Here is a 56825-nt window from a genome sequence, read left to right as displayed (position 1 = left end):
GCCTGCTGCCCTTCAAGGTCAGCGAGGCGGTTCTTCTGTGCCGTGACATCAAAGGCGTATTTGATCACGCCCCGCGGTTTGCCGCCGGCACCAAGGAGCGGGTTGTAGCTGGCCTGGATCCAGACCTCCTTGCCTCCCTTGCCGACACGCAAGTACTGGCCCGTCGAGAATTCACCACGCCCGAGATCCTCCCAGAACCTGCGATAGGCCGCGCTCTCCCGCTCGGCCGGATCGACGAACATGCGGGTGGTGCTGCCCCCTGATTTCGTCGAGGGTATAGCCCAGCACGTTCAGGAAATTCTCGTTGGCGTTGAGGATCATGCCGTTCAGATCGAATTCGATGACGGCTTGTGAGCGGTTGATCGCCGCGACCTGGGCGGCAAGGCGTCGATTGGAGAACAGGCTGGAAAGGCGCGACATACAACCTCCCGATCGCTGTTCCGGCACGGGAGCGCAGAGCACTCCGCACGGGCCGGACACATGCAGCCCACACCGACACCGTTCCCCCCGGAACCGCCGGAACCGCCGCGTCGACATGAGCGCTGCCGGCAAGCCGACCGCAAGTCGAGGATGAATTATGACCGTTTATAAATTGTTTAACAGGCACTATTAGCGATGTATTCACGGCAACGAATACATCAAAAACTATAGTTTTCTATTCATAAAGACTTAAAATCAATTGATTCTGACAATCATCAAAAGTAAACAATGCAATAAAAAGAATAATCTTAAAATATATGATCAAAAATAACTAAAGAAGGAAAGAGATCACCGACGTAATCGAGCGCGCTCATGCTCGATCATCTGCTTCACCGCCGCCATCGCCTGATCTAATTTCTCAGGATCGCGCGAGCGCACCACGACATTCGTATCAGGACCAGTCTCGGACCAGAAGGGATAGGAGCCGATCGCGACCTGCGGATGAGACTGAGCGATCTCGCCGAGAGCCGTGCCGATATCGCCTTCACGCAGACCGGCCCGCACGGTGTCGGACAGGATGCGCGTTCCTGTCTTGAGAGTGGGTCCGACCACGTCGAGCATCGCCTGCATGATCGCCGGCACGCCCGCCATGACGATGACATTGGCGATGATGAAGCCCGGAGCCTTCGAGACGGAGTTCGCGATCAACTCCCCGCCCTCGGGGATGCGCGCCATGCGCATGCGCGCTTCGTTGAGCTGGTCCGGCGGAAAGCGCTCTGACAGCATCGCAACCGCGCGCGGATCGACATTGATCGGCACGCCGAAAGCCGCTGCAACCGAGTCGGCCGTGATGTCGTCATGGGTCGGGCCGATGCCGCCCGTGGTGAAGACATATGTATAGCGAGAGCGCAATGCATTGACCGCAGAGACGATCTCGTCAAGGGAATCGGGCACGACACGAACCTGGCGCAACTCGATGCCGATATTGGTCAGATACTCGGCGATGTAGCCGATATTCTTGTCCTTCGTCCGCCCCGACAGAATCTCGTCGCCGATCACCAGGATTGCGGCCGTGACGGGGGGACGATTCAGCGGTGCGTCGGTCATGGCCGGCTCCTCTCAGGTGCCGGACGGCAAGACATGCCGCCAGCTCGTGACGATGATGCTGATCCGCCGCCCGCTCATGCCGCGCCGGGTTAGGAGCGCTGCGACATGAGCTTTCCTGATCACGCTTTAGAGCTAGGACCTTGGCGCAAACGGCTCAAGCGGCAGAAACGCCGTGTATGGCCTGCCCGCTATGCATGAGGCGCTGAACAGCAGCGAAAACGTCAGCCGCGCTTGCGTTCGAAGATGAGGTTGATGCGTGTCTGAGCTGTGAGCACATAACCGCTCGCGGTCAGGAGGGCGATGAGATCGCTCTGCCAACGGTTGCGCGAATCCTCGATGATGATCAGCTCGGGCCAAAGCGCTTCGGGCGCATCGCGCAGGAAGGGCTCGAGGATCAGGTCCTCAGCCCCCTCGACATCGAGCTTGACTGCGTCGAGGCGGTCATAGCCCTCGTTCTCCATCAGGGCGAGCAGTGTCGTCGCCGGCACCCGAACCGTGCTGCCGGCACTGGAGCGCAGGATGCGGACGCTCGACTCGCCACGGTTGTTCGGGTCGAGAAACAGCGTCAACTCGCCCGGCTTATCGGCCAGCGCGCACGCAATGGCCTTGACCGAGCCAAACGGATTTTGCGCAATGTTGAACGTCAGGCGCGAAAAGATCTCGGGCTGCGGCTCGACGGCCAGGATACGCGCTCCCGGGCCAGCTGCCGCCGCAACGCAAAGCGAATAGGCGCCGATATTCGAGCCGATATCGATGAAGCGGAAACCCTCACGCTGGCGCGCCCGCCCCGTCAGCAGTTCCCGCTCGTAAGGATCAAAATATTGCGGCGTGAACAATACGCGCTTCTCGCAGACATTGCCGTCTGGATGGAGGCGCATCTGCACGCCAAGCGCTTCGATATCGACGGGCTGGCCCGCAAGCGAACTCAGCCCGATGCGGCGCAGCGCATAGGCGAATTTGCGACCGAGGTAGCTGTCCGGAGCCCCGCGTGTCCAGTTGATGATCTGGGCCACGAGGCCCTGAGGTGCGAAAGCGCCGAAGGGACGGGCTTCCGTCGATTGGATATCGTTCATTGCCATTGGAGCGCCTGATACACGTCAAAGCCGTCGCGCGCCAGCAACTTGATCGATCGAGGGGTACCAGGCCCTCCGCCATGGTGCAGCGGGCCCCCACGGATCAGGCAGACCGCTTCAACGTCGAGCCAGAAAACAGCAAGCCGCAACGCAAGGTCTGGGCTATAGAGAGGCCTGTTGTCCGGGGTGCTGGGGTGCTCGGGAGAATGATCATGGCAAGCTGGCGACCCGATCCTTCCTTTTACCCCTCGCCGCGGCTGGCGGCCAAGGCTCCCGCCGAGCGGCTGGCCTACGTGGCCTCCTTCGATCCGGAGCGCAGGAAACCCGACGCGATCGCCGTCGTCGACGTCGATCCCGCGTCGTTGAGCTATGCGCAGATCGTCGGTCAGGTCGAGATGCCGAATACCGGCGATGAGCTGCATCATTTCGGCTGGAATGCTTGCTCGTCCTGTCTGTGCCCGAATGCGCCGCACCCCCATATGGAGCGACGCTACCTCGTCGTTCCCGGCCTGCGCTCATCGCGGCTGCATATCATCGACACCAGACCCGATCCGAGGAAACCGACGATCGCGCGGGTCATCGAGCCGGAGGAGATCGCCGAGAAGGCCAGGTATTCGCGGCTGCACACCATTCATTGCGGGCCGGAGGGCATTTACGTGAATGCACTTGGCAATGCCGAAGGCAAGGAACCCGGCGGCATCTTCCTCCTCGACCCCGTCAGCTTCGACGTACTGGGGCAATGGGAGATGGATCGTGGCTCCCAGAAGCTCGCCTATGATTTCTGGTGGCATCTCGGCCACGACACCATGGTGACCAGCGAATGGGGCACGCCCGATACGTTCGAGAATGGACTGGTTCCGGAAGTTCTGCTCAGCAGCAAATACGGGCGGCGGCTCCATTTCTGGGACCTGCACACGCGCAAGCATCAACAGGAGATCGATTTCGGCGAGGAGCATCAACTCGTCTTTGAACTGCGCCCAGCCCATGACCCGAGGAAGGCCTATGGCTTCGTCGGCTGCGTCATCAGCTTGAAGGATCTCTCCGCCTCGATCTGGACCTGGTATCGCGAGGGCACGAAATGGGCGGTCAGGAAAGTCATCGAGATCCCTGCCGAGCCGGCTGATCCTGATCTCCTGCCACCGGTCCTGAAGGGGTTCAAGGCGGTTGCGCCCCTCGTCACCGACATCGACCTCTCGATGGACGATCGCTACCTCTACGTGTCCTGCTGGGGCACCGGCGACATGATTCAGTACGATGTGTCGGATCCGTTCAAGCCTGTGGAAACCGGCCGGGTCCGCATCGGCGGCATCGTTTCCCGCGCCTCCCACCCCGGAGCGAAGAACGGGCATCTCAACGGCGGCCCGCAAATGGTCGAGATCAGCCGCGACGGCAAGCGGGTTTATTTCACGAACTCGCTCTACGGGGCCATCGATCCGCAATTCTATCCCAATGGAATCGACGGTTGGATGGTAAAGCTCGATGTCGGGGAGAAGGGCGGCATCCGCTTCGACGACAAGTTCTTCGTCGACTGGCCCAAGGGGCACCGGCCTCACCAGGTCAGGCTGGAGGGCGGTGACTGCTCGTCCGATTCCTATTGCTACCCCTGACGCCCCTGCCCGGCATGATCGCTCGAACGGGAGCCTGAGATGTCGCCTTGGCTCATGCTCGCCGGGCTCGGTGCCTTCCATGGCCTGAACCCGGCCATGGGCTGGCTCTTTGCGGTTGCGCTCGGTCTGCATCGCGAGAGCCGTCGCGTTGTGTGGTTGTCCCTCCTTCCGATCGCGCTGGGGCATGCGGCCTCGGTCGCCGTGGTGGTCGCGGCGGTAGTTGCCCTCGGGACCATCATTGACCACGAAGCGCTGCAAAGGCTCGCGGGCCTTCTGCTTCTGGGGTGGGCAGCCTCCCATGCCGTCTTCGGTCACCGGCATCGCGTCCGGGTCGGCATGCAGACGGGGCTTGCCGGACTCGGCGCCTGGTCATTCCTGATGGCGACCAGCCACGGGGCCGGCCTGATGCTTGTACCGGTCATCATCCCGCTCTGCCTTGCTGCGACGCCGGCGCGGGAATTGACTGCCGCGGGGTCGTTGCCGGTCTCGCTGGCCGCCATCGCCCTTCACATGGCTGCAATGCTGGCTGTGACAGCAACGATTGCGGCGATCGTCTATGAATGGCTGGGGCTGGCCTTCCTGCGGCGGGGCTGGATCAATCTCGACACACTCTGGATCATCGTTCTGGCGGCGACAGGCCTCAACCTGGTCCGCTAAGCACCGCCAAAACAGCGCCTGCACCCTTCAGTTCGAGCTGGCACGGGCGCAATCATCTTGCGCAGCCGGCCAAACGCAATAGATATGATGGGCAAGGAGCTTCTTGCCCATCATGACATTCGACGAAAATCTGGGACGGGCGCGGATGCGCGAACCGGCCATCAAACTTCATGGTCCCGAAGCCTTCGCGGCCATGCGCAAGGCCGGCCGCCTGACGGCAGAAGGCCTCGACATGCTCGGCGAGCACGTCCGGCCAGGCGTCACCACGCAACGCCTCGACGAGCTTGCCTTCCAGTTCGCCATGGACAATGGCGCCTACCCGGCGACCCTGTTCTATCGCGGCTATACAAAATCGATCTGCACCTCGATCAACCATGTGGTCTGTCACGGAATCCCGGACGACAAACCCCTGCGCGAAGGCGACATCCTCAATATCGACTACACGCTGATCGTCGATGGCTGGTATGGCGATTCCAGCCGGATGTACGGGGTCGGCGACATTCCCCGCAAGGCCGAGCGGCTGGTCGAAATCACCTATGAAAGCCTGCTCCGCGGTATCAAGGCCGTGCGCGCCGGCGCGACGACCGGCGATATCGGTTTCGCCATCCAGCGCTATGCCGAAGCCGAGCGTTGCTCGGTGGTGCGCGATTTCTGCGGCCACGGCCTGGGCCAGGTCTTTCACGATGCACCCAACATCCTGCATTACGGCAGTCCCGGCGAAGGCGTCTTGCTCAAGCCCGGGATGCTTTTCACCATCGAGCCGATGATCAACCTCGGCAAGGCGGGCGTGAAGGTGCTTTCCGACGGCTGGACGGCGGTCACCCGCGACCGCTCGCTTTCGGCCCAGTTCGAGCACACGGTCGGTGTCACAGAGACCGGCTGCGAGATCTTCACGCTGTCGCCGGCAGGCCGCGACAATCCGCTCGCGGCACGATGAAGCAAGAGGGCGGTCAGCGCGGATCACAAGTCCCGTTGCCGGAAGAACCCACGGCCGTTGCCGTGCCGCACTACCACGGTCATCGCCAAAGGCTTCGCGATCGCTTCCAGGAGTCGGGCGCCGACACCCTGCCCGATTACGAGTTGCTCGAGCTTCTGTTGTTCCGCTCCATCCCGCAGCGCGACGTGAAGCCGCTCGCCAAGGACCTGATCCGGCGCTTCGGCTCATTCGCCGAGGTGCTTGGCGCGCCGGCCGCGCGATTGACTGAGGTCAAGGGCGTCGGCTCCGGCGTTGCGCAGGATCTCAAGATCGTCGCGGCCGCCCTGCAGCGCATGGCGAGGGGAGCGGTGGCGAAACGCCCGGTGCTGTCATCCTGGTCGGCGGTTCTCGACTATTGCCGAATGGCGATGGCCTTTGCCGAACGCGAGCAGTTCCGCATCCTCTTCCTCGACAAGAAGAACGCGCTGATCGCCGACGAGGTCCAGCAGACCGGAACGGTCGACCACACTCCCGTCTACCCCCGCGAGGTGATGCGCCGCGCCCTGGAACTCTCAGCAAGTGCGATCATCCTTGTCCACAACCATCCGTCAGGCGACCCGACCCCCTCGGGCGCCGACGTGAAGATGACGCGCGATCTCGTCGATATCGCAAAGCCCCATGGCATCGTGATCCACGACCACGTCATCGTCGGCCGCGATGGCCATGCGAGCTTCCGGGGGCTCGGGCTGATCTAAGGCATCGGCCCGAAAAGTGGATTGTGGTTTTCGGGAAAGCCGATGCAATCACAGAAGGTTAGGTCATCGGATTGGATACGATATCCGATCCGAGGATCAAGGCGGCGCGAAGCCTCGCGCCGCCTTGATCCTGCTCAGTCTCTGTCTCAGGTCTGGCGGAACTGAGCACCGAACTCCTTCATGCGGCCGACATAGTAATCAGGAGCCAGGATCGATTCCGGCAGATAGAGGCCGGGCTGCGGAGCGGCGCCGCCTGCGAGTCCCAGCATCCTTTCGACGGCGAGCGCGACGCCAAGTGCAGTCAGGGGCGCCTGGCCATCGGGATGGACGATCTCGTGGCGCATCGTGCTGCGCTCGCCATTCCTCAGCACGCCGTCGATCGCGATCGTGATTTCGGTCGAGAAGGGCTCGCCACGGCGGCGGCTGGCGGATTCGGAGAAGGCAAGGTCGAGCCGCACCGATCTGGCATCGGTCACCGCGGCGAGGCTGACGATATCGAGTGGAGAATAGGCGGTTGCGTCGAGCTCGACACCATCGACGCTACGATAGCGCGCCTTGGCATCCTCACCATTGACCCAGCTGAACTTGCCGCCCGTCAGCGTCAGCGCGGCCGGTGCCGCTCCCGTGATGCGGTTGTAGTCCGTCAAGGCCGCCGGGCCACCCATATCCTGCTCGTCGAGCAGTGCGCCGATCGCAATGGAATCGATCGTGCGGAAATCCTTGGCAATGACCAGGGCCGGAAACACCGCAGCACCGGCCAGCCACTGGCTTGCGAGAAGCACCGGGGCCTTCGTTGCCGCGTGAATGAACTGCGCGACCTCCGGACCGATCTCGAAGGTGCCGCTCGATACGCTGATATAGGGGATACCGTGATCCTGCGCGTAGCGCATCGAGTTCAGGCCATCGTCCTTCACGAAGACGACTATGGCGCTGTACTGCGCTCCCTCCGGCTGGCCGAGGTCCCGGCGGTCAAGATCGACCCGCGTCGCAATCGCGCCCCCGACCTTCTGAGCAACCACCTGCGCCTTGGCGAGATCGCGCCCGCCGATGGCGATCGGAAGGTCGAATTGCAAGCGGCGCAGCGCTGCGGCCGCCTGGCCGCCTACGACGCCCGATCCACCAATGATCAGGACGGGGCGTTGGGGGGTGGACATGGACAAATCTCCTGGAGCGCCAAGCCGCGATCGGTCTATTGATCGCCTACTAAAAGTAAGTTACCTTTAGTAGGATTGCATAGAAGCATTGTCAACTGCGCTGCAAGGGGAGAAGCGGAGACGCCGATGTCGACGGGATCTGCGAAGAAGCTGCCCAGGGTGGAGCGCCGCGAGCAGTTGCTCGATTGCGCCATGACGATGGTGGGCGAAGACGGCGCAGACGCGCTGACGCTCGGGCGCGTCGCCGAACGGGCCGGCGTCAGCAAGCCGGTGGCCTATGATCATTTCGGCTCGCGCGAGGCATTGATGATCGCGCTCTATTGCCGGATCGACGAACAACAGGGCGGAGCACTGGCGGAGGCCCTCGACCAACTGGAGCCGCGCCTCGACAAGGTCGCACGCGCGGTCGCCGAATCCTATCTCTCCTGCGCAACGTCGATCGGCCCGGAATGGCACTCGCTTTCAGCCGCCCTCAAGGGCACGGAAGCGATGGAGGCCGTCCAGCGGGAGCTCGTCGACGGCTATATCTCACTCTATCGCGAGGCACTGGCTCCCTATGCCGGCCAGCTCCCCGCAGAGGACCTGCACCTACGCTGTGTCGCGATCCTAGGAGCTGCCGAATCCGTGTCAGGCGAGGTGCTGCGCGGCGAGGCCAATGAGGCAAGAGCGACCGAATTGCTGGCCGCGCTGATCGTCCGGCTGATCGGTAAGTCGAGCAGCGCATCTTCAGGCGAGGACGCATCGTAAACCGCACCATCCCGCACCAGGCCCAATGCGCCCAGGCCCGCCTGCACCTCGGCCACGTTGCAATCGGCCCGAATGCTGCCCAAGGATTGGGCAGGGCTCGATTTATCCGTGATCAAGCGCCCCCTTTCCGAACCGTCACGAATGCGCATAGGCTGGTCAAAATGGGGAAAGACGCCTGACATGGTCGCCTTCGACGAAATGACCGGTATCGGTGCCGAATTGCGGCCCGCCTACGCAGCGCTTGATCGTTGGTTGAAGGAAGCCCCACCCGAAATGCTGGCTCTGCGACGCAGCCAGGCTGAACTCTTCTTCCGGCGCATCGGCATTACCTTTGCCGTCTATGGCGACGAAGAATCCACCGAACGGCTGATCCCGTTCGACATCATCCCGCGCGTCCTGACCAAGCCGGAATGGGCCAAGCTCGAGAAAGGCCTGCGCCAGCGCGTCACCGCTCTGAACATGTTCCTCGCCGACGTCTACGGGCCGAAGGAATGCCTGAAGGCCGGGATCATTCCGCCGGACCTGGTCTACCGCAACGCCTGCTACCAGTTGGAGATGGTCGACTTCCAGGTGCCGCACGGCATTTACTGCCATATCGCCGGCATCGACATCGTGCGCGTCGACGCCGACACATTCTATGTGCTCGAAGACAATGCCCGCACCCCCTCCGGGGTCTCCTACATGATGGAGAATCGCGAGGTGATGCTCCGGCTCTTCCCGGAGCTCTTCGCGATGCACCGCGTCGCACCGGTCGACAACTATCCCGACCAGTTGCTCGCGACCCTGCGCTCGGTCGCGCCGCGCCGCGCCTCGTCAGATCCGACGATCTGCCTGCTCACGCCCGGACAGTATAATTCGGCCTTCTACGAGCACTCCTTCCTCGCCGACAAGCTCGGCGTCGAGTTGGTCGAGGGCTCGGACCTGCTGGTCAAGGACGATGTCGTCTATATGCGCACGACGCAGGGGCCGAAGCGCGTCGATGTGATCTACCGCCGCATCGACGACGACTTCATCGACCCGCTGGTCTTCCGCGGGGATTCGGTGCTTGGCGTGCCGGGCATCATCGGCGCCTACAAGGCGGGAAATGTTACGCTCGCCAATGCGGTCGGCACCGGCGTCGCCGACGACAAGGCGGTCTACAGCTACATGCCGGAGATCGTGAAGTTCTTCACCGGCGAGGAGCCGATCCTGAAGAACGTCCCGACCTTCCGCTGCCGCGAGCCGGAGGCCAATGCTTATGTGCTCGACAATCTCGACAAGCTCGTCGTCAAGGAGGTCAACGGCTCCGGCGGCTATGGCATGCTTGTCGGCCCCCATGCCAACAAGGCCCAGATCGAAACATTCCGCAAGAAGCTGAAGGCCCAGCCGGAAGGCTTCATCGCCCAGCCGACGCTGGCGCTCTCCACCTGCCCGACCTTCGTCGCCTCCGGCGTCGCACCGCGGCATGTCGACCTGCGGCCCTATGTGCTCTCCGGCGCCAACGGCATTTCCTGCGTGCCCGGCGGCCTCACCCGCGTTGCGCTGAAGGAAGGCTCGCTCGTGGTCAATTCCAGCCAGGGCGGCGGAACAAAGGACACCTGGGTGCTCGATGCATGATGGCAACAGCGCATTTCCGCATTCCCGCTTCCAGGACGCAGCCCCGCGCATTGCGAAAAGGCCGGATCTGACCATGCTCTCCCGCACCGCCGACAGCCTCTACTGGGTCTCCCGCTACGTCGAGCGCGCCGAATATCTCGCCCGCATCCTCGATGCGACGATGCGGCTCACCAACCTGCCCTCGTCCTATGGTGGCGCCGGGACCGAATGGCACAGTGCGGTCGCGACCGCCGGTTGCGAAGAGACCTTCGCCAAGGCCTATGGCGAGGCGAATGAGCGCAATGTCTGCGATTTCCTCACCTTCAACCCGGATAACCTGTCCTCGATTCGCAATTGCTTCGCGCTGGCCCGCTCGAATGCTCGTGCGGTACGCACCGCGCTCACCTCGGAAATGTGGGACGCGCTGAACAGCGCCTGGCTGGAACTGCAACGGTTCGAGAAGAAGCGCATGGACCGCGAGGAGTTCGCCCGGTTCCTCGACTGGGTGAAGAACGTCTCACTGGTCTTCGACGGCTCGGCCTACCGGACCATGCTGCGCGACGACAGCTACTGGTTCTCGCGGCTCGGCGTCTATATCGAGCGCGCCGACAACACCGCCCGCATCCTCGACGTGAAATACCATGTGCTGCTGCCCGAGAGCGAACAGGTCGGCGGCTCGCTCGACTATTTCCAATGGACCACGGTGCTGCGCGAGGTCTCGGCACTGACTGCCTATCACTGGGTTTATCGCGAGGCCGTGAAGCCGCAGCTGATCGCCGATCTGCTGATCCTCAACCGCCGGATGCCGCGCTCGCTCGCCGCCTGCTACGAGAACATCTCACGCTTCCTCGACGCTCTCGGCGATGCCTATGGCCGGCACGGCCCGGCTCAGCGCCAGGCTCGCAAGACGCTGGCAAGCCTTTCGAACGCGCGCATCGACTCCGTCTTCCAGCACGGGCTGCACGAATTCATCGAGGATTTCATCAGCGAGAACGGCCGCCTCGGCCTCACGATCTCGGAGCAGTATCTGCAATAAAGAACGCGGCGGGCTCGCCTGCCCGCCCGCAGAACACTAGATATGGACCGGAAACCAACGCGCCCGTCGAGACAGCGATCGCCCATGCGGATCAGGATTTCCCACTCGATTACCTATGCCTATGACGAGCCCGTACGCCAGCTGACGCAGATTCTGCGGCTGACCCCGCGCGATCATGACGGCCAGCATGTGATGTCCTGGCGCATCGAGCCGACCGTCGACGGAAATCTGCGCGCGGGCCAGGATGCGCATGGCAACATCGTCCATACCTTCTCGGCCGATGGCCCGATCTCCGATCTCGCGATTCATGTCGGCGGCGTCATCGAGACTCTGGATCTGGCCGGTGTCATTCGCGGAACGATCGAGCGCGTGCCGCCCGAAGTGTTCCGGCGCGATACCTTGCTGACGACGCCCGACGACGCCTTGCGCGACTTCGCCGTGGCGGCAACGCGCGCCGACTCGACACCGCTCGCCAAGATGCACGCGTTGACAGAAGCGCTGCACGACTTGCTTGCCTGCGACCGTTCCGGCCAGCGTACCGGCGTAGGGGCTGCAGCCGCCTTCGCGGCCCGCGGCGGCATCCCGCAGGATCTCACACACGTTTTCATGACCTGCGCGCGCCAGCTCGGAGTCCCTGCCCGCTACGTCTCCGGCTATGTCGCGCAATCCGATGCCCTGCCCGAGGCGGAAGGGGCGCATGCCTGGGCCGAGGTCTATCTCGAAGATTATGGCTGGATCGGATTCGATTGCGCCAACGGCTTGTGCCCGATCGACACTCATGTCCGCATCGCAGCCGGCCTCGATTTCGCCGATGCGGCGCCTGTCCGCGGTGCGCGCAAGGGCGGCAGCGGCGAAAACCTCGCCGTGCTGGTCAGCGCCCGCGCTGCGAACGCACAGCTCGCCAATCAATAGGCTACGCGATTGCGACCGCCACAGCAGCCAGGGCGGCCCGATCAAGATTTCCCGGCGCGCATGAACGCGCCTGGACCGGCAAGCTGAAGGAACCGACCCCGTGACCTATTGTGCCGGACTTCTCGTGCAGGACGGGCTCGTGATGATCGCCGACACCCGCACCAATGCCGGGCTCGACGACATCTCGACCTTCCGCAAGCTGCATGTCTTTTCCTGGCCGGGCGAACGCAGCTTCGCGCTGGCGACGGCAGGCAATCTCTCCGTCACCCAATCGGTGGTGAGCCTGCTCCATGAAGGACTTCTCAATCCCGAGACCGGAGAACTCGATACGCTCCAGAGCGTTGGCTCGATGTTTAGGGCAGCGCAGCTCGTCGGCCGCGCCGTCCGCACCGTCAGGGAGATGGACGGTCCGGCCCTGGCGGAGGCCGGGCTGAAATTCGATATCTCTCTCCTCTTTGGAGGCCAGATCATGGGCCAGCCCATGCGGCTCTTCATGGTCTACGGCGCGGGAAACTTCATCGAATGCGGCATGGACGCGCCCTTCCTCCAGATCGGCGAGCACAAATATGGCAAGCCGATTCTGGACCGCGCCGTGACCTTCAAGACCCATCTCTACGACGCACTGAAGGTTGGTCTGATCTCGATGGATTCGACGATGCGTTCGAATCTCGGAGTTGGCCTGCCGATTGACCTGATCGTAATGCGGCGAGATGGCGAAGAGCCCGAGCTCAATCGGCGTATCGAGGCGGGGGAACCCTATTTCCACGACCTGCGCGAGCGTTGGTCCGCGGCACTGCGCGCGGCGCATCAGGCGATCCCGCGACCTCCTTACGGACCATCCGGAGGTTGAAATTTGATGTCTGCCTGCCCGTTTAGCAACCGGATATCAAGAATCGGCTGCAAAGGTGCAGGTTCCGACGGTTCTGAGACCCTTGATGCATTCGCCCTTTGTCGCGAAGACGACCAACGCGGACTCCTCGGCGCGGATGCTCACCAGCACCGTGACGACGCTCGCCTGTGCCTTTTTGCTGGTCATGGCTGCAGCGATCACCGTCGTCCTGACGATTGCGCATAACGCGAATACCGTCGAAGCAACCCGTCAGCGCGACCGGATCGAGGCCGCGATGGAGAACCAGCTTCGGCTGCGGCGCCTACGGCTGGAAAGCCTGGCGTCTACCGGCACGCTTCAGGCGGCCTTCCACCCGGCCATTCCGGCGGCAACACTGAGGTGGGCCTTCACGAAGCTGAGCCAGCGCTTTGAGGAATTTGACGGCGTCTATCTCGTCACCAGGAGCGGCCGCGTCCTGGCAGGCGTCGAGAACAACGTCGAAGCCTATCAGGCGGGCTACGAGGGCCTGCGTCTCTTTGACCCCACACTCCCGAGCCCGTCACAAAAGCCAGCGAACGACAATGCAGCCACCCGCGCAGGGTTCATGCCAGGCTTTCGTTCGAGCCTGATCTATGATGGCCACGAAGTCCTGGCCATTTTGACCGCCGATCTCGAGCAGCTTCTCAATCTCCACCTTCTGAAGGCGGACGCGCCGGTCAACCTTATCGGCTATCGGCGCGTGACGAGCACGATCTTCGACGAGATGGCCACGCGCTATCGCATCAACGGCCTGCGCATCACCCGGACGATGCCAGCCAATCCCTTGGTGCGCCGCGACCTCGCCGCCCCCGACGGCGTCACCAGGGCCTGGTTGACCTGGACACCGGAGCGCCCCGGGGATGCCATGATCCGGCAGTTCATCTGGGCGCTGGCGGCAGCCGGGCTGATCTTTGCCGGCATCCTGCTCTATGCGATCCGCCGTCTGCGCGGAGCGGCCAATGAAATCCGGCTGCGCGAAGTGCAGATCCAGCGCCTTGCCGCACAGGACGAACTGTCGCTGCTGCCCAACCGTCGGACCTTCGATCTCAGGCTCGACCAGGAGCTGGCTCAGATCAGCCGGACCAAGACCGGGCTGTCCGTACTCCTGCTTGATCTCGATCGCTTCAAATCCGTCAACGATACCTATGGCCACAAGGCCGGCGACGAGCTGATCCGGCAGGTCGCCGAACGACTCGCAGGCGTCATGCGGACCGGCGATACCGTCGCTCGCATTGGCGGCGACGAGTTCGGCATCATCCAGACCAACCTGCACGATGCCAGCGGCAGCGCTGCACTGGGAGAGCGCATTCTCGAAGCGCTGACGCGCCCCTTCAACCTGATGGGCATCGACACCGTGATCGGTTGCTCGATCGGCATTGCGCTCGCTCCCCAGGACGGGCACGACCGCGAGACGCTGCTCAGACTGGCCGATACGGCGCTCTACCAATCCAAGAACGAGGGCCGGAACCGCTACTCCTTCTTCGAGCCGCGCATGAACCGCGCGCTCCAGATGAAGCGCGTGGTCGAAGAAGACCTGCGCAAGGCGATAGCAAGAGACGAGCTGCAGCTGCACTTCCAGCCCCAGGTCTCCGTCGACGGAACCGTCATCACCGGTGTCGAGGCCCTCGTGCGGTGGCCACATCCGCTCCATGGCATGGTTCCCCCCTCGGAGTTCGTCGCCATCGCGGAGGAGCGCGGGCTGATCGTGCCGCTGAGCGAATGGGTGCTGCGCCGCGCCTGCCTCGAGGCAAAGCACTGGCCGGAGTTGCGGCTTGCCGTGAACGTCTCGCCGGTGCAGTTCCGACACAAGGATTTCGTCCAGAATACCATCCGGATCATCGAGGAAACCGGTTTCGATCCGAGCCGTCTCGAGCTGGAGCTGACTGAAGGCGTCGTCGTCGAAGACGCCGACGCCGCCGAGGCCGCGCTGATGGATCTGCGCGCCTATGGTGTCGGCCTCGCGCTCGACGATTTCGGGATCGGCTATTCCAGCCTGATCTACTTGCGGCGCTTCGCCTTCGACAAGATCAAGATCGACCGGTCCTTCCTGGAATATATGGAGACGACTGGCGAATCCGCGATCCTTGTCCACTCGATCGTGCATCTCGGCCGGGCTCTCGGCCTGCGGGTCTGCGCCGAGGGCGTCGAGACGCCCGAGCAGCACCGCTTCCTGCAGGCGATCGGTTGCCACGAACTGCAGGGCTTCCTGTTCTCCAAGGCAGTTCCGCCTGAGGAGATCGAGCGGCTGCGCGCCCTCGACATGCCATTCGCCGCCAGTCTCGTTGCCGCCTGACCGGGCCGATCGTCAGATCAGTTCGGAGATTCCGCTGACGATCGCGTAGGCAAATCCGGCGCTCAGGACAAGGCCGCCAATACCGACCAGCGTCCCCGCGATGATGAACAGCCCGTCGCGCTCGACCAGCCCCAGCCCCACCAGGCACACGGCAAGACCGAGCGGGATCTGTCCGATGAACGGTGCCGACACCACGAGGCCAAGCGCGAGGATCAAGATCAGCAGGCCAAGGATCGGGATCGCGACCGTCCCTCCCAGCATCGTCAGGCGCGGCCGCGAAATCCGTTCCAGCCGGACCAGTGGAGGCAACGCGCGCGACACGGCCTTCGCCAGTTCCGGTTTGCCGATGGTCTTGTCGAGCAGCCCCTCGGGCAACCACGGCATGGCGCGCCCGGCCAGCATCTGCGCCGCCACGAAGGCAAGCACGAGCCCGCAGACCAGCGGAATGGGCGGCGGCATAGGCAGGCAGTTCGGCAGCCCGAGCAGGACCACGAGCAGTGCGTAGGTCCGATCCTTCAGAGCTGCGACGATGGTTCCGACGGGAATACGCTCACCGGGTAAGGTCGCGAGAGCCGTCAGCAGTCCGGATGTGCGCAAGGGCGATGACAAGCGTGATGGTCTGCCATTGGGGAGCTGCGACCTAGCACGCTCGCCCTTTGCCCAACAAGCGCCCTTGGCGCAGACGCTCAATGCAGCGTCAGCACGCCGTTGACGTTTACGATCTCAGCCGGCCTGAGCAGACGCGAATGCGCAACGACCACTGAATGCAGCGGTCCATCGAGTTCACGACGCCAGAAGTCGAGGAAATCGCGGAGCACCGGAAAGCGCGGCGCCACATCATAATGCTGCCAGATGAAAGTCTGCAGCACACTGGGATGATCCGGCATGCGATAGAGGATCGTCGCCGTGGTCAGTCCGTAGCCCTTGAGCTGCTTTATGAAGTCCTCTGATACCATCGCCCCCTCCCTCGTCGCGATGCGATGAAAGTGTAGCCGATTTCTTGAGGCTGCGCCTGCCTGGTTAACAAAAGCCTGCAAAACCAATGCCAAAGCGACAGCACATCGCCTGCATCCGCGACCATCGTTGGTCGCCGCGGCGCGAGCGGGCCCCCCCGCGTGGCTGCGCGTATCTAGGTTACAGCGTACAGCCCGCGGGCAATGTCAGGTCTACCAGGGCTCTATCCCGTCAGTGCCTTCAGGGCCTCAGGCGTATCGACATCGATCGCAATCGCGGGATCGTCGAGCGGCACCTCCACGACCGACTCTCCGGCGGCGTCCAGCAGGCGGCGAGCCCCCTGGTCGCCCGAGAGGCGCTCCACCGCCGGGAAAAGCGCACGCGACAACAGCGCCGGGTTGCCGCGCTGACCGAACAGGGTTGGCACCACGGCGAGAGCGTCGGGCCGGTCGGCGAAGGCCTCGGCCAGCCGATTGATCACCTGCGGGGTCACGTTCGGCATATCGCCGAGCGAGACCACCGCACCCGGGACATCGTCCGGCAAGGCTCTGAGGCCGGCGCGGACCGAGCTGGATAGGCCGGCCGCGAAATCGGGGTTGTCCACAAATGCGACATCGAGCCCCGCGAGCGCCGCCCTGACCTCGGCCGCCTGATGCCCGGTGACCACCAATACGGGCGCAGCGCGGGAGGCGAGCTGCGCCTTCACGGCATGACGAACGAGAGGCTCGCCACGTACCGTCTGCAGCAGCTTGTTGCATTCCCCCATCCGGGTCGAGCGCCCGGCCGCGAGCACAAGCCCGGCAACGGGTGCCACAGCCTGATGGCCAGGTGCACGCGGCTGCGGCCGCGTGACGATCTCCATCAGCAGGCCGCCGACCCCCATCTTCTGAATGTCCGCACGGGTCACGGGAACACCGGCTAGCGCGCGCTGCAGCACCCAGTCGAACCCATTCTCCTTGGGCGAACGGGCGCAGCCCGGCGCGCCGATCACCAGCTTGCCGTCAAGATCACCGAGCAGCAGCAGGTTGCCGGGGTCGACCGGCATGCCGAGATGTTCGATGCGGCCGCCTGCCTCTTGCAGAGCCAGCGGGATCACGTCGCGGCGATCGGTGATCGCCGAGGCACCGAAGACGACGACGATATCGGCAGGTCCCGCCACCGCCCTGCGGATGGATTCCGCGAGCGGCCCCGATTGATGCGGCACACGCTCGTCCGATTCGACCCTTGCACCTGCCGGAGCAAGACGCTCCGCCATTACCCGCAGCGTCTTGTCGACCACCGAAGGCTTGAGACCGGGCAGTAATGTCGAAACCACGGCCACCGATTTGAGGTGGTATTCGGTGACCGCGATCGGCCGGATCGCTCCGATCCGCCCGATCGCGTCGTCGACGCGCTGACTCGGGACGCCATAGGGAATGATCTTCACGGTGGCGACCATTTCGCCCGCAACGACCGCTCTGAGGGCTGGCAGCGTCGCGACGGTGATGGCCTCGTCGATCGTGTTGAAGGCGTCGAGCGCCGGCACGTCGAGCATCAGAACACCCGCAGTCGCGGCAAAGAGATTGACCCTGCCGGTAAAGGGAGCCTCGGTCACCACGCCGCGCCCGGCGAGCGCCCGGGCAAGACGTTCGGCAGCCACATTCTCGTCGACGTCGCCGGCTTCGAGCTGGACTGCGACCAGTTCGGTGACGCCAGCTCCCGCCAGGCGGCGCGCATCATCCTCCGTGATCGTCGCCCCCTTGCGGACGATGACCTCGCCTGCCCGCACCGAATGCGCCGTAACGGAGCCGACGGCATCGGCGATAGCGACCGGGCCGAATTTCATGAGAGTGCCCTGCGCGGGCCACGCAGTGTCATCACGATCTCACCGAGAATGGCGAGCGCGATCTCTGATGGAGAGACCGCGCCGATGTCCAGGCCGATCGGCGCATGGATGCGGGCCAGCGTCGCCTCATCGAAGCCAGCCGCCGTCAGGCGCTCGATGCGCCTGCCATGCGTCTTCCGGCTGCCCAGCGCCCCGATATAGAAGCAGTCCGAGCGCAAGGCCGCCTCCAGCCCGGGATCGTCGATTTTCGGATCGTGGGTCAGGGCGACGAAGGCGGTATAGCTATCGAGGCCGAGCTGCTTGATCGCTTCATCCGGCCACTCCGGCAGCAGCGTCACGTCGGGAAAGCGTTCGGGCGTAGCAAAGGCGGTCCGCGGATCGATGATGGCGACATCGAGATCCAGCAACTTCGCCATCGGCGCCATCGCCTGCGAGATATGCACCGCACCGGTGACCACGACGCGCGGCGGAGGCACCTGCACGGTCAGGAAGTAACGTGTCCCCTCCGTCTCGACCGTACCGCTCTTGCCGGTACGCAATTGCTTGTCGAGCAGGCCAGCCAGCGGATCGGTCGCGAGATCGGCCTCCCCTACCAGCCGTTGAGCACCGCTGCCGATATCAGTGACCAGCACTGCGGCACGGCGGGCGGCGCGCTCGACATTGAGCGCGGAGAGCAGCGAAAGATCCATGCCTCAGCCCCTGTCGGTCGCAAGCTTGACGCCAAGGCCGATCATCAGAGAACCACCGAGCCAGCGGCCGAAGGCAAATCCGGACTTGGTCTTCTTCATCGTCTTGACGACCGCCGATGCTCCCAGCACCGTCACGAAATCGGCCGAGGAAAAGGCGAAATTCACGATCGTGCCGAGGATCAGGAACTGCGCCCAGACCGGCAGGGACGCCGCGGGGTTAACGAACTGCGGCAACAACGCGATGAAGAACAGCGCCACCTTGGGGTTCAGCACCTCGACGATGAAGGAATCGAGCAACGCCCGTTTCACGGTCTTGGGCGGCGAGACATCGACATCCGTTCCGCCGAGCCTGGAGCGGATCATGCCGATGCCGAGCCAGACCAGATAGAGCGCGCCGGCGAGCTTCACCGCGACATAGAGTTCCGGCACATGCTTGAACACGGCCGAGAGGCCGAAGGCAGCTGCGATGACATGCAGGTAGCAGCCGAGATGGATGCCCAGCATCGCCATGAAGCCAGCGCGGCGGCCATGAGTAATCGTCTGCGCCGCCGTGTAAAGCAGAGCCGGGCCGGGGAAATAAGCGACAGCGATCGTCAACACCGCGAAGGCGGCAAGTGTTTCCCAGGAAGCCATCAGTGCACCTTCTCGACATAGACCCGAATGCGACCGCCGCAGGAGAGACCGACCTTCCAGGCCGTCTCGTCCGCGACGCCGAATTCAAGCGTGCGCGCCTGTCCATCGGCGATGACGTCGGCAGCCTCTTCCACCACGGCGCCCTCGACGCAGCCTCCGGAGACCGAGCCGAGGAAATTACCCTCTTGATCGATGACAAGATGCGAGCCCACCGGGCGGGGGGCGGAGCCCCAGGTCTCGATCACAGTGGCAAGCGCCACGCCGCGCCCGGCCTTGGCCCAACTCTCGGCCGTGGCGAGAATATCGGTGTCGGTACTGATCATGGCTATCGGTCCCTGTTCGGCCCGCGGCGCCGGAGCGCAGTTTAGACGCACCGCATCATACGCGCGAGCGGGCCGCGAGCCCCGCCTACTTAAGCATAGTCGCCGCAGGTTTCGAGCATGCGGCGGGCATCCGGATGGCGAAAACACGTGCCCCTCCTCGACCTACGGTAACGATCCCTCTATCCAGCGCGCAGTAAGGCATGGCGGCCCATGGACGGCATCGTTCTACTGCACGGCATTGCGCGGCGCTCCGGATCGCTCTCGGGGCTCGAACGCATTCTGAAGGCCGATGGCTACGGGACCCTGAACCTCGACTATCCCGCGCGCAGCAACGGCCTCGACGACATTGCCTCGCAACTGCATGAGCCGATCGCGCGCTTCAGCGGCGGGCTCGACGGCCGACTGCATTTCGTCACTCATTCGATGGGAGGGCTAGTGGCGCGCTCCTATATCACCCGCCACCGCCCAGAGCGGCTCGGCCATGTCGTGATGCTGGCGCCCCCCAACGAGGCAGCGAGATCGCCGATCTGCTGAAGGGAAACCCGCTCTATCGCGCGTTCTTCGGTCCGGCCGGCGCGGAGCTGGTTACGGCAAGGCCGGAGCAGTTGCTCCGCATCCTCGGCCCAGTCGACTATCCGCTCGGCGTGATCGCTGGCCACCGCTCGTTCTATCCACTCTCGTCCCTGCTATTGCCGCGGCCAAATGACGGCCGGGTCTCGGTTGTGCGCACCCGCGCCACCGGGATGAGCGATCACATCACGCTGCACGCGACACATCCACTGATCATGCGCAACCGCGAGGCGATCGAGCAGACGCGGCACTTCCTACAGCATGGCCGCTTCAGCAGACCCGCCTAGCCCGCCTTCTTCAACCACAGGCGTGGATCACTTCTCCGGTCTGCGTCCGGCGAGAGTGCGGCGCAGAGATCAGCCATCGCCGCGAGGTTGTGAATCGGCCTGAACGAATCGACATGCGGCAGCATCGCCCGGATGCCGCTGGCCCGCGCCTGAAAGGCATCGAAGCGCAGCAGCGGATTGAGCCAGACGAGCTGGCGGCAGGAGCGGTGCAGCCGGTCCATCTCGAAGGCGAGCTCGCCATCGAGATGTCGCTCCAGCCCGTCGGTGAAAAGCAGCACGATCGCCCCGCCCGAAAGCACGCGCCGCGACCAGACGCGATTGAAGCTGTGCAGGGCATCGGCAATGCGGGTGCCACCTTCCCAGTCCGGCGCTGCCCTGCCGGCAAGGGCCAGCGCCTCGTCAGGGTCCCGCGCCCTCAGGCCCCGCGTGACATTGGTCAAGCGCGTGCCGAAGACGAAGGAATGCACCCGGCGGCGCTTCTCCGTGATCGCGTGCAGGAAATGCAGAAAGATGCGCGAATACTCTGCCATCGAGCCCGAGATATCGACGAGCGCGACCACCGGGGGATGGATCTCGGCGCGCTCGCGAAATGCGAGGTCGATCGAGCCGCCTCCCCCCCTGAGCGAACGCCGGAAGGTGCGGCGTGGGTCGATGCGCGCGCCGACATGCGATGCCTGGAAACGCCGCGTCGGCACGGTATCCCGCGGCAGGCGCAGCTCGGACATCAGCTGCTTGGCCTTGGCGATCTCCGCCGCACTCATCTGGGCGAAGTCGCGTGACTTCAGCATTTCGCGATCGGAGACGGTCAGGCGCGCCGAAAGCTCGGTCAGTTCGACCGGGGGTTCGTCATGCTCGTCTCGCGGCGGAGCAAATGCTTCAGCGACCCGCAACGCACCCGCTTCCGCCTTCTCCGGCTGACTATCCGCCCCCGGAGAGACGGGGGACATTTGCGCCATGATCTTCTCGATCAGATTGCGCCGCCGCCAGAACAGACGAAAGGCCTGGTCGTAGATCACGCTGTCCTCGTGCCGCTTCACGAAGATCGCATGCAGCGCCCAGTAAACGTCGTCGCGTGCACCGAGCGCACCATCCGCCAGCGCCTCGACGGCCTCGACCACCGCCCCCGCACCAACGGGCACACCGGCGATGCGCAGCGCCCGCGCGAAATAGACGATGTTCTCAGGCAGCTTGCCGGTCACGAGGTTCTCACCGTCATGGTAGACGCGGATCGCCGGCCAGGGCTTGCCGCGCGATCACGCAGCGGTCTCGGTCATGAAGACCTTCTGCGCAATGACCCATTTGCCGTCGACTTTTACGAAGGAGAGCAGATCCGTGAAATAGCGCGGCGGCATCTGGCATTTTAGCTTCACCAGAGCCAGGGCCGGGCCCACGAGATCGATGGTCAGGATATGGTCGCTGCGCTCCATCCCAGCAGCCTTCGGAGACTGGCGATTGCGCACGGCCTCGAACCACTCGGCGCGCGGCACGATCTTCAGTTCGCCGTGGAGCGATTGGGTCAGTGCGCTTGTCGGATGAAAGATCTGGCTCAGCTTGCCGACATCGCCCTCATAGAGCCCGTCGAGATAAGTCCAGGTAGCKGCTTCGATCGCCTTGATGTCGTCGTTCATCGCTTGCTCCATCATGCGCGGGCCGGTCCCGCGCATCCACCTGCTGCGACGCGAATGAGAGGAAAGACCTGGGTCGGTACACAAGGCCTGTCCTCACGGCAGGCGCGCCTATCCCCGCACGTCGGCCTTCACCTGGTCCAGCAGTTCCTTCACCTTCGAGCCCTGCATCGCCTGGATGTCGTCCTGGTACTTGAGCAGCGCCCCCAGCGTGTCCGAGACGATCGCGGGGTCAAGCGCGACTGCGTCGAGTTCGACCAGCGCACTTGCCCAATCGAGTGTCTCCGCGACGCCCGGCGCCTTGAACAGCTCCTCCTTGCGGATCGCCTGCACGAAGGCGACGACCTGCTTTGCCAGCTTGGCCGGGGCCTCCGGTGCGCGCGCTTTCAGGATGGCAAGCTCGCGAGCCGTGTCGGGGTAGCCGACCCAGTGGTAGAGGCAACGGCGCTTCAACGCGTCGTGGATCTCGCGTGTACGGTTCGAGGTCAGGATCACGATCGGCGGCTCCGCCGCCTTGATCGTGCCAAGCTCGGGAATCGTCACCTGCGCGTCGGCCAGCACCTCGAGCAGGAAGGCCTCGAAGGCCTCGTCGGTGCGGTCGAGTTCGTCGATCAGCAGGATTGGCGCCCCGCCCTCCTGCGGCTCCAGCGCCTGTAAGAGCGGGCGCTTGACCAGATAGCGCTCCGAGAAGATGTCGGATTCGAGTCGGGCACGATCCCCCGCAGCGCCACCCGCCTCCGCGAGACGGATCGCCATCATCTGGCCCGCATAGTTCCACTCATAGACTGCGGAGGCGAGATCGAGCCCCTCATAGCATTGCAGCCGGATCAGGCGCCGCCCGAGCGCGGCCGCCAGCACCTTGGCAATCTCGGTCTTCCCCGTGCCGGCCTCGCCCTCCAGCAGGAGCGGTCGCTTCATGCGCAGAGCCAGATAGAGCACAGTCGCCAGCGCCCGATCGGCGACATAGCCCTGCGATTGCAGGAGAGAAAGCGTGGCGTCGATGGAACCGGGAGTTTTCAAGGGCTTCTCGCGACAAAAGAGCAGAGCCGGTCAGGCGGCAGCTATGGCCTCGATCTCGAGAAGCCAAGCCTCGTCGAAGATCCCAGCGATGACGACGGAGAGCGCAACCTTCCGGTCGCCGAGGATCTCCTTGCGCGACTGCCGGCTCTCGGCGGCATAGCGGCGATCGGAGAGAAAGGTCGTGACCTTGACGAGGTTGTCGAGCGTCATGCCGGCAGCGTGCAACTGGGCCTCGATATTGCGCCAGACCAACCGTGATTGCTCGGCAAAGCTCTCCGGCACCGTTCCATCGCGCGTGCTCGGAATCTGCCCGCTGATGTAGAGCTGTCGGCTCGCGCCGGAAACCAGCAGGGCCTGGGCATAGCCGCCGGCTGCTTCGGGCGCTTCGGGCGCCGTGATGACCATCTTGTCCATGTTCCGCTCGCAACCAGCCAATCAGCAAAAATCCTCCCCTGTGTGGGGGAGGATTCCGTCGCAGGTCAATCGGCTTCGGCTATTTGCCCGTCGCCCTGGCAACCGCTTCCCGTGCCATCACGCCAATCAGATGGGCCCGATACTCGGCATCGGCATGCATGTCGGCATTGATGCCCTTGGCCGTGTGCTTGATGCCATCGAGAGATTTCGCAGCGAACCGGGCCTTCAGGGCGGCCTCGGCCTCCGGCCAGCGGAAAACGCCGCCTTCGCCGGCTCCCGTCACCGCGACACTGACCTCCGAGCCCCGCTTGGCCACGAAGACGCCGACCAGTGCATAGCGGGAAGCCGGGTTGCGGAACTTGGCGTAGCCCGCCTTCGACACTAGCGGGAAGGAGATCCTGACAACGATCTCGCCCTCCTCCAGCGCCGTCTCGTAGAGGCCGGTGAAGAACTCTTCGGCCGTGAGCTTGCGTTTGTTGGTGACAATGGTGGCGCCGAGCGCCATGAGCGCCGCCGGATAATCCGCCGCCGGGTCGTTATTGGCGACAGAGCCGCCGATCGTGCCACGATGGCGCACATGCGGGTCGCCAATATGCGAGGCGAGATAGGCCAGCGCTGGGATCGCCTCCCGGACGACAGCCGAGTCCGCCACTTCGGCATGGGTCGTCATCGCACCGATGACGACATTGCGCCCCTTGCGCTCGATGCCCTTGAGATCGGCGCAACCGCCGAGATCGACGAGGTGTGTCGGCGACGCGAGGCGCTGCTTCATGGTCGGCAGCAGGGTGTGCCCGCCGGCCAGCAGCTTGGCATCCTCCTTCTTGGCGAGGAGGCCAGCGGCCTGGCGGGCCGTGGCCGGGCGATGATAGGTGAAAGCGTACATCGTGTTGTCCTTTCAGATCACTCGGCGGCCATTCGCTTGATGCTCTTCTGCGCTGCGCGCCAGACCACCTGCGGCGTTGCCGGCATGGTGACCTCCTCATGGCCGAGCGCATCGGTGATGGCGTTGATCACGGCCGGCGGGGAGGCAATCGCGCCCGCCTCGCCGCAGCCCTTGATGCCCAGCGGGTTGGACGGGCACGGCGTCACCGTCATGCCAACATCGAAGGACGGCAGATCGTCCGCGCGCGGCATGCAGTAATCCATGAAGCTCGCAGTCACGAGCTGGCCGTCCTGATTGTAGCGCGCCCCTTCGAGCAGCGCCTGGCCGACGCCCTGGGCAATGCCGCCATGGACCTGGCCCTCGACGATCATCGGGTTGATCACGATGCCGAAATCGTCGACGGCCGCCCAGCGCTCGATTCTGGTGATGCCGGTCTCGGGATCGATCTCGACCTCGCAGATATGGACGCCGGCCGGGAAGGTGAAGTTCGTCGGATCGTAGAACGCACCTTCCTTCAGCCCCGGCTCGAGATCCTGCCCGTTGAACTTGTGGGCGACATAGGCCTGCAGCGCACAGGAGCCGAAATCGAGCGTCTTGTCCGTGCCCTTCACGCGGAAGTTGCCATCCTTGAAATCGATATCGGCCTCGTCCGCCTCGAGCACATAGGCCGCGACCTTCTTGCCCTTGGCGATGACCTTGTCGACAGCCTTGGCGATCGCGGACATGCCGACCGCGCCCGAACGGGAGCCGTAGGTACCCATGCCCATCTGCACCTTGTCGGTGTCGCCATGGATGATCGAGACATTCTCGATCGGGATGCCGAGCCGGTCGCTGACGAGCTGGGCAAAGGTCGTCTCATGGCCCTGGCCGTGGCTGTGCGAGCCGGTCAGCACCTCGACGGTCCCAACGGGGTTGACCCGCACCTCCGCCGATTCCCACAGGCCGACGCCAGCCCCCAGCGAGCCGACCGCAGCCGACGGTGCGATACCGCAGGCCTCGATATAGGAGGAGAAGCCGATGCCACGCAGCTTGCCGTTGCGGGCCGAGTCGCGCTTTCGCTTGGCGAGCCCCTTGTAGTCGATGATCTCCAGCGCCTTCTTCATCGAGGCAGCATAGTTGCCGGTGTCGTACATCATGATCACCGGCGTCTGATGCGGGAACTTCTTGATGTAGTTCTGCATCCGGAACTTGGCCGGATCCTTGCCGAGTTCGCGCGCCGCAATCTCGACCAGGCGCTCGACCACGAAGGTCGCCTCCGGCCGGCCGGCGCCTCGATAGGCATCGACCGGAGCCGTGTTGGTGTAGACCGCATCGACCTCGCAATAGATCGCCGGGATATCGTACTGGCCCGACAGCAACGGGGCGTAGAGATAGGTCGGCACCGAGGACGAAAAGGTCGAAAGGTAGGCGCCGAGATTGGCCGTCGTCTTCACCCGCATGCCGATCATCTTGCCATCAGCGTCGGTCGCGAGCTCGGCATGGGTGACATGGTCGCGGCCATGCGCGTCGGAGAGGAAGGCCTCGGTACGGTCCGAGGTCCATTTCACCGGCCGGCCCACCTTCTTGGCGGCCCAGACGCAAACCGTCTCCTCGGCATAGATGAAGATCTTGGAGCCGAAGCCGCCGCCGACATCCGGCGCGACGACACGCAGCTTGTTCTCCGGCGCAATGCCGATGAAGGCGGAAAGGACGAGCCGCGCGACATGCGGGTTCTGGCTCGTTGTGTAGAGCGTGAAGGCGCCCTCGCCCTGGTCGTAATCGCCGACAGCCGCGCGCGGCTCCATCGGGTTCGGCACCAGGCGGTTATTGACGAGGTCGAGCTTCGTGACGTGCTTGGCCGCCTTGAACGCCTTTTCGGTCGCAGCCTTGTCGCCGAGATGCCAGTTAAAGACCGTGTTGTCGGCAGACTCGGCATGGACCTGGGTCTTCGAGCTCGCGGCACTCGCCGTGTCGACCACCGCCGGCAGCACGCCGTAATCGACGTTGATCGCCTCAGCCGCGTCCCTGGCCTGCGCCAGCGTCTCGGCCACCACGACCGCGACATGGTCGCCGACATAGCGGACCTTGCCCTGCGCCAGCGCCGGGTGCGGGCCGGCCCGCATCGGCGAACCGTCCTTGTTATGGATCATCCAGCCGCAGATCAGCCCACCGATCTTATCGGCGGCAAGATCCTCGCCTGTATAGATCCCAAGCACGCCCGGCATCGTCGCCGCGGCCTTGGCGTCGATCCTGTTGAGCGTGGCATGGGCATGCGGCGAACGCAGGAAATAGGCGTAGGTCTGGCCCGGCCTGTTGATGTCGTCGGTGTAGCGGCCCTGGCCGGTGATGAAACGGTGATCTTCCTTGCGGCGGACAGCGGCGCCGATTCCGGTTGCGGACATGGTGTTCCCTCCTCGCACAGCGCCTCTGGCGGACGCCTCATGGCTTGAGAACCGGCCTGCGCGGGAGCGCGCCGGCCGAAGGCGTCACTCGGCAGCCTTGCGCGTCGGCGTCGCCGCCTTGCCCATCGCCTCCGCCCCGGCAGCGATCGCCTTGACGATGTTGTGGTAGCCCGTGCACCGACAGATATTGCCATCGAGATCATCACGGATCGTCGCTTCATCGAGCGAATGGCCACGACGGCTCACCATATCGACCGCAGCCATGATCATGCCTGGAGTGCAGTAGCCGCATTGCAGGCCGTGATGCTCGCGAAATGCCTCCTGCATCGGATGCAGCACGCCGTTCACGGCGAGCCCTTCGATCGTCGTCACCGTGGCGCCATCGACCGAAAGAGCAAGCGTCGTACAGGACTTCACGGCTTTGCCGTCGAGATGGACCACACAGGCACCGCACTGGCTGGTGTCGCAGCCGACATGCGTACCGGTCAGTCGTAGGTTCTCGCGCAGGAGCTGCACCAGCAGGGTGCGAGGATCAACATTCGCGGTGACGGCCTTGCCGTTCACCGTCAACGAAACCGTGGCCATGAGCACATCTCCTGGGACCCTACGTCCGGCGCCCGGCCAGTGACCCTCCCAGCCACTGAAATCCGGAGCCGGAGCCGTTCGCGAAACCTCTAGCCTCATCAGGCAGTTTTTTCTTGGAACAGCTCGAAACGGAATGTGGACCCGGGATTTTGCGCGGTCAAGCGCGATGGCGACAAGATGAAGCGGCGATTTTGCGGACTTTGAGTGCTGTTTTCGCCAAACATCAACGCTGCACTGCAACAAACACACGCGTACGAAAACGCGCGCGAGAACGGCCTGCATTCGCAGAATGTTAACGCCGGAGATCACAGCTTTGCTGATCGCTATCGAAGCCTTGCTCGGGATCATGAACGTGTCGGTGTCGACCATCTCTGATCAAATCCAGCGGCGCCTGCGCGCCATCGGCTTCGACGAGGCCCAGCGCGAGCGCCTGCGAAGCTATCGCTCCATTGTGGACCGTGTGATCGAGGGCCTCGTTGCCAAGGATTTTGCCCGTGCCTTCGTGATCCATGCGCCCCTGCGCAGCACGGTGGAGCCCGTCGCCGAAACGCTCTATCCGGCCGAAGCCGCACATTTCAAGCAGCTGTTCGATGGAGAGTTCGGCGAAGCCTATTGCAATTCGATCGAGCGCTTATGTGTGCTGGAGCGCGTGGCCAAGGTCGGTCCACGCCCGCGGGTCTCGATCGCCTTCGCATTGTACCAGGCGATCTCGGTCGCCAGCCGTTGGCGCCTTGTCCTGTCGCCGAAGAAGGTGGGCCGCGATCTCTACATCATCGAGCGGATCCTGACCTACGACATCAATACCGCGATCACGATCGATCAGCAGATCGAGGCTGGCGAGGCCGAACGGCGCGGACAGGCCCTCGACAACGCCGCTGCGCTGATGAAGTCCCGCATCGGTCAGCTCGATACGACGATCAGCGGCGCGGTCGACCAGTTCGTCTCGACCTCGTTCGAGACGACCGAAGCCACCACCTTCATCAAGAATCAGATCGGTAGCCTCGCCCACGCCTCCGCCCTCGTGCGCGAAAAGGCGATCCAGACGGCTGCCGCCACAGAAGAGATGTCGGCCAATATCGCCGAGATCGGACACCGCGCCCGGCAAAGCCTCGCGATTGCCAATCGGGCCGTCGACGACGCGGAGGCGATGAATTCGGCCGTCGCAAGGCTGCGCGAGGTCACCGGCAGCATCGGTACCGTAGTCGGGCTCATCGCCGATATCGCGGCACAGACCAATCTGCTCGCGCTGAACGCAACCATCGAGGCCGCACGCGCCGGGGAGGCTGGCCGAGGCTTCGCGGTCGTCGCCTCCGAAGTGAAATCGCTGGCGACCCAGACCGCCAGCGCGACGCAGGATATTGCCCGGCAGATCGCCGAACTGGCCGCCAGTGCCGAGGTCTGCGGCGTCCGCTCTGCGTCGATCGGCAAGACGATTGGTGAGATCAGGGGCGATTCCGAAGCGATCTCGGATGCCGTCGCCCAGCAAAGCTTCGTCACGACCAGCATCGCCCGCGATGCGGCCGAGGTCGCAAACAGCTCCGACGAAGCCATCGCCAGTGCGACCGCCGTCAATGACGGACTTGCCACGACGGCAAGAGCGCTCGAGCGTGCCAACACAGCCGCGTCGGACATCGCGCTCCAGATCGGAGCGGCGGAAGCGTCCGTCAGCGAGGCTCTCGCGTCGCTGCGCAAGGCCTCGTAGATCACCGAACCGGATAGTGTATCCGGTTCGGTGATCTAACCTCCTGCGTTTGCATCGGATTTTCCGAGAACCGCATCCACGTTTCGGGCCGATGCTTTGGGCGCGCTCAGCCTTCGCTGACCGCCTTGGCGAAATTCGCAAAGAATTCGTCGGCAAGCTTCTTCGAGACCGAATCGATCAGTCGGGATCCAAGCTGCATCAGCTTGCCGCCGACCTGCGCCTCGACCTCGTAACTCAGCAATGTCTGCCCTGCTTCCGCGTCACTGAGCACGACCTTGGCGCCGCCCTTGGCGAATCCGGCGATCCCGCCCTCGCCCTCGCCCGCGATCCGGTAGCCATTCGGCGGATCGAGATCGGCAAGCTCGACCTTGCCGCGGAAGGTCGCCTTCACCGGCCCGAGCTTGACCTTCACCACCGCCGAGAAATGCGTATCGTCGTCCTTGGTAAGCTGTTCGCAGCCGGGAATGCAGGCCTTCAGCACCTCGGCATCGTTGAGCTTTGCCCAGACCACATCCTTGCTGGCGGGTAAGGTGACCTCGCCATTCATCGTCATCGCCACGGCGTCACTCCTCCATCTTGGCTGCGCCGAACGGCCCATATTGCGGGCGAGCGCGCCTCGGGTCTATCCAAGGACCCATTGGTCTATCCTTGATCGGAAAGCGCCAGCCTAGACAAGGGGAGCGAGCCTGCATTGCGCCACGCATTTCCGAACACGCGGAGCCGCCATGACTGACCTGCCCGGTCTCTATGGCGAGCTCTTCGCCGATCACGAGATGGCAAGCCTGTTCGAAGACCGGGCACTTCTGCAAGGCATGCTGGATTTCGAGGCCGCGCTCGCTCGCGCCGAAGCGGCCGCCGACGTCATCCCCGCGGCCGCCGCCGACGTGATCGCGGCGGCCTGCAAGGCCGAGCTTTATGACATCGGCGCCATCGGCAGGGCCGCGACTCTTGCAGGCAACCCCGCAATCCCGCTGGTCAAGCAATTGACCGCCCAGGTCGCTGCGGTCGATCCGGAAGCGGCCAAATGGGTGCATTATGGCGCAACCAGCCAGGATGTGATCGATTCCGGCCAGGCCCAGCAATATCGCACGGCCTACCGGCTGATCCTCCGGCGCTCCGCCCGTCTCGCCCACGCCCTCGCCGAACTGACGAAGCGCCATCGAAACACTCCGATGATCGGGCGCACCTTCCTCCAGCATGCCGTGCCGATCAGCTTCGGCGTCAAGGTGGCGCAGTGGCTTGGGCCGATCGTTCGCTTCCATGACGATTTCATGATCTACGGCCAGGCTTCGCATCAGTTGGGCGGAGCAGCCGGGACCCTGGCCTCGCTCGGCGACAAGGCTGAAGCCGTGCTCCAGAATTTCTGCAGGACGATGCCGGCGATCGGCGCAGTCCTGACGCCCTGGCACACGGAGCGGCACCGGCCGGCGCGGATCGCGGCCGCGCTTGGCATCGTCCTGGGGCATCTCGGCAAGATCGCCCAGGACACGGCGCTGATGGCGCAGACCGAAATCGGCGAACTGGCCGAGCCGGAAGCGCCCGGAAAGGGCGGCTCCTCCGCCATGCCGCACAAGCGCAACCCGGTGCTGTGCACGCTGATCCTCGCCGGAGCGAAGCGCGCTCCGGGGCTGGTCTCGACCATGCTCGCAGCGATGCCGCAGGAGCACGAGCGCGCCATGGGCGGCTGGCATGCCGAATGGCGCACGCTTGCCGAACTCTTCATCATCGCCGGTACGGCACTCCATCAAAGTGTGGCGCTGATCGAGGGCCTGCAGGTCTTTCCGGAACGGATGCGGCAGAATCTCGAGCTCACCCACGGCCTGGTCATGGCCGAGCGGGTTTCGCTCGCGCTTGCGGCGTCGATCGGCCGGGCCGAGGCGCATCACCTGCTCGAGGAGGCAAGCCGCGACTGCGTGGCCAGCGGCAGGCATCTCAAGTCCATTCTCGCCGAGCATCCGGCGCTCGCCGGCCGCCTTGGTGAAAACGAACTCGACATCTTGTTCGATCCGGCGACCTATCGCGGAGCGAGCGACTGCATCATCGACCGGATACTCGCGCTCTACGAAGAAGAGCGCGAGTATATGGACTGACATGCTGCAACTGACCGACGAGGAGCGGGCGATTGCCTCCGGCGCGCGAGGCGGTGGCTCAGCGATGGCCTTGCGTATCGTCGCCGAAGCCGCTCGCCTGATGGGTGCACGGAGGTTGATACCCGTTGCCTCGGCCCATATCGACGGCGCGCTCTACCACGGTGATTCCGGCACGCTCTTCGCGGAGAAACTGGTCGAGGGCGGCGCCAGGGTCGCTGTGCGGGCGACGCTGAATGTCGGCTCCCTCGCCCCCGCCGGCTGTGCCGTGATCCGCCTCGCCGCACATCAGCGCGATATGGCGGCCCGCATGATGCGCGCCTATGAGGCGATGGGCTGCGAACCGAGCTGGACCTGTGCGCCCTACCAGGCCGGACACCGCCCCGCACAGGGCAGCGACGTCGCCTGGGGCGAGTCGAATGCCGTCGTCTTCTGCAACTCGGTGCTGGGCGCGCGCACCAACCGCTATGGCGATTTCCTCGACATCGCCTGCGCGATTGCCGGGCGCGCCCCGGATTACGGCCTCCACCGCGCCGAGAACCGTGTCGCGGAGTTGCTGCTCGACGTCGGAGGGCTCTCGAAGGAGCTGCGCCGGTCGGATGTGTTCTATCCCGTGCTCGGCACCTTTCTTGGACGCGCTGCCGGGAGCACGGTCGTCGTCATTGAGGGGCTTCAGGATTGTACGACCGAGGACCGTCTAAAGGCGCTCGGTGCGGCTGCTGCCTCGACCGGAGGCGTCGGCTTGTTTCATGTCGCCGGTGTCACGCCCGAAGCTCCTGATCTCGCCACGGCACTCGGGGACCGCCCCCCGAAACAGCGCATCGTGCTGACGCATCTGGAGGTGCAGGCGACCCTTGCGCGGCTCTCCACGGCAGGCACCACCGACCGTATCGACGCAGTCGCGATCGGCTCGCCACACCTTTCCCTGAAGGAGATGGGTGAGCTGGAAAACCTGCTCGCGGACCGCACGCTCTCTCGCCCGCTTTACGCCAATACCGGTCGCCACGTGCTCCAACCTCTGGAAGCGCAGGGGCGCCGCAAGCGCCTGGAAGCCGCCGGCGTCATCTTCGTCGTCGATACCTGCGTGGTGGTGACGCCGATCCTGCCCGAGATCGAAGGCGCGGTGCTGATGACGAACTCCGGCAAGTTCGCGCAATATGCACCGGGCAATACCGGCTACGCCGTGACCTACGGCTCGCTCTCCGAATGCGTCGAGAGCGCCGTCGCCGGTCGCCTCGTCAGGGAGCCCCGGACATGGTCTTGAAGGGCGAAATCCTGATCCCCGGCGGCGACGTGAAGGGCGAGTGCCTGGCGCTCAGCGCAGCAATCAGCTTCTGGGGCGGCGTCGATCCGCGCACGGGCATGATCATCGATGCGCGCCATCCCGAGCGAGACCGCAACATCGCTGGCACTGTGCTCGCCCTGCCCGGCACGATCGGTTCGTCCTCTGCCTCGGCCGTGCTGCTCGAACTCGTCCATGCCGGGAACGCGCCCGCGGCGATCCTGATGGATGCGCCCGATGCGATCCTGCTGCTCGGCCTCGTCGTCGCGCGTGAGATGGGTTGGCCGACGCCGCCGGCTCTGCGGCTGCCCGCATCGCAGCAAGCGGCGCTTGCAGGTAAGACGCTTCTGATCAGCAGCGACGGCAACATCGCGGTACAATAGGCCAGGGAGAGACAGGACGATGCCGATCGAGACCATCCGGGGCGAGCCCTTCAATATCCGCTTCGACGGGCCTGAGGACGCACCTGTCCTGATGCTCTCGAACTCACTCGGCACCGATCTGCACATGTGGGATCCGCAGATTCCCGAATGGACCAAGCAGTTCCGCGTCCTGCGCTACGACTCGCGCGGCCATGGCAAATCGACGGCGCCAGACCGGCCCTATTCGCTGGCCGAACTCGCCGGCGACGCGATCGGCATCACGGACCATTTCGGCCTGGACAAGGTGCACTGGTGCGGCGTGTCCATGGGCGGAATGGTCGGGCAATGGCTCGCAACCCATGCCCCCAGGCGGCTCCACCGCGTGGTGCTGGCCAACACCTCCGCCCGGATGGGACCGCCCGATCTCTGGAACGGCCGCATCCGCAATGTCCGCGCCAATGGCATGGGGCCGCTGGTGCAGTCGACGCTGGAACGCTGGTTCAGCCCGGGTTTCCGCGAGCGCGACGGAAAGACCGTGGAGGCCGTGAGTGCGATGCTCACGACCACGCCACCGCTCGGCTATGCGGGCTGCTGCGCCGCGATCCGCGACATGGATCAGCGCGAGGCGATCTCGGCAATCGTCCTGCCCGTGCTGGTGATTGTCGGCGCGCTCGACCCGGCCACACCGCCCGCCGTCGGCCAGCAGATCGCCGATTCCATCCACGGTGCAGAGCTTGTCACGCTCGATGCCGCCCATCTCTCCAATCTCGAGCAGCCCGAGGCCTTCGGCCGGGCTGTTCTCGACTTCCTGAACGCCTGAGGAGGCCGCCATGGACGACGCCACCCGCTATGCCAATGGCATGAAGACCCGCCGCGCCGTGCTTGGTGAGGCCTATGTCGACAAGGCCAGTGCCGGTGTCACCGAGTTCAACCGCGACTGGCAGGAGTTCATCACCCGAACCGCCTGGAACGACATCTGGAACCGGCCGGGGCTGATCAAGCGTGAGCGCTCGCTCATCGTGCTTTCGATTGCAGCCGCGCTCGGCTCCTGGGGCGAGTTCCGAATCCATGTCCGTGGCGCATTGAACAACGGATTGACGCGCGACGAGATCAAGGAAGTGCTGATGCAGACAGCGATCTATGCCGGCGTGCCAGCCGCCAATCACGCCTTCAAGGAAGCGGCCATCGTCTTCGCCGAGGTCGCCGAGGAAGCCGGAGAGGTCTGACGGCCCTTCAGACCTCGGAGAAGCCGCGCCGCCGGTAGACCAGCCCGCTGCCCTGGCCCCGGCCGCCGATCGCCACGACCTCTCCGATCAGGATGCGGTGGGTCGCGACACGGTGCACCTCGATCAGCCTGCAGTCGAAGGCGACAAGCGAGCCGACGAGTGCCGGCGCTCCGGTCACGAGCGTCGTCCACTCGGCCGTCGCGAAACGGGCCTCGCCTTCGATGCCCCGACGCCGCGCAAAGATCTCGGCGAGATCCCCGTCATCGCCCGCCAGCGTGTTGATGCAGAAAGTCCCGCTCGCCTCGATCGCGGCGAGCGTGCGGCTGATGCCGTCGACACAGACCAGCATGGTCGGCGGCGCGTCGGACACCGAGGCGACCGAGGTCGCAGTCAGGCCCGCGCGGCCCGTCGTGCCCCGCGTGGTGACGATATGCACGGCGCTCGTGACCTGCGCCATTGCCTGACGGAAGGCCGGCGCATCAGGAATGGCCGTTACATGGGGCACGGCCTGGAACGTCTTGGTCATCAGCCCGATCTGCAGGAATGGAGGTCTTCGCCGGCTGATGTAGGGATTTTCCGGCGCGATGGCCAGCGCACAGCCGCAATGTCATGCCGTCATGGGCTCCACGGCCCTCGAAGTAGATATATCAATGGCGCGCGCCCCTCAATTCTCAGTCGCGGCCGAGCGTCGCCAGCAAGCCGGCGCGCAAGTGCTGCATCAGGGCATCGCTGGCTGCACTCGCCGCGGCAGGATCCTCCGTTGCCAGGGCCTGGGCGAAGGCGACATGATGCCCCGCCGCGGGCACCAGATCGTCCTCGCGCTCGAAATAGTACCAGGCGCGCCGGATCAGGGCCTGCAGCGGTTCGACGGCGCGTGTCGCATAGGGGCTGCGTGCGGCGGCGGCGACCGCCGCATCGAGCTCCTTGTCGAGCCGCATATAGGCATTGGCATCGCCGGCCTCGGCTGCAACGCGCATGGCGCGCGCCTTCTCGATGATGACGATGCGCTCGCGCGGACTCGCCCGCTTCGCCGCATCCGATGCGATCAGCCTCTCCAGCACCTCTCGCGCATCCAGAGCAGCCATGATGTCGATGGCGTTGATGCCGGTGACGACGACGCCCTTGCGCGGCAGGATGTCGACCAGCCCCTGCTGTGCGAGGCGGATCAGGGCCTCGCGAACCGGCGTGCGCCCGACCCCGACGAGATCGATCAACTGGGCTTCGGTCAGCACCGCGCCGGGCCTCAGGGAGAGCGTCACGATGGCCTCCTCGAGACGGCGATAGGCGGTCTCCGAGAGGCTCGTCGCAGCGCCGGGCGGAACACGCACATCCGTCTCGGGAGGCAGCTGGGTTTCTTCGTTGGAGCGCATGCTCATTTCGCTCCCGCGGGACGGAAGGCGAGGATTGACGCGACATCCAGCATTGATATATCACCATGACCGATACGGGCCGGCCGCAGCCGCAATGCAATCTGCAAGCGAAACGTCCTCATACGCAAGAAGCATTCTGCGATGACGAAATGCATCAGCGCCCTGCCTTCCGGACCACCAGGCTCACGCCCCACTGACGAGCTCGACTTCGCCGAGATCGCCCCGCGCCGATCGCTTCGCGGCGCATATCGGCGTCGACGATCTCTCGCCAAATCTGGTTGCAGGGCCGAGACCGGAGCAATCCGTCGCTGGACCTATTCGCGGCTCGACGTCGCGGCGCGACTCGGCCAGAACATCAAGCTGGTCGAGGCGGCGGTGATCAACTCGCGTGATCGCCACATGTATCGCACGGGAGGGTGCGGAGCGCGCCTGCCTTGCGGCCGTCGTCAAGGCAGCGGAAGCCAAGTGGCTAGCCTGCCGAAACTCTGATCCATTCTCCGGGAGGTACCGTGGCCTTTACCTGCACGACACCCGCCGTTCCAACCGTCCAGCAGGACGACGAGACGATCCGCATCACCCGTTGGGACTTCGAGCCCGGTGCCGTGACCGGCTGGCACAGCCATGGCTGGCCCTATTTCGTCATCATGCTGTTCGACGGCACGCTGCGCATCCATGACGGGACGAATGTCACCGACGTTCCGTTGGCTCAGGGCCAGGCCTATATGCGCCCGGCCGGCATCCAGCATGACGTGATGAACGGCTCGGACCATCCGATCGCCTTTATCGAGATCGAGGTGAAGAAGCCGGGCGCCCTGAAGGAGCTCAGCCTTTCATGAAGATCGCGATCGTCGGAGCAGGCATTGTGGGCATCGCCACTGCGCATGCCCTGCTTGACGACGGTCACGAGGTTCTGATCATCGATAAGGAAGGGCCGGCCTTCGGCCCTTAACGCGGCAATGCCGGCTGGATCGCACACACGGACATCCTGCCGATTGCGAGCCCGAAGAACCTGCGGCAGGTGCTGAGATTCCTGGCCGATCCGCTTGGACCGCTCGCCATCCGCCCTGTCTATCTGCCAAAGCTCCTGCCCTGGCTCGTCCGCTTCATCCTGGCCGCGCGCCCAGCCGCCTATGAACGCTCGATCCAGGGCCTCGGCGCCCTGCAGCAACAGGCGTTGCCGGCCTGGCTGAAACTGGCCCAGACCACGCATCTCAGCCGCCACATTCATCGCAATGGCGGTCTCTACGCCTTCACCGACAACGCCGCCTTCGCGGAAGCTAGGCGTATTGCGCAGCGGCAGGCCGAATTTGGCATCAAGGTCGAGATGATCGGCCCTGACGTGCTTCGCCAATTCGAACCCGCCCTGAAGGACCGCTTCGTCGGAGCAGCGTTCCACCCCGAGACCGCCCATATCAGCGACCCGCTCGAACTGTCGCTCGCCCTTTTCGAGGCGGCGCTGGCGCGCGGCGCCCAATTCGAGAAGGCCGAGGTCATCAACCTCTCAATGGCCGCGCGCCCTGCCCTGATCGGCCGCGACGGCTGGCAGCGCGTGGTCGACCGCGCCGTGATCGCCGCAGGAGCCTGGTCGAGGCCGCTCGCTGCCGCTCTCGGAAACGCTGTGCCGCTCGAGACCGAGCGCGGCTACAATGTCAGCTTCCCCGGCAGCACGGGGCTGACATCCCGGCCCATCGGTTTCGAAGGGCATGGCTTCGTCATGACCCCGCTCGACAGCGGCTTGCGCATTGGCGGCGCGGTCGAGTTCGGTGGCCTCGATGCACCACCCAATCCCGCGCGGACGCGGGCGCTCTATGATAAGGCCGCCAACCTCGTCGACGGCTTGCCTGCCTTCGGCAGTGGCCGTCTCTGGATGGGTTTCCGGCCGTCATTGCCGGATTCCCTACCGGTGATCGGCAAGGCAGCGCGCAACCCAAGCGTCGTGCTCGCCTTCGGACACGGCCATTACGGCATGACGCAATCTGCGGTGACCGGCGGCCTCGTCGCCGATCTGATCGCCGGTCGCCCGTCGGCGATTGATCTCGGCCATTTCAGCCCGAACCGGTTCTGAGGGGCGGCATGGCTGATCCCGACCTGATCATCCATATCAATGGTTGGCCGGGCTGCGGGAAACTGACCATCGGCCGCGAGCTGGCGAAGCGGCTGGGCGCGCCCCTCACATCCCCCGACGCACGACCATGCCGCCAAGGGCGGCAGTGCCAGGACGTTATTATACCTTCGATCGAGGGCTGGCCCCGGATGATCGACGACAGCACGATCGTCACCGACGATCGCGCCCCGCAGACCCGCGGCTGCAAGGTGACCGATCGCACCCGACAGCCCCTGCCAACACCCGTTTTACTTGCACGAAGGAGGATGCCGCACCGCACAACAGACAATCATCTTGCGCCAAATTGGCGCTGCACTGCACAGAATTCTGCCTGTTTCGAGAGCAAGCGGTCCGAGATTGCTTTTGACAGAAATATGGCATGGGTGGATTGTCGCAGGCGCAAGCCATTGGTAGCTCTGCATAGCAATCGCATCCCGCATGCGTCGGCGTCATGCCGGCGAAGAGAACGGGAGCTGGTTCGAGGGGTTAGACGTCGTCAATGGAAGTATTCCTCCAGCAGCTCATCAACGGGCTGACCCTGGGGTCGATCTACGGCCTCATCGCCATCGGCTACACGATGGTCTTCGGAATCATCGGCATGGTGAACTTCGCCCATGGCGACGTTTTCATGCTCTCCGCGTTCATTGCGCTGATCTTCTTCATGCTGATCGCCTCCTGGTTCGGCGCCGGCCTCATCGTCCTGGCATTGATCTTCGTGCTGGTGCTGGCGATGTTCTTCACGTCGCTGTGGAACTGGACGATCGAGCGTGTCGCCTACCGGCCGCTGCGCGGTTCCTTCCGACTGGCCCCACTGATTTCGGCCATCGGCATGTCGATCTTCCTGACGAATTTCGTCCAGGTCGTGCAGGGCCCGCGCAACAAGTCGATCCCGCCAATGCTGAACAAGTCGATCACGCTGATCGACAGCGCGACCTACACGGTCCAGATCTCCTACAAGCAGATCGTCATCATCCTCACCACCGCGATCCTGCTCGCCGCCTTCTGGTTCATCGTGCAGAAGACCTCTCTGGGTCGCGCCCAGCGCGCCTGCGAACAGGACCGCAAGATGGCCGGCCTGCTCGGCATCGACGTCGACCGCACCATCTCCATCACCTTCGTGATGGGCGCAGCGCTCGCCGCCGTCGCCGGTGTGATGTACCTCGTGCTCTACGGCGTCGTGAATTTCGCCGACGGCTTCACGCCAGGCGTGAAGGCCTTCACCGCGGCGGTTCTGGGTGGCATCGGCTCCCTTCCCGGCGCCGTGATCGGCGGATTGCTGATCGGCCTGATCGAAGTGTTCTGGTCCGCCTATTTCACCATCGACTACAAGGACGTCGCCGCCTTCTGCATCCTTGCGGTGGTGCTCGTCTTCATGCCGTCCGGGATCCTCGGTCGTCCCGAAGTCGAGAAGGTCTGACGCATGGCTCCCGTCACACAGTTACCGGCCGCACGCCAACTCGACATGATGAAGGCGCTGAAGGAAGCCGCCTTCGCCGCCGTCGTCACCTTCGGCCTGTGCATCCCCATCATCGCCTGGGGCACACGCCAGAACCTCGACAACGTCCTCGTCCTCGATCCACGTTGGGACGCCGTCGCCTGGGCTGTTGCGATCATCTTCGTCGGCCGCTTCCTGATGGCGTTGCGCCAGCAGAAGCGCGGCGAAGGCAAATCGGTGGTGCGGCTGCTGCCACATGGCACGATCGGCTTCTTCCAGCGCCATTCGCGCCTGTTCTCACTGGCCGGGCTCGGCTTTCTCGTCACTTTCCCGATCATTGCCATCACGCTGGCGGGCTGGGGCGGCGCGCTGAAGTGGATCGACAATTTTGGCGTTCAGATCCTGATCTACGTCATGCTCGGCTGGGGGCTGAACATCGTTGTCGGCCTCGCCGGCCTGCTCGATCTCGGATATGTCGCCTTCTACGCCGTCGGCGCCTATTCCTACGCGCTGCTCGCCAAGAATTTCGGCCTGTCCTTCTGGATCCTGCTGCCGATGTCCGGGATCCTCGCGGCCTTCTGGGGCATGCTGCTCGGCTTCCCCGTCCTCAGGTTGCGCGGCGACTATCTCGCTATCGTCACCCTCGCCTTCGGCGAGATCATTCGCCTCATCCTGATCAATTGGGTCGAGTTTTCGAACGGCTATGCCGGCATCTCCGGGATTCCGCGCCCCACCTTCTTCGGCATCCCGTTCACGGCCGCCGATGATGGCTTTGCCGCAGTGTTCGGGCTCGAATTCTCGCCGCTCTATCGCACCATCTTCCTCTACTACGTCATCCTCGGACTGGCCCTGCTCACAGCGTTCGTCACGCTGAGGCTGCGTCGCCTGCCGGTCGGACGCGCCTGGGAGGCGCTACGAGAGGACGAGATCGCCTGCCGCTCGCTCGGCATCAACACCACCAACACCAAGCTGACGGCCTTTTCGCTCGGTGCAATGTTCGGTGGCTTCGCTGGCTCATTCTTTGCTGCACGCCAGGGCTTCATCTCGCCTGAGTCTTTCGTCTTCATGGAATCGGCGATCATTCTCGCCATCGTCGTGCTCGGCGGCATGGGCTCGCTCTGGGGCGTCGCCATCGCGGCCAGCGTGATGATCGGCGGCACCGAACTCCTGCGCGAACTCGATTGGCTGAAGCAGATCTTCGGCCCCGATTTCGATCCGACCAAATACCGCATGCTGATCTTCGGCTTCGCCATGGTCGTAATCATGATCTGGAAGCCACGCGGACTGATATCGACACGCGAGCCGACAGCCTTTCTCAAGGAGAAGAAGGCGATCTCRGCCGATATGGTCCAGGAAGGCCACGGCTGATGACAACCCCTCCTCTGCTTCAGGTCGAACATCTGACGATGCGCTTCGGCGGCCTCACCGCCGTCAACGATCTTTCCTTCGAGGCACGCAAGGGCGACATCACCGCCCTGATCGGCCCCAACGGAGCCGGCAAGACCACCGTCTTCAACTGCATCACGGGCTTCTACAAGCCGACCGAAGGCATGATCACGCTGACCCAGGACAGCGGCGCGAGCTTCCTGCTCGAGCGCATGCCCGACTTCCGGATTTCCTGGAAGGCCAAGGTCGCCCGCACCTTCCAGAACATTCGCCTGTTCGGCGGCATGACCGTGCTGGAGAATCTGCTTATCGCGCAGCACAACCCGCTGATGATCGCGTCGGGCTTCACCTTCCTCGGCGTGCTCGGCATCGGCGGCTACAAGGCGCGCGAGAAGGAAGCGATCGAGAAGGCCAAGTTCTGGCTGGAGAAGATCAACCTGATCGATCGCGCCGACGATCCGGCCGCCGACCTGCCCTATGGCGATCAACGCCGCCTCGAGATCGCGCGCGCCATGTGCACCGACCCCGTGCTGCTCTGCCTGGACGAACCCGCGGCGGGCTTGAACCCGCGCGAGAGCCACGATCTCAACACGCTTCTGCTCTCGATCCGCAAGGATATCGGCACGGCCCTGCTGCTGATCGAGCATGACATGTCGGTGGTGATGCAGATTTCCGATCACGTCGTGGTGCTCGACTATGGCACCAAGATCTCCGACGGCACCCCGGCCGAGGTGCAGGCCGATCCGCGCGTGATCGCGGCCTATCTCGGCGTCGACGACGAGGAAGTCGCCAAAGTGGAAGCAGAGGTCGGATTGTGATGACGGACGCCGCGCCTCTGCTCTCCGTTCGCGGGGTCAAGACCTATTACGGCAAGATCATCGCTCTGAAGGGCGTCGATGTCGACGTGCATGAGGGTGAGATCGTGACGATGATCGGCGCCAACGGCGCCGGCAAATCGACGCTGATGATGACGATCTTCGGCAATCCGCAGGCCCGCGAAGGCACAGTGACCTATGAGGGCCGGGACATCACGAAGCTGCCGAGCCACGAGATCGCCCGGCTGGGCATCGCGCAATCGCCGGAAGGACGCCGCATCTTCCCGCGCATGACCGTGTTCGAGAACCTGCAGATGGGCGCCGCAGTGCGCGACCTCGCCCATTTCGAAGAGGATCTCGAAAAGATCTGCGAGCTCTTTCCGCGCATTCGCGAGCGCCTGCAGCAGCGCGGCGGCACACTTTCGGGCGGCGAGCAGCAGATGGTGGCGATCGCGCGCGCGCTCATGGCGCGGCCGAAGCTGCTGCTGCTCGACGAGCCGTCGCTCGGGTTGGCGCCACTGATCGTCAAGCAGATCTTCGAGGCGATCCGCGAACTCAACCGGACGCAGGGGCTGACCGTGTTCCTGGTCGAGCAGAACGCCTTCCACGCCCTGAAGCTCGCCCATCGCGGCTATGTCATGGTCAACGGCGTCATCACCATGAGCGGCACCGGCCAGGAACTGCTGGCGAACCCGCAGGTGCGCGCCGCCTATCTCGAAGGCGGGCGGCACTAGAGCCGTATGACGTATCGCGTTTCAGAGCGACATGCGGTCGACATCAGGCTCACGATCCTAGGAGCACAACGATGCAAGGCATAATCTACGAGGAGCCGACCATCTGGTTGTTCCTGCTGGTCACCGTCATCATGGGCGGCTGGGCGGCCTGGATGACCGGGCGGGCGGTGGCGATGACCTGGCGGCCGGCATTCCAGCTGGTGCTCTATATTCTCGTGCTGGGCCTCTTCGTCCGCTTCATCCATTTTGCCCTGTTCCAGGCCACCCTGCTGACCCTGCACTATTATATCATCGACACGATCGTGCTGATGGCCTTCGGCTTCGCCGGCTGGCGCTACAACCGCGCCCGGCAGATGACGACGCAATATCGCTGGCTCTATGAGCGCACCGGACCCTTCGGCTGGAAGCCCCGGGAAGGCGGCTAACCCCCTCCGAAAGAGCGAAAAACCACACCGAGCTTGCCGCGTGACAGACCGTCGAAAAAGCGCAAGACTGCATTTCACGGTGGCACCACGCGCCGAGACGGGCCGAAACTTTGGCCCGTTCATAGTGACAATACAGGGGAGTCTCATCTCATGAAGAAACTGCTGTTGGGCGGTATCGCGCTCGGCGCGGTCCTCGCCTTCTCCGGCGTGGCCAATGCTCAGATCAAGCTCGGCGTAGGCGGCCCGATCACCGGCCCGAACGCAGCCTTTGGCGCCCAGCTCAAGAACGGCGTCGAGCAGGCGGTGGAGGATATCAATGCGGCCGGCGGCGTGCTCGGCCAGAAGATCACCGTCTCGGTCGGCGACGACGTCTCCGATCCGAAGCAAGGCGTCTCTGTCGCCAACAAGTTCGTCGGCGACGGCGTCAAGTGGGTGGTCGGTCACTTCAACTCCGGCGTCACGATGCCGGCATCCGAAGTCTATGCCGAGAACGGCATCCTGATGATCAGCCCCTCGGCCACTAACCCGAAGGTTACCGAGCGCGGTCTCTGGAACACCTTCCGGACCTGCGGTCGCGACGACCAGCAGGGCAGCGTCGCCGCCGCCTATCTTCTGAAGAACTTCAAGGACAAGAAGATCGCCGTCGTCCACGACAAGACGACCTATGGCCAGGGCCTCGCAGACGAGACCAAGAAGGGCCTCAATGCCGGCGGCGTCAAGGAAGTGCTCTATGAAGGCGTGAATGCGGGCGAGAAGGACTTCTCGGCCCTCGTCTCCAAGATCAAGGCGGCCGGTGCCGACTACCTCTACTGGGGTGGCCTGCACACCGAAGGCGGCCTGATCGTACGCCAGATGCGCGACCAGGGCCTGAAGACCGTGCTGGTCTCCGGCGACGGCATCACCACCGACGAGTTCGCCACGATCGGCGGTCCCGGCGTTGAAGGCACGCTGATGACCTTCCCGCCGGACCCGCAGAAGCGACCCGAGGCGGCTGCCGTCCTCAAGAAGTTCGAGGCGCGCAAGTTCAAGCCGGAAGCCTATACGCTGTACAGCTACGCCGCCGTGCAGATCATGGCCGAAGGCGCCAAGCGCGCGAACTCGACCGACCCGAAGAAGATTGCCGCCGCGCTCCATGGTGGGGAGGCCGTGAAGACCGTGATCGGCGACATCTCCTTCGACAAGAAGGGCGACATCACCCGTCCGGACTACACCGTCTACACCTGGAAGAAGGGCGCCGACGGCAAGATAACCTACGTCGAGAATTGATCTCGGCTGCTAATCGATCCTGATCCGAACATCCCGTCCCGGAGCGATCCGGGGCGGGTTTCGTTTGCCGGGCAGTACTACAGTGTCTTGAGGAAGGTTGCGAAGCGCAGCAGACCGTCCGGCCAGGGACCATGCCCGGATTCTGAATTGAGATGGCCGCCATCGCCGGCATCGACGAACTCGGCGCCCCAGGCCTCGGCCAGCGCCCTTGCTTCATCCTGCGTGCAGTAGGGATCGGTCGTGCTGGAGATGAGGATGGCGGGGAACGGCAGTTTCTCGCGCCGATGCGCGATGAAGTCGTGCGCCATACCGGGGATCGCCTGCTTCGCGCGCTCGGAGGCCGGCGCAACCAGGAAAGCTCCCGCGACTTCGCCGGGCTTCAGATGCTCTGCCGCATGCGCCACCGCGCTGACGCCGGCGGAATGGGCAACCAGAACCACCGGCCGCTTGGCTGCGCGGACGGCGGCGACGATCCGGTTTGCCCAGGCGTCCCGGGCGGGTTTGTACCAATCGTCCTGCTCGATGYGCCGGGCGGTGGTGAGCTTGGCCTCCCAGCGGCTCTGCCAATGGTCCGCGCCGGAGCCGGACCAGCCAGGAATGATGAGGATGTCGGCGTCGGACGAGCGCATTGCAATCAATCGGGTTTCAGGGCGAGGCCACGCGACAGGGCATAAGCCTAGTCGCGTCGGCCCCGGGACAGGGCAAGGTCAGCCGCAGCGGACCAGGTCGTAACGTAGGGTGTGAAACGAAAAGCGCCAGCCCGCGCGGCAGCGCTCGGTAATGCCGTAGCGCGCATGCGGGCTTCCGCCTGCGAGCGCAGCGAGATTGCCATGGATATCGGCGAGGACGGCAATCCGCATGGGTTCAGGCTACCCGAAGACGCGCGCGAAGATCGTATCGACATGCTTGAAGTGATAGCCCTCGTCGAACATCGCCTCGAGCTCGGCAGCCGAGAGCTTCGCCGTCACGTCCTTGTCGGTCTTGAGATTGGTGAGAAAATCCTCGCCATGTTCCCAGGTGCGCATCGCGTTGCGTTGAACCAGCGAATAGCTCTCCTCGCGGCTGGCGCCGGCCTGCGTCAAGGCGAGCAGGACGCGCTGCGAATTATGCAGGCCGCCGAGCCGGTCGAGATTCTTGCGCATGTTCTGCGGATAGACCAGCAGCTTGTCGACGACGCCTGTAAGCCGCGCGAGCGCGAAATCGAGCGTCACCGTGGCATCGGGGCCGATCATGCGCTCGACCGAGGAATGCGAGATGTCCCGCTCGTGCCAGAGCGCGACATTCTCGAGCGCCGGCGTCACCATGCCGCGAACGAGCCGCGAAAGACCGGTCAGGTTCTCGGTCAGCACCGGATTGCGCTTGTGCGGCATCGCCGAAGAGCCCTTCTGGCCCGGCGAGAAAAACTCCTCCGCCTCATAAACCTCGGTGCGCTGGAGATGGCGGATCTCGGTCGCCAAGCGCTCGACGCAGGAGGCAACGACGCCAAGCGTCGCAAAATACATGGCGTGACGGTCGCGTGGGATCACCTGTGTCGAGACCGGCTCGACGGCCAGGCCCATCTTCTCGGCGACATGGGCTTCGACCTGCGGGTCGATATTGGCGAAGGTGCCGACCGCGCCGGAAATCGCGCAGGTCGCGATCTCGGAGCGCGCCGCAACCAGACGGTCCCGGCAGCGGCTGAACTCGGCATAGGCCTGCGCCAGCTTGAGGCCGAAGGTCACCGGCTCGGCATGGATGCCGTGCGAGCGGCCGATCGCCGGCGTGAACTTGTGCTCGAACGCCCGGCGCTTGATCGCGGCCAGCAGCGCATCGACATCGGCGATCAGGATATCGGTGGCGCGGGCCAGCTGCACCGACAGCGTCGTGTCGAGAATGTCCGACGAGGTCATGCCCTGGTGCACGAAACGCGCCTCGGGGCCAACGATCTCGGCCAGGTGCGTCAGGAAGGCGATGACGTCATGCTTGGTGACGCGCTCGATCTCGTCGATGCGGGCGACATCGAAGACCGCGTCCCTGGCCTTGGCCCAGATCGTCGCCGCGGCCTCCTTCGGCACGACGCCGAGCTCGGCCAGCTTGTCGGTGGCATGCGCCTCGATCTCGAACCAGATCCGGAACCTCGTCTGCGGCTCCCAGATGGCGACCATCTCGGGACGGGAATAGCGCGGGATCATGGTTGGCCTTTCAGGACAGCGCGCGACGTGATTCCGGACAAGCGGCGAAGCCACGCCGATCCAGACACCATCGCAGAGCAAGGCGCACTGCAATGGGCTCCGGAGCTTCGCTTCGCTGCGCCCGGAATGACGGCGCAGTTACAAATTCAAACCCAGTCGCCGCGGGCGGCTTCCGCCGCCTGGCGGATCGCGGCGATATTGCCGGCATAGGCCGATGGCCCGCCCTTGAACACTGCCGAGCCGGCGACGAGCACGTTGGCGCCGGCTTTCGCGGCCAATGGTGCCGTTTCCGGCGTGGCGCCGCCATCGATCTCGAGTGCGATCGGACGCTCGCCGATCATGGCGCGCACCCGCGCGATCTTCTCGACCACGGAATGGATGAAGCTCTGGCCGCCAAAGCCCGGATTGACGGTCATCAGCAGAATCAGGTCGACATCGTTCAGGAGCGGCTCGATGGCGCTTTCCGGCGTGCCGGGATTGAGCACGATGCCGGCCTGCTTGCCTTGCGCCTTGATGGCCTGCAGGGTCCGATGCGCGTGCGGGCCGGCCTCGACATGGAACGAGATCAGGTCAGCGCCCGCCTTGGCGAAGGCTTCGACATAGGGGTCGACCGGCGCGATCATCAGATGCACGTCGAAAAACTTCTTGGTGTGCGGGCGGATCGCCTTCAGCACGTCCGGGCCGAAGGTGATGTTCGGCACGAAATGCCCGTCCATCACATCGCAATGGATCCAGTCGGCGCCCGCCGCATCGATGGCGCGAACCTCCTCCCCGAGTTTCGAGAAATCTGCGGAGAGGATGGAAGGGGCGATGCGGATGGGGCTGGTCATGCGCGAAGCGTTTAGCGCCCGCAGGCCAGCGCTGCAATCGAAACCGGGAGCTTTCAGCGGCGTTTGACGGGGTAGGACAGTCGCCGGTCCGCTTCCTCGACCTCCTCCACCGCTGTTGCAAAGGCCGGCCGACTGCCCAACCGGCTGAACCAGGCTGAGAGGTCGGGATAGCGTGCAAGCGCCGGGCCGCCGAGGCGCACGGCCCAGAACACGCTCATGAACATGCCGATATCGGCCACCGAGAGGGCCTCGCCGAAATAATCGCGACCCGCCAGCCTCTCGTTGAGCCCGCAATAGCGCTGCTCGAGCTCGGCCTCGGCGATCAGCGCGTCCGTCTCCTGTGCTGCGCGCTTGTTGCGATCCGTCGTCGGCGGCTCGTTGCGGTGCATCAGCGGCCGCAGCGCGGCAAACAGGATCTCGTCGGCGAAAAGCTCGTCCAACCGCGAGCGCGCTCTGGCCGCTGGATTGCGGGGAAGGAGCGGTGGCTGGGGATAGGCCTCGTCGAGATATTCGAGAATGATGGTGGAATCGTAGAGGACGAGCCCCTCGTCATTGATCACCGGAACCTGCCGCTTCGGGTTGAGCGCCAGCACTTCGGGGTGGCGCGGATCGTAGCCAGTCACCTGGTTGAACGGCACCATGATACGCTCGAAGGCGAGGCCCTTCTCCCGCAGCGCGATCTCGACCTTGCGGGAGAACAGGCTCAGAGGCCCGGAATAGAGAGTGATCATGGCATCGCTCCTGGATTGCTGGAGCGATCGTCTCAGGCCGGATCGTCAACCCGCGTCAGCAGGCGTTTCAGCGCGCTTGATCTTCCCGGCGATGCCGCGCAGCAGCCAGGGCAGCAGGTAGATCGGGAACTGCGCCAGCGCAAAATACAGGAAAGTCGTCTGCGGCACGCCGGCCCCAAGCGCCGCAACCAGCAACCCCATGTTCCGTTGACCGGTGCCATAGCCGATCATGAAGCGTTCCGAGCGCTTGAACATCCGCAAGGCGAGTGTCGTGAGCAGAAGGCCGGCGGCGGAAACCGAAAAGGCGATGGCCAGGAACAGCATGACCTGTCCGGGATTGGCCATGGCTGTCCGCGTCACGCCATCCATCGCCGCAATGGCAAAGATGAAATACATCAGCACGCCAAAGCCATCGAGATTGGCCTTCATCGCCCGGATCCGGGCTGCGCCGAGCCAGTGCCGCAGGATCGCCGCCACCACCATGCCGCCGCCGACGAACAGCACGAGACGGAGCGTCAGCGCCCAGCGATCGAGCGGCACGGCAGCCCCCGCCAGCAGCTCCACCACCACCGGGGCCACCAGCGGACTGAGCACCGTGGTCACCACCACGCCCGCGATGATCAGCGAAGGCTCGAAGCCGTAGAGGATCGCGACCGCCGGCGAAGACATGATCGGCGGCGCCGCGCCCATGATGGCAAGCCCGAGGATCAGGCCGGGATCGAGTGCCGCGCGACCGACGAGCAGGAACGCAGCGCCGATCAGCACCGCCGGGCCGAGAATGAGCCACAGGCAGGTGACGATCAGCTTGCCGGGACGGCGGATCAGCCCGGTTATGATGCTGAAATCGGCGCGCAGGAAGACGACCGTGGTGAAACAGAAGATAGTGACCGGCAGCAGCGGCCGCGCCGCCGCCGAGAACTGCGGCAGTGCCAGCCCCAGAAAGATTGAAAGTGCGAAGCCCTGCGTGCCGTAGCGGCCGAGAAGGGCAAGGCCTGCAGCGAGGAAGGCGGCGAAACGCGAGAGCATGAAGGCCTGAATCGGTGCGACAACTGCGCCACACTGGCCGATCCCGGCGCCGGCGTCACCCGCCGTTCGGGAAGACCGGTTCTGCGTGGCGCAGAATCTTGCGCGGAAGGGAACAGTTTGTAAGCGCAGCGCGCGATCCGCACCTGGTTGGCGCAAAACTTGCGAAACTTTCGCCGTTCGACCGCAAAGATACACCATGCCGCTGACATCGCGGCGCAGAGCGGTATTTTGAGCGCGGCAACAGGGCTGACAGGAGCGTAAAAATGCGGACCGATACGATTGTTCTCGGCGCGGGGATCGTCGGCATCTCGGTGGCGCTGCACCTGCAGAAGGCCGGCCGGTCCGTGTTGCTGGTCGACCGGCGCGGACCAGGCGAGGAAACCAGCTATGGCAATGCCGGACTGATCCAGCGCGAAGGCGTTTATCCCTACGGCTTCCCGCATGATTTCGGCGCCTTGTTCCGCTACGCGATGAACAACACCATCGACGCGTCCTATCATTGGAACGCGATTCCCAAGCTCGCGCCCTTCCTGCTGTCCTACTGGCTGCATTCGCGCCCCTCCAAGCACGAGGCGATCGCTCACCAATACGCCACCCTGATCGAGCATTGCGTCACCGAGCATGACGCGCTCGCGGCCGAAGCCGGGGCGACGCATCTGCTGCGCCGCAAGGGCTGGATGAAGGTTTTCCGCTCTGCGGCCGAGCAGGATGCAAGGYTGGCCGAGGCGGCCAAGTGGAACAAGGAATTCGGGCTGAACTACCGCCCGCTCGATGTCGCGACGCTGCGAGCCGAGGAGCCCCATCTCGACCAGAGCCTGATCGGCGGCCTGCACTGGACCGACCCGGTCACGGTGATCGACCCGCTTGGCCTGTCGAAGGCCTATGTCGCTCTGTTCGAAAAGCTCGGCGGACAACTTGCGCAGGGCGATGCCGGCACGCTCGCGCAGGACGGCCAGGGTTGGAGCATCGCGCTCGCCGACGGCACCCGCGCCAGCGCACATGACGCAGTGATCGCGCTCGGCCCCTGGGCCGATGTCCTGACCAACCGGCTCGGCTACCACCTGCCACTCGCGGTCAAGCGCGGGTACCACATGCACTACAAGCCGCTCGGCAACGCCGTGCTGAACCACCCTGTCCTCGACACCGAGCGCGGCTATTTCCTGGCTCCGATGGTGAAGGGCATTCGGTTGACCACGGGCGCCGAGTTCGCGCTGCGCGACTCGCCAAAGACGCCGGTTCAGCTCGCTCGCGCAGAACCGATCGCCAAGACGCTGTTCCCGCTCGGCGAGCGGGTCGATGCCGAGCCCTGGCTCGGCAACCGCCCCTGCACGCCTGATATGATGCCGATCATCGGCCCGGCGCCGAAGCACCGCAATCTCTGGTTCTCGTTCGGTCATGCCCATCACGGGCTGACGCTGGCCGCAGTGACCGGGCGCATGGTTGCCGAGATGGTGACCGGCGAGAAGGTCTTCGTCGATCCTGCCCCGTTTGCACCGGCCCGTTTCACCTGAGGCGAAGATGCCGTCATTCCCGGGGGCGCTTGCCGCCGCCGGGAATTATGCTTCGCCAGGAGACCGGGTCAGGCTCGGGCCTGACGCCGCACGCACCAGACAGCGAGCCGGCATGCGTCATCGCCCCTCGCCTCGCCTGCAAAGCCCTGCCACGATCCCCACCGTTTCGAATCCCCTCCAAGGTGCGCCATGGCCCTCGCCAAAACTCCAGTCCAGGACAATGCCTATGCCGCGGCGCTCGCTCTGCTCGAGCGCGCTCCGCTGATCGACGGCCATAACGACCTGCCCTATGTGATCCGGCTCGATGCCAAGGCGAAGGGCGATGTCGCGGCCTATGACCTGACCAAGGTCCATCCCGAGACCGACACCGACATTCCGCGCATGCAGGCGGGCAAGCTTGCGGGCCAGTTCTTCGCAGCCTATGTCCCGCCGAACCACCCGAAGCCCGCCGGCTTCGCGCTGGCCCAGATCGCGCTGATGCAGAATGTACTAGCGAAGCATCCGAAGGTCTTCCGCGCGGGCCTCTCCGCCGCCGATGTCGAGGCTGCGAAGGCCGAGGGCAGGATCGCCCTGTTCATGACGATCGAGAACGGCTCGGCGATAGACAACGAGCTCGACGCCCTCGATGCTTATTCAGCCCTTGGCGTGCGCCTGATGACGCTCTGCCATAACGGCACGCATGACTGGTGCGATTCGGCGACCGATGCCCCGCGCCATAACGGGCTTTCCGCCTTCGGCAAGGACGTGGTCCGTCGCATGAACAGGCTCGGCATGATCGTCGACCTGGCCCATGTCTCGCCGAAGGTGATGCATGATGCGCTCGACGTCAGCAATGCGCCGCTCGTCTGGTCCCATTCGAACGCGTTCACGCTCTGCGACCACCCCCGCAACGTGCCTGACGATGTGCTCGATCGCGTCGCCGGGAACAACGGCATCGTCATGGCGACCTTCGTGCCTGACTTCATCAACCAGGCCTCGCGCGACTGGCACCGTCCCGCCAAGGACCAGTACGGCAAGACACCGGACGGCATGGACTACAAGAAGGCCGAGGCAGAGATCGTCGCCAAATCCGGCCCGCGCCCGACGGCGACGCTGGCGCAGTATTGCGACCATCTCGACTATCTCGCCAAGCGCATCGGCTACGACCATATCGGCATTGGCTCGGACTTCTTCGGCGGCACCGCGCCGGAAGGACTGGAGGACAACTCGACCTTCCCGGCCCTGATCGCCGAATTGATTCGCCGTGGCTGGTCGGAAGAGAACCTGGAGAAGCTCGCGGGCGGCAACATGCTTCGCGTGATGCGTGCTGTGGAGGCGGCGGCGGAGCGCTGAGGCGCTCCCCTGCCGTTTCGGGGTCCCGGCGGGGCCCGAAAGGACCAAAACAGGGCGCCGGCCATGCAGTTCAGGCCGCAGGAATACTTGCGCGGCTCATGGCCGGACCCCGCCTCCAAAGGTCTCGTACAGAAAACAAACGCGCGCCGATCGATCAATTTCAGCTTTCTTAACGCCGAAATGCCACGGAGCTGCGCAGCTCCAGCTGTTGCGAGCGCTTCGAGGGCCGATCAGCATGACGTTAGGTAATATTCGTATCAGCATCAAGATCGCAGCTGCGATGCTGATTGTCGGGTTGATTGGCGTGGCCGCGACGATTCTTGGCAGCGTGCAGTTGAGCAAAGTCGACAGCACTTATTCCGAGCTGATCAATTCGCGCAGCAAGGCGACGCTTGCCACAGCCCGTTCGGCGCGCGCCGCAAATGATATTCTGGCTCAGGCCTACAAGGTCATTGCCTATCCTCGCGAGACGGATGGTGCGCGCAATGCCCAGAGCCAGTTGCAGCGCTCCTATGGTCAGGCGCTCGAACTGCTGAAGGAGGGACAGTCCCACCTTCCGGAGCGGGCCGCCGAATACGATGCCCTGACCAAGCAGGTCACCGACATCAAGGTGGGCGTCGATCGCGCCCTCTATTACGGCGCCAATGACGAAAACGAACGGGCGTTGGCCGTGATGGACGAACTCGACGGCAAGCTCACCGCGGTCGTCCGCAACATCACCGATTTCAACAACATGCTCGGAAAGGATACCGAGACGACCAGCGCAAGGTTGAGCTCGGAGACTAAGCGCACCATCGCCATTGTCATCGGCGGCAGCCTGCTTGGCCTGTTGATTGGCCTGGGTGGTGCGATGTGGATGTCGGCGAAGAGCATCACCGGCCCCTTGGCCCGGTTGAAGGGCACGATGGAGCGGCTCGCCGCCAGCGATTTCGATGCCGAGATCGAGGGCCAGACGCGTCGCGATGAAGTCGGCGAAATGGCCCGGGCCGTGCTGATTTTTAAAGAAAACGGCCTCGAGATGCGCCGGCTCGAAGCTCAGACCACCGAGCAGGAACGCCTGACCGATGCAGAGCGTCGCCGCAACGAGGCAGAGCGCCAGCGCGTCGAGGCCGAGCGGGCGATGCTCGCTAGGGAACAGCAGCATGTCGTCGGGCTGCTCGCCGCTGGCCTGGAAATGCTCGCTCAGGGCGATCTGACCTACCGCATCGACGACAATGTCGCAGCCGACTATCTCAAGCTCCGCGACGACTTCAACCGCGCGGTGAACCGCCTCTCCGAGACCGTCGCGACGATCCAGACGACCTCGGTCGACGTCGCCAATGCCGCACGCGAGATCAATATGGGCGCCGACGACCTCTCGAAGCGCACCGAGGAGCAGGCCTCCTCGCTCGAGGAAACCGCCGCGACGACGGAAGAGCTCGCCGCATCCGTCAAGGCATCGGCCTTGTCGTCCCGCCAGGCCGTTCTGCTGGCCAACGAGGCGACCGAAGTTGCAGAGAAGGGCGGTGCGATCGTCACCGATGCCGTCGCCGCGATGGCGCGGATCGAGCAGGCCTCGCGCAAGATCTCGGATATCACGTCGGTGATCGACGAGATCGCCTTCCAGACGAACCTGCTTGCGCTCAACGCAGCCGTCGAGGCAGCCCGCGCCGGCGATGCCGGCAAGGGTTTTGCGGTGGTCGCCTCGGAGGTCCGCACCCTGGCCCAGCGCTCCTCGGAAGCGGCCAAGGACATCACCTCGCTGATCAGCGAATCGGGTGTCGAGGTCGCACAAGGTGTCGGACTGGTCCGTTCGGCCGGCGAGGCGCTCGGAAAGATTGTCGAAGCCTCGAAAAAGGTCTCCGCCACTGTCTCAGACATCTCCGCAGCCTCGGCCGAGCAGGCCAACGGCATCGATGAGATGAGCCAGACCGTCGCCCATATGGACGAGATGACCCAGCAGAACGCAGCCCTCGCCGAGGAGAGCGCCGCGTCGGCCAGCTCGCTCACCGGCCAGATCCAGCGCTTGAACGGCCTCGTCTCCAGCTTCCGGATCAAGGAAGAACGGATACCGCAGCAGCGCAGGATGGACACCAAGGTGGAGGCCGGGTTCGGCTTTGGCCTGCGCCGTAGCGCTTGACGCCGCTCTTGCCGCAGGCTGATAGGATCGGGCTTTCGAGCCCGGTCCCAGAACCGGGCGAGACCGATATCACAGAGTACCCGATGACCGGCTCAGGCACTGACCGCACCCGCCCCGCCACGCGAACCCCCGCCCCGGTCATCATTCTGGTCGAACCGCAAATGGCCGAGAACATCGGCATGTGCGCTCGCGCCATGGCGAATTTCGGCCTTTCCGAGATGCGACTCGTGGCCCCTCGCGATGGCTGGCCCGCCGGTGGAGGCCTCAAGAAGGGTGCAACCGCCGCAGCCTCCGGTGCGACCCATATCCTCGAGAATGCCCGGCTCTACCCTGACGCCGCCGCCGCGACGGCCGATCTCAATCATGTGCTCGCCACCACCGCCCGCGAACGCGGCCAGATGAAGCGCGTCTTCACGCCAGCCGAGGTGATGCCGTCCCTGGCCGAGCGTGTCGGCGGCGGCGAGCGCGTCGGCATCCTGTTCGGTCGCGAGCGCATCGGCCTGACCAATGAAGAGATCTCGCTCGCCGACGCGATCCTGACCTTTCCCGTCAACCCGGCCTTCGCCTCGCTCAATCTCGCGCAGGCCGTGCTGCTGGCCGGCTACGAGTGGTTCAAGACGACGGATGGCGAGCCGCCCTTCCGCGAGAACAATCCCTCCCCGCCCGCGACTCGTGAGACGGTGTTTTCGATGTTCGGCTATCTCGAAGGCGAACTCGAGCGCTGCGGCTTCTTCCCGCCCGGCAAGAAGCCGGTCATGACCGCCAATCTGCGCGACATCCTGCATCGCCTGGAGATGACCGAGCAGGAGGCGCGCACCCTGCGCGGCGTGTTCAAATCCCTGGCGGAGGGGCCCCGACATCCGCGCCCGGTGAAAGCCCCCGAGGGCGAATAGACGTTCCCCTTCGTGACGAACCGGAAGGGCCGGAGCATCCCTGCCCGGCCCTTCTTGTTACTCCGCCCGCGGGGTGACTCTAGAACTGGTACTTCAACGTCGCCTTCACCGTGCGGCCCGGCTCGGTGTAGTAGTCGCGCGCCTGGGCAAGCGTGCCCGTCGGAACGTTGACCGCATCGAAGTACTTGCGGTCGAAGATGTTGTAGACGCCGACCTGCAGCTCGATATCGGCGAGCTTCGTCGGCCGCCACCACGCCGAAGCATTGAAGAGCGCATAGCCCGGAGCCTTGAAACCGGCATTCGTGCCGGTCGTTGCAGCGACGTCGTCACGTGCGGCAGCGAGCTTGGTCGAGACCTCGGCGCCCCAGATGTCTGTTCCATAGGCGATTGCGACGATACCCTGCATCGGCGGAATCGAGTTCAGGAACGTGTCGGTGTCCTTGTTCTGACCCCGGGTATAGGCGAAGGAGCCGCGCGCCAGCCAGTTCTCGGCGAAGGCATACTGGAAATTCGCCTCGACGCCCTGGATCTCGGCCCGCGCGACGTTCCGCGGCCCCTGAATGCCGCCCTGCGGATAGAGTGCATTCGGCGGCGCGATCTGCACGGTCTCGATGAAGTTGCGGTAATTGGTGTGAAAATATGTCACCGAACCACCGAAGGCCCGGTCACCGAAGCGGAAGCCGACATCGATGCCGTTGCTGGTTTCAGGGCGCAGCGTGGGATCGCCGATGCGCAGATAGGTCCCAACCGCCCCGAAGCGGCCATAGAGCTCACTTGCAGTCGGCGCGCGAAAACCCTTCGACCACTGCGCGAAAGCTGTAACATCCTTGAACATGCCGGCGTCCTTGAGGACGTCGTATTCAAGCCGCACCCGCGGCGACCAGGCGCTGTCACTGGAGGACGGCGGCAAGCCGACCGGGCTGGAGCCGCCATTGGTGTAGGCCGGCGTGTTCTGCGGCTTCTCCTCATACCAGTCGAACCGAACACCGGGCGTGAGGCGCAGGCGGTTGTCGAGCATGCCGATCTCGTCATACGCGAAAACGCCGATCGCATTGCCGTCGACCTTCGGCTGGTCGGCCTGATTGGTGTGCAGGTTGTTGCAGGCGGTGAAGGCGCCGGTATAGGGGCGGCGGCAATTGTCGACACCGGCCGAATACTGGTTCAGCGTCGTCCTGCGCAGTTCGGTGCCGAGCGTGATGCCGTGCGAGAAGATGCCAGTCTGGAAGCTCTTCACGACATGGCCGTTGAAGCCGAAGGCCTCCTGCTCGGTTTCGTTGTTGCGGGTATAGGGACCGATGACGCTGGTGAAGCGGTAGGCTGAGACCAGCGCGTTACGCTTGACGTTCTGCCAGTAGAGATTGGCGTGGGCCTCGTCGAGGAAGCCACCCGGCAGCTTGTAATCATAGGTCAGCGAGACGCGCTGACGCTCGACATCCTCGCCGGTGTCATAGTTTCCCGGGCGGAAATTGCCGGTGGGCGACACGGTCGAGGTGAGGACGTTGACCTTGTCCTCGCGCTTGAACAACTCGCCGGTAATGCCGAACCGGTGCACATCGTCGACATAGTGCTGGATCTTCGCGAGCAGCCCGTATTGCGTGAAATCCGTCGGGTTCGGCATCGTCCGGGTCGGTCCGATGCTGTCGATCGTCCCCCTGTTGCCTGTTTCATGCCCGTCGCGGAAACTACCCTGGAGCAGGAAATAGGTCTGCTGGAGCCGCGCCGCGACTGCGGCACTGCCGAACCAGGCCTCGTCGGTACTGTCATAGCCGGTCTTTGCGAGCGCACCGAACTGGCGGCCGCCCTTGATCAGGTCCTTGGGGTCGAGCGTTCGGACGGCAAGCACGCCCCCCAGAGCCCCGGAGCCGAGCACGCTGGCGCCGCTGCCGCCGCGCAGCAGGTCGAGCGTGGACAACGCATCGAAGTCGAAGGCGTTGGTCGAACTGCGATCGATCCGGGTGTCGGTCAGGAACGGCTGCCTGATGCCGTCGACCGTGGTCAGCACGCGCGGGCCATCGAGACCACGAATATTGATGCTGTTATTCTGGCGATTGAAGCTGATGCCCGCTTCGACCCGGTTGGCCAGGTCGGAAATGCTCTGGACCTGCTGCCTGTCGAGTTCTTCGCGGGTCGTGCGGGTCGTCGTCGGCCCGGCGATCAGCGGCGCACCACTGATTCCCTCCCCCTGCACGGTAATGGTGTCCAGAACGACGGGTCCCTCGGCCGATTGAGGAAAAACCGGCTGCTGTGCGGCCTGAACACGCTGCTGTGCACCAGCTTGTGACGCTGTCATCAACACAAGAACGCCAAGCGCCACGCCGCAACGCAGCCCGCCAGAATGCCCACCCATAGTCAGAACCCCGCCCCTGCCGGCGCTGCCAATGCATTGGATGCGCAGCCTGCAGTTTAAAATTGCTGAAAACTAAGCTTTATCAATTCAGTAAAGCCAGCACTCGATAGAAATAGAGTCGAATTCTGTCAATCGATTCTCAATCAAGGAAGTAACAATAGAATCCATCCAATGGAGAAGCGTTCTAATTTATATGTATTCTATACTGCAGACATCCCCCCGGAACTCAGCCCCGCTCGCGCCCTCCTCCCGATCTCGTGATTGCCGTGATCCGGCCGCAAAGCAGGTTGCGTATTGCAACGCACAAGCAGTCGCGCATCATGGCGCCAGACCGCTGCGGACATTGTTGATGATGCTCGACC

General features: G+C 64.3%; 57 protein-coding genes and 2 pseudogenes (2 of these 59 running past the window's edge). 32 read left to right on the top strand and 27 right to left on the bottom strand.

Translation table 11 applies throughout. From position 1 onward, the window contains the following. The 3 genes and pseudogenes from AC1DW9_RS15270 to AC1DW9_RS15260 form a co-directional block, all read right to left on the bottom strand. A pseudogene (locus AC1DW9_RS15270) lies at positions 1–420 on the bottom strand (PAS domain-containing protein); its annotated part reaches 328 nt to the left of the window's first position; the annotation flags it as partial. Positions 421–768: 348 nt separating this feature from the next. After that, positions 769–1527 (bottom strand): competence/damage-inducible protein A, encoded by a 759-nt coding sequence (locus tag AC1DW9_RS15265; RefSeq protein ID WP_441506173.1) that lies wholly within the window; start codon positions 1525–1527, stop codon positions 769–771. Between the two features lie 221 nt (positions 1528–1748). Further along, a complete protein-coding gene (locus AC1DW9_RS15260; RefSeq protein ID WP_441491426.1) occupies positions 1749–2606 on the bottom strand; it encodes an FkbM family methyltransferase in 858 nt (285 codons plus the stop codon). A 206-nt stretch (positions 2607–2812) separates the two neighbouring features. On the opposite strand from AC1DW9_RS15260, the gene AC1DW9_RS15255 reads away from it, so the two are divergent. The 4 genes from AC1DW9_RS15255 (at position 2813) to radC (ending at position 6535) form a co-directional block, all read left to right on the top strand. Further along, positions 2813–4207, top strand: a complete 1395-nt coding sequence (locus AC1DW9_RS15255; protein ID WP_476775905.1) for a selenium-binding family protein — start codon at positions 2813–2815, stop codon at positions 4205–4207. Between the two features lie 39 nt (positions 4208–4246). Further along, the gene (locus AC1DW9_RS15250; RefSeq protein ID WP_441476648.1) at positions 4247–4864 is read left to right on the top strand and encodes a hypothetical protein; all 618 of its coding nucleotides are present in this window, start codon (positions 4247–4249) and stop codon (positions 4862–4864) included. 112 nt (positions 4865–4976) lie between these two features. Continuing rightward, complete coding sequence (map, locus tag AC1DW9_RS15245) at positions 4977–5801, top strand: type I methionyl aminopeptidase (protein WP_069880041.1); 825 nt, start codon at positions 4977–4979, stop codon at positions 5799–5801. Next, complete coding sequence (gene radC / locus AC1DW9_RS15240; protein ID WP_476775904.1) at positions 5798–6535, top strand: RadC family protein; 738 nt, start codon at positions 5798–5800, stop codon at positions 6533–6535. The genes map and radC overlap by 4 nt, the downstream gene beginning before the upstream one ends. Positions 6536–6681: 146 nt before the next feature. On the opposite strand, the gene AC1DW9_RS15235 is transcribed toward radC, so the two are convergent. Further along, positions 6682–7689 (bottom strand): NAD(P)-dependent oxidoreductase, encoded by a 1008-nt coding sequence (locus tag AC1DW9_RS15235; protein ID WP_441491430.1) that lies wholly within the window; start codon positions 7687–7689, stop codon positions 6682–6684. Positions 7690–7815: 126 nt separating this feature from the next. Between AC1DW9_RS15235 and AC1DW9_RS15230 the strand changes: the two genes are divergently transcribed. The 6 genes from AC1DW9_RS15230 (at position 7816) to AC1DW9_RS15205 (ending at position 15120) form a co-directional block, all read left to right on the top strand. Further along, a complete protein-coding gene (locus tag AC1DW9_RS15230) occupies positions 7816–8436 on the top strand; it encodes a TetR/AcrR family transcriptional regulator (RefSeq protein WP_441506176.1) in 621 nt (206 codons plus the stop codon). 180 nt (positions 8437–8616) lie between these two features. Further along, the gene (locus AC1DW9_RS15225) at positions 8617–10032 is read left to right on the top strand and encodes a circularly permuted type 2 ATP-grasp protein (RefSeq protein WP_441491432.1); all 1416 of its coding nucleotides are present in this window, start codon (positions 8617–8619) and stop codon (positions 10030–10032) included. Between the two features lie 73 nt (positions 10033–10105). Further along, on the top strand, positions 10106–11047 hold the full coding sequence (locus AC1DW9_RS15220; RefSeq protein ID WP_069882628.1) for an alpha-E domain-containing protein: 942 nt from the start codon (positions 10106–10108) through the stop codon (positions 11045–11047). 84 nt (positions 11048–11131) lie between these two features. Further along, positions 11132–11959 (top strand): transglutaminase family protein, encoded by an 828-nt coding sequence (locus AC1DW9_RS15215; RefSeq protein ID WP_441506177.1) that lies wholly within the window; start codon positions 11132–11134, stop codon positions 11957–11959. Positions 11960–12059: 100 nt separating this feature from the next. After that, positions 12060–12809 carry a proteasome-type protease gene (locus tag AC1DW9_RS15210; protein ID WP_441506178.1) on the top strand — a complete coding sequence of 250 codons (750 nt, stop codon included), beginning with the start codon at positions 12060–12062 and terminating at the stop codon, positions 12807–12809. 85 nt (positions 12810–12894) lie between these two features. Continuing rightward, the gene (locus AC1DW9_RS15205; RefSeq protein WP_441506179.1) at positions 12895–15120 is read left to right on the top strand and encodes a putative bifunctional diguanylate cyclase/phosphodiesterase; all 2226 of its coding nucleotides are present in this window, start codon (positions 12895–12897) and stop codon (positions 15118–15120) included. 12 nt (positions 15121–15132) lie between these two features. On the opposite strand, the gene AC1DW9_RS15200 is transcribed toward AC1DW9_RS15205, so the two are convergent. The 6 genes from AC1DW9_RS15200 to AC1DW9_RS15175 all read right to left on the bottom strand — a co-directional run bounded on the left by AC1DW9_RS15200 (position 15133) and on the right by AC1DW9_RS15175 (position 19544). Beyond that, on the bottom strand, positions 15133–15729 hold the full coding sequence (locus AC1DW9_RS15200; protein WP_113514166.1) for an exopolysaccharide biosynthesis protein: 597 nt from the start codon (positions 15727–15729) through the stop codon (positions 15133–15135). 77 nt (positions 15730–15806) lie between these two features. Continuing rightward, positions 15807–16076, bottom strand: a complete 270-nt coding sequence (locus AC1DW9_RS15195; protein ID WP_043237212.1) for an usg protein — start codon at positions 16074–16076, stop codon at positions 15807–15809. 221 nt (positions 16077–16297) lie between these two features. Then, complete coding sequence (locus AC1DW9_RS15190) at positions 16298–17899, bottom strand: NTP transferase domain-containing protein (protein ID WP_441506180.1); 1602 nt, start codon at positions 17897–17899, stop codon at positions 16298–16300. Next, positions 17896–18588 carry an XdhC family protein gene (locus AC1DW9_RS15185; protein WP_113514162.1) on the bottom strand — a complete coding sequence of 231 codons (693 nt, stop codon included), beginning with the start codon at positions 18586–18588 and terminating at the stop codon, positions 17896–17898. Before AC1DW9_RS15185 ends, AC1DW9_RS15190 begins: the two co-directional genes overlap by 4 nt. 3 nt (positions 18589–18591) lie before the next feature. Continuing rightward, positions 18592–19221, bottom strand: coding sequence for a LysE family translocator (locus AC1DW9_RS15180; RefSeq protein ID WP_441506181.1), 630 nt, complete (start codon positions 19219–19221; stop codon positions 18592–18594). Further along, a complete protein-coding gene (locus tag AC1DW9_RS15175) occupies positions 19221–19544 on the bottom strand; it encodes an XdhC family protein (protein WP_441491439.1) in 324 nt (107 codons plus the stop codon). Before AC1DW9_RS15175 ends, AC1DW9_RS15180 begins: the two co-directional genes overlap by 1 nt. A gap of 210 nt (positions 19545–19754) precedes the next feature. Here AC1DW9_RS15175 and AC1DW9_RS15170 point away from each other — a divergent pair, with 210 nt between their 5' ends. Further along, on the top strand, positions 19755–20078 hold the full coding sequence (locus AC1DW9_RS15170) for an esterase/lipase family protein (RefSeq protein WP_441506182.1): 324 nt from the start codon (positions 19755–19757) through the stop codon (positions 20076–20078). A gap of 71 nt (positions 20079–20149) precedes the next feature. Then, positions 20150–20401 (top strand): hypothetical protein, encoded by a 252-nt coding sequence (locus AC1DW9_RS15165; RefSeq protein WP_441506183.1) that lies wholly within the window; start codon positions 20150–20152, stop codon positions 20399–20401. Here the strand turns inward: AC1DW9_RS15165 and AC1DW9_RS15160 are convergent. The 7 genes from AC1DW9_RS15160 to AC1DW9_RS15130 form a co-directional block, all read right to left on the bottom strand. Then, complete coding sequence (locus tag AC1DW9_RS15160) at positions 20398–21600, bottom strand: vWA domain-containing protein (protein WP_441506184.1); 1203 nt, start codon at positions 21598–21600, stop codon at positions 20398–20400. The two genes, AC1DW9_RS15165 and AC1DW9_RS15160, sit on opposite strands and share 4 nt — an antisense overlap. Before the next feature lie 54 nt (positions 21601–21654). Further along, positions 21655–22029 (bottom strand): nuclear transport factor 2 family protein, encoded by a 375-nt coding sequence (locus AC1DW9_RS15155; protein WP_162768090.1) that lies wholly within the window; start codon positions 22027–22029, stop codon positions 21655–21657. Positions 22030–22137: 108 nt separating this feature from the next. Next, positions 22138–23046: an AAA family ATPase gene (locus tag AC1DW9_RS15150; protein ID WP_113514152.1), complete on the bottom strand. Its 909-nt coding sequence runs from the start codon at positions 23044–23046 to the stop codon at positions 22138–22140. Between the two features lie 30 nt (positions 23047–23076). Then, entirely contained in the window at positions 23077–23460 is a 384-nt protein-coding gene (locus AC1DW9_RS15145; protein ID WP_441476659.1) for a RidA family protein, read from the bottom strand. Positions 23461–23539: 79 nt separating this feature from the next. Next, positions 23540–24343 (bottom strand): FAD binding domain-containing protein, encoded by an 804-nt coding sequence (locus tag AC1DW9_RS15140; RefSeq protein WP_441506185.1) that lies wholly within the window; start codon positions 24341–24343, stop codon positions 23540–23542. A gap of 17 nt (positions 24344–24360) precedes the next feature. Continuing rightward, complete coding sequence (locus AC1DW9_RS15135) at positions 24361–26724, bottom strand: xanthine dehydrogenase family protein molybdopterin-binding subunit (protein ID WP_441506186.1); 2364 nt, start codon at positions 26722–26724, stop codon at positions 24361–24363. An 84-nt stretch (positions 26725–26808) separates the two neighbouring features. Further along, a complete protein-coding gene (locus AC1DW9_RS15130) occupies positions 26809–27309 on the bottom strand; it encodes a (2Fe-2S)-binding protein (protein WP_113514142.1) in 501 nt (166 codons plus the stop codon). Positions 27310–27667: 358 nt separating this feature from the next. On the opposite strand from AC1DW9_RS15130, the gene AC1DW9_RS15125 reads away from it, so the two are divergent. Beyond that, a complete protein-coding gene (locus tag AC1DW9_RS15125; RefSeq protein ID WP_441506187.1) occupies positions 27668–29011 on the top strand; it encodes a methyl-accepting chemotaxis protein in 1344 nt (447 codons plus the stop codon). A 106-nt stretch (positions 29012–29117) separates the two neighbouring features. On the opposite strand, the gene AC1DW9_RS15120 is transcribed toward AC1DW9_RS15125, so the two are convergent. Then, positions 29118–29570, bottom strand: coding sequence for an SRPBCC family protein (locus AC1DW9_RS15120; protein WP_069880024.1), 453 nt, complete (start codon positions 29568–29570; stop codon positions 29118–29120). Positions 29571–29736: 166 nt separating this feature from the next. Here AC1DW9_RS15120 and pcaB point away from each other — a divergent pair, with 166 nt between their 5' ends. The 5 genes from pcaB to pcaC are packed head-to-tail and all read left to right on the top strand — an operon-like array spanning position 29737 to position 33968. After that, a complete protein-coding gene (gene pcaB, locus AC1DW9_RS15115) occupies positions 29737–31101 on the top strand; it encodes a 3-carboxy-cis,cis-muconate cycloisomerase (protein WP_476769990.1) in 1365 nt (454 codons plus the stop codon). 1 nt (position 31102) lies between these two features. Then, positions 31103–32362, top strand: coding sequence for an aconitase X (locus AC1DW9_RS15110; RefSeq protein WP_441506189.1), 1260 nt, complete (start codon positions 31103–31105; stop codon positions 32360–32362). Next, on the top strand, positions 32353–32763 hold the full coding sequence (locus AC1DW9_RS15105) for an aconitase X swivel domain-containing protein (RefSeq protein ID WP_441506190.1): 411 nt from the start codon (positions 32353–32355) through the stop codon (positions 32761–32763). Before AC1DW9_RS15110 ends, AC1DW9_RS15105 begins: the two co-directional genes overlap by 10 nt. A 19-nt stretch (positions 32764–32782) precedes the next feature. Next, a complete protein-coding gene (gene pcaD / locus AC1DW9_RS15100) occupies positions 32783–33562 on the top strand; it encodes a 3-oxoadipate enol-lactonase (RefSeq protein WP_441506191.1) in 780 nt (259 codons plus the stop codon). Between the two features lie 10 nt (positions 33563–33572). Further along, positions 33573–33968 carry a 4-carboxymuconolactone decarboxylase gene (gene pcaC, locus AC1DW9_RS15095; protein WP_441506192.1) on the top strand — a complete coding sequence of 132 codons (396 nt, stop codon included), beginning with the start codon at positions 33573–33575 and terminating at the stop codon, positions 33966–33968. Positions 33969–33975: 7 nt separating this feature from the next. Here pcaC and AC1DW9_RS15090 read toward each other — a convergent pair whose 3' ends face one another. Together AC1DW9_RS15090 and AC1DW9_RS15085 are read right to left on the bottom strand one after the other, a co-directional pair. Then, on the bottom strand, positions 33976–34494 hold the full coding sequence (locus AC1DW9_RS15090) for a flavin reductase family protein (RefSeq protein ID WP_441491450.1): 519 nt from the start codon (positions 34492–34494) through the stop codon (positions 33976–33978). 145 nt (positions 34495–34639) lie between these two features. Beyond that, positions 34640–35338: a GntR family transcriptional regulator gene (locus AC1DW9_RS15085; protein WP_441506194.1), complete on the bottom strand. Its 699-nt coding sequence runs from the start codon at positions 35336–35338 to the stop codon at positions 34640–34642. 509 nt (positions 35339–35847) lie between these two features. On the opposite strand from AC1DW9_RS15085, the gene AC1DW9_RS15080 reads away from it, so the two are divergent. The 9 genes and pseudogenes from AC1DW9_RS15080 (at position 35848) to AC1DW9_RS15040 (ending at position 43503) form a co-directional block, all read left to right on the top strand. After that, positions 35848–36174 carry a cupin domain-containing protein gene (locus tag AC1DW9_RS15080; RefSeq protein ID WP_441506195.1) on the top strand — a complete coding sequence of 109 codons (327 nt, stop codon included), beginning with the start codon at positions 35848–35850 and terminating at the stop codon, positions 36172–36174. After that, positions 36171–36287 carry an FAD-dependent oxidoreductase gene (locus AC1DW9_RS15075; RefSeq protein ID WP_476775903.1) on the top strand — a complete coding sequence of 39 codons (117 nt, stop codon included), beginning with the start codon at positions 36171–36173 and terminating at the stop codon, positions 36285–36287. Before AC1DW9_RS15080 ends, AC1DW9_RS15075 begins: the two co-directional genes overlap by 4 nt. 69 nt (positions 36288–36356) lie before the next feature. Continuing rightward, entirely contained in the window at positions 36357–37403 is a 1047-nt protein-coding gene (locus AC1DW9_RS15070; protein WP_476775902.1) for an NAD(P)/FAD-dependent oxidoreductase, read from the top strand. 538 nt (positions 37404–37941) lie between these two features. Then, positions 37942–38859: a branched-chain amino acid ABC transporter permease gene (locus AC1DW9_RS15065; RefSeq protein WP_113514119.1), complete on the top strand. Its 918-nt coding sequence runs from the start codon at positions 37942–37944 to the stop codon at positions 38857–38859. Between the two features lie 3 nt (positions 38860–38862). Next, positions 38863–40245: a high-affinity branched-chain amino acid ABC transporter permease LivM gene (gene livM, locus AC1DW9_RS15060; protein WP_113514117.1), complete on the top strand. Its 1383-nt coding sequence runs from the start codon at positions 38863–38865 to the stop codon at positions 40243–40245. Then, positions 40245–41054 (top strand): annotated as a pseudogene (locus AC1DW9_RS15055) (ABC transporter ATP-binding protein); the annotation flags it as partial. The gene livM and the pseudogene AC1DW9_RS15055, both read left to right, overlap by 1 nt. 26 nt (positions 41055–41080) lie before the next feature. After that, a complete protein-coding gene (locus AC1DW9_RS15050) occupies positions 41081–41812 on the top strand; it encodes an ABC transporter ATP-binding protein (RefSeq protein ID WP_113514113.1) in 732 nt (243 codons plus the stop codon). Positions 41813–41883: 71 nt separating this feature from the next. After that, positions 41884–42237, top strand: coding sequence for a DUF6867 family protein (locus tag AC1DW9_RS15045; RefSeq protein WP_441506197.1), 354 nt, complete (start codon positions 41884–41886; stop codon positions 42235–42237). A gap of 150 nt (positions 42238–42387) precedes the next feature. Then, entirely contained in the window at positions 42388–43503 is a 1116-nt protein-coding gene (locus AC1DW9_RS15040) for a branched-chain amino acid ABC transporter substrate-binding protein (RefSeq protein ID WP_113514109.1), read from the top strand. A gap of 77 nt (positions 43504–43580) precedes the next feature. On the opposite strand, the gene AC1DW9_RS15035 is transcribed toward AC1DW9_RS15040, so the two are convergent. The 6 genes from AC1DW9_RS15035 to AC1DW9_RS15010 all read right to left on the bottom strand — a co-directional run bounded on the left by AC1DW9_RS15035 (position 43581) and on the right by AC1DW9_RS15010 (position 48261). After that, complete coding sequence (locus AC1DW9_RS15035) at positions 43581–44132, bottom strand: RBBP9/YdeN family alpha/beta hydrolase (protein ID WP_476855122.1); 552 nt, start codon at positions 44130–44132, stop codon at positions 43581–43583. Positions 44133–44210: 78 nt separating this feature from the next. After that, positions 44211–44363, bottom strand: a complete 153-nt coding sequence (locus AC1DW9_RS15030; protein WP_441506199.1) for a hypothetical protein — start codon at positions 44361–44363, stop codon at positions 44211–44213. A 9-nt stretch (positions 44364–44372) separates the two neighbouring features. After that, positions 44373–45674: an adenylosuccinate lyase gene (purB, locus tag AC1DW9_RS15025; protein ID WP_476775901.1), complete on the bottom strand. Its 1302-nt coding sequence runs from the start codon at positions 45672–45674 to the stop codon at positions 44373–44375. Positions 45675–45820: 146 nt separating this feature from the next. Further along, positions 45821–46504, bottom strand: a complete 684-nt coding sequence (gene rpe, locus AC1DW9_RS15020) for a ribulose-phosphate 3-epimerase (protein WP_441506201.1) — start codon at positions 46502–46504, stop codon at positions 45821–45823. Positions 46505–46557: 53 nt separating this feature from the next. Further along, positions 46558–47235 carry a glutathione S-transferase family protein gene (locus AC1DW9_RS15015; protein ID WP_441506202.1) on the bottom strand — a complete coding sequence of 226 codons (678 nt, stop codon included), beginning with the start codon at positions 47233–47235 and terminating at the stop codon, positions 46558–46560. 45 nt (positions 47236–47280) lie between these two features. After that, complete coding sequence (locus AC1DW9_RS15010; protein WP_441506203.1) at positions 47281–48261, bottom strand: hypothetical protein; 981 nt, start codon at positions 48259–48261, stop codon at positions 47281–47283. Between the two features lie 263 nt (positions 48262–48524). Between AC1DW9_RS15010 and AC1DW9_RS15005 the strand changes: the two genes are divergently transcribed. The 4 genes from AC1DW9_RS15005 to AC1DW9_RS14990 all read left to right on the top strand — a co-directional run bounded on the left by AC1DW9_RS15005 (position 48525) and on the right by AC1DW9_RS14990 (position 54116). Beyond that, positions 48525–49772 carry an NAD(P)/FAD-dependent oxidoreductase gene (locus AC1DW9_RS15005; RefSeq protein WP_441506204.1) on the top strand — a complete coding sequence of 416 codons (1248 nt, stop codon included), beginning with the start codon at positions 48525–48527 and terminating at the stop codon, positions 49770–49772. Positions 49773–49961: 189 nt separating this feature from the next. Continuing rightward, positions 49962–51104 (top strand): dipeptidase, encoded by a 1143-nt coding sequence (locus AC1DW9_RS15000; RefSeq protein WP_476775899.1) that lies wholly within the window; start codon positions 49962–49964, stop codon positions 51102–51104. A 235-nt stretch (positions 51105–51339) separates the two neighbouring features. After that, positions 51340–53223, top strand: coding sequence for a methyl-accepting chemotaxis protein (locus AC1DW9_RS14995; protein ID WP_441506206.1), 1884 nt, complete (start codon positions 51340–51342; stop codon positions 53221–53223). A gap of 83 nt (positions 53224–53306) precedes the next feature. Further along, positions 53307–54116, top strand: coding sequence for an RNA methyltransferase (locus tag AC1DW9_RS14990; protein WP_476775898.1), 810 nt, complete (start codon positions 53307–53309; stop codon positions 54114–54116). A 79-nt stretch (positions 54117–54195) separates the two neighbouring features. On the opposite strand, the gene AC1DW9_RS14985 is transcribed toward AC1DW9_RS14990, so the two are convergent. Further along, a complete protein-coding gene (locus tag AC1DW9_RS14985) occupies positions 54196–56406 on the bottom strand; it encodes a TonB-dependent hemoglobin/transferrin/lactoferrin family receptor (protein WP_476775897.1) in 2211 nt (736 codons plus the stop codon). Positions 56407–56812: 406 nt separating this feature from the next. Here AC1DW9_RS14985 and AC1DW9_RS14980 point away from each other — a divergent pair, with 406 nt between their 5' ends. Further along, positions 56813–56825, top strand: the start of a protein-coding gene (locus AC1DW9_RS14980; RefSeq protein ID WP_476775896.1) for a flavin monoamine oxidase family protein. It continues 1307 nt past the right edge of the window; only the first 13 of its 1320 coding nucleotides appear in the window; its start codon is at positions 56813–56815; its stop codon lies off the right edge, out of view.

Source organism: Allobosea sp. P4_E12 (assembly GCF_056401655.1).
The sequence above is the reverse complement of the archived record's forward strand: the minus strand, read 5'-3'. Positions and strand labels throughout refer to the sequence as shown.

Coding starts and splice junctions, on each gene's coding strand:
- AC1DW9_RS15265 (WP_441506173.1), bottom strand. CDS start 1,527: ATGACCGACGCACCGCTGAATCGTCCCCCCGTCACGGCCGCAATCCTG.
- AC1DW9_RS15260 (WP_441491426.1), bottom strand. CDS start 2,606: ATGGCAATGAACGATATCCAATCGACGGAAGCCCGTCCCTTCGGCGCT.
- AC1DW9_RS15255 (WP_476775905.1), top strand. CDS start 2,813: ATGGCAAGCTGGCGACCCGATCCTTCCTTTTACCCCTCGCCGCGGCTG.
- AC1DW9_RS15250 (WP_441476648.1), top strand. CDS start 4,247: ATGTCGCCTTGGCTCATGCTCGCCGGGCTCGGTGCCTTCCATGGCCTG.
- map (WP_069880041.1), top strand. CDS start 4,977: ATGACATTCGACGAAAATCTGGGACGGGCGCGGATGCGCGAACCGGCC.
- radC (WP_476775904.1), top strand. CDS start 5,798: ATGAAGCAAGAGGGCGGTCAGCGCGGATCACAAGTCCCGTTGCCGGAA.
- AC1DW9_RS15235 (WP_441491430.1), bottom strand. CDS start 7,689: ATGTCCACCCCCCAACGCCCCGTCCTGATCATTGGTGGATCGGGCGTC.
- AC1DW9_RS15230 (WP_441506176.1), top strand. CDS start 7,816: ATGTCGACGGGATCTGCGAAGAAGCTGCCCAGGGTGGAGCGCCGCGAG.
- AC1DW9_RS15225 (WP_441491432.1), top strand. CDS start 8,617: ATGGTCGCCTTCGACGAAATGACCGGTATCGGTGCCGAATTGCGGCCC.
- AC1DW9_RS15220 (WP_069882628.1), top strand. CDS start 10,106: ATGCTCTCCCGCACCGCCGACAGCCTCTACTGGGTCTCCCGCTACGTC.
- AC1DW9_RS15215 (WP_441506177.1), top strand. CDS start 11,132: ATGCGGATCAGGATTTCCCACTCGATTACCTATGCCTATGACGAGCCC.
- AC1DW9_RS15205 (WP_441506179.1), top strand. CDS start 12,895: ATGCATTCGCCCTTTGTCGCGAAGACGACCAACGCGGACTCCTCGGCG.
- AC1DW9_RS15195 (WP_043237212.1), bottom strand. CDS start 16,076: ATGGTATCAGAGGACTTCATAAAGCAGCTCAAGGGCTACGGACTGACC.
- AC1DW9_RS15190 (WP_441506180.1), bottom strand. CDS start 17,899: ATGAAATTCGGCCCGGTCGCTATCGCCGATGCCGTCGGCTCCGTTACG.
- AC1DW9_RS15185 (WP_113514162.1), bottom strand. CDS start 18,588: ATGGATCTTTCGCTGCTCTCCGCGCTCAATGTCGAGCGCGCCGCCCGC.
- AC1DW9_RS15180 (WP_441506181.1), bottom strand. CDS start 19,221: ATGGCTTCCTGGGAAACACTTGCCGCCTTCGCGGTGTTGACGATCGCT.
- AC1DW9_RS15175 (WP_441491439.1), bottom strand. CDS start 19,544: ATGATCAGTACCGACACCGATATTCTCGCCACGGCCGAGAGTTGGGCC.
- AC1DW9_RS15170 (WP_441506182.1), top strand. CDS start 19,755: ATGGACGGCATCGTTCTACTGCACGGCATTGCGCGGCGCTCCGGATCG.
- AC1DW9_RS15145 (WP_441476659.1), bottom strand. CDS start 23,460: ATGGACAAGATGGTCATCACGGCGCCCGAAGCGCCCGAAGCAGCCGGC.
- AC1DW9_RS15140 (WP_441506185.1), bottom strand. CDS start 24,343: ATGTACGCTTTCACCTATCATCGCCCGGCCACGGCCCGCCAGGCCGCT.
- AC1DW9_RS15135 (WP_441506186.1), bottom strand. CDS start 26,724: ATGTCCGCAACCGGAATCGGCGCCGCTGTCCGCCGCAAGGAAGATCAC.
- AC1DW9_RS15130 (WP_113514142.1), bottom strand. CDS start 27,309: ATGGCCACGGTTTCGTTGACGGTGAACGGCAAGGCCGTCACCGCGAAT.
- pcaB (WP_476769990.1), top strand. CDS start 29,737: ATGACTGACCTGCCCGGTCTCTATGGCGAGCTCTTCGCCGATCACGAG.
- AC1DW9_RS15110 (WP_441506189.1), top strand. CDS start 31,103: ATGCTGCAACTGACCGACGAGGAGCGGGCGATTGCCTCCGGCGCGCGA.
- AC1DW9_RS15105 (WP_441506190.1), top strand. CDS start 32,353: ATGGTCTTGAAGGGCGAAATCCTGATCCCCGGCGGCGACGTGAAGGGC.
- pcaD (WP_441506191.1), top strand. CDS start 32,783: ATGCCGATCGAGACCATCCGGGGCGAGCCCTTCAATATCCGCTTCGAC.
- pcaC (WP_441506192.1), top strand. CDS start 33,573: ATGGACGACGCCACCCGCTATGCCAATGGCATGAAGACCCGCCGCGCC.
- AC1DW9_RS15090 (WP_441491450.1), bottom strand. CDS start 34,494: ATGACCAAGACGTTCCAGGCCGTGCCCCATGTAACGGCCATTCCTGAT.
- AC1DW9_RS15085 (WP_441506194.1), bottom strand. CDS start 35,338: ATGCGCTCCAACGAAGAAACCCAGCTGCCTCCCGAGACGGATGTGCGT.
- AC1DW9_RS15075 (WP_476775903.1), top strand. CDS start 36,171: ATGAAGATCGCGATCGTCGGAGCAGGCATTGTGGGCATCGCCACTGCG.
- AC1DW9_RS15065 (WP_113514119.1), top strand. CDS start 37,942: ATGGAAGTATTCCTCCAGCAGCTCATCAACGGGCTGACCCTGGGGTCG.
- AC1DW9_RS15050 (WP_113514113.1), top strand. CDS start 41,081: ATGACGGACGCCGCGCCTCTGCTCTCCGTTCGCGGGGTCAAGACCTAT.
- AC1DW9_RS15045 (WP_441506197.1), top strand. CDS start 41,884: ATGCAAGGCATAATCTACGAGGAGCCGACCATCTGGTTGTTCCTGCTG.
- AC1DW9_RS15040 (WP_113514109.1), top strand. CDS start 42,388: ATGAAGAAACTGCTGTTGGGCGGTATCGCGCTCGGCGCGGTCCTCGCC.
- AC1DW9_RS15030 (WP_441506199.1), bottom strand. CDS start 44,363: ATGCGGATTGCCGTCCTCGCCGATATCCATGGCAATCTCGCTGCGCTC.
- purB (WP_476775901.1), bottom strand. CDS start 45,674: ATGATCCCGCGCTATTCCCGTCCCGAGATGGTCGCCATCTGGGAGCCG.
- rpe (WP_441506201.1), bottom strand. CDS start 46,504: ATGACCAGCCCCATCCGCATCGCCCCTTCCATCCTCTCCGCAGATTTC.
- AC1DW9_RS15015 (WP_441506202.1), bottom strand. CDS start 47,235: ATGATCACTCTCTATTCCGGGCCTCTGAGCCTGTTCTCCCGCAAGGTC.
- AC1DW9_RS15010 (WP_441506203.1), bottom strand. CDS start 48,261: ATGCTCTCGCGTTTCGCCGCCTTCCTCGCTGCAGGCCTTGCCCTTCTC.
- AC1DW9_RS15000 (WP_476775899.1), top strand. CDS start 49,962: ATGGCCCTCGCCAAAACTCCAGTCCAGGACAATGCCTATGCCGCGGCG.
- AC1DW9_RS14995 (WP_441506206.1), top strand. CDS start 51,340: ATGACGTTAGGTAATATTCGTATCAGCATCAAGATCGCAGCTGCGATG.
- AC1DW9_RS14990 (WP_476775898.1), top strand. CDS start 53,307: ATGACCGGCTCAGGCACTGACCGCACCCGCCCCGCCACGCGAACCCCC.
- AC1DW9_RS14985 (WP_476775897.1), bottom strand. CDS start 56,406: ATGACAGCGTCACAAGCTGGTGCACAGCAGCGTGTTCAGGCCGCACAG.